Source organism: uncultured Maricaulis sp. (assembly GCF_963975345.1).
Lineage (GTDB): Bacteria > Pseudomonadota > Alphaproteobacteria > Caulobacterales > Maricaulaceae > Maricaulis.
In genome coordinates, this window is the sequence record NZ_CAXBGE010000009.1 from 57,672 (window position 1) to 114,904 (window position 57,233).

The window sequence follows — 57,233 nt, forward strand, 5'->3', positions numbered from 1 at the left end:
CGTGAATACGGTTGGCTATAAGCGCGCGACTGCCGTTTTCACCCCGCTCTATCGTTCCCAGGGCACATCTCAGCAATTTGCAGCCGGCGGAATCATGAGCTCCACCAAGCTGCAGATCAGCGAAAGCGGCCTGCTATCACCGGGCAGTTCACCGACCGACCTGGCGGTGTCAGGCGATGGCTTCTTCGTTGTCAGCGAGAATACCAAGGGTTTCACGACCACTGATCCGGTCGCCTTCACCCGCGCCGGCAGCTTCAGCCCGGACGCGAATGGTTATCTCAAGAACTCAGCCGGTCTCTATCTCGCCGGTTGGCCGGTGCAGGCCGACGGAACCATCGACGCCGACCCGTCAGACCTGAACGCGCTGGAGATCATCAATCCGGTCTCAATCGGTGGCGCGGCCGAGGCGACGACCGAAGTGGGCCTCAGCGCCAACTTGCAAGCGAGCCAGGCCGTCTCGGCATCCGAAGCGACTTACAACGCCGCCGCATCCGCGACCAATATGGCGTCCGGTGCCCTGACCGCGGACGTCGAATACGGCATCCCGATCTATGACTCCCAAGGTGGGGTGCGCACCATCAACCTGTCGATGATGAAATCCTCGACTCCAAACCAGTGGCATGCCGAGTTGCATGTCAGCCCGGCCAGCGAAGTGACGACCGGCACAGGCCTCGTCGATGGTCAGATCGCGACCGGCATCATTGCCTTCGATGCCAACGGAAATTTCGACGTCGCCAACAGCACGCTCCCGACGTCTCTCAATTTTCTGGCCTCCGCAAATGCCGCGGCGCTCACCGCAACCCAGGTTCAGTGGGCCGCGTCTGAGGGGATCAATTCGCAGGCCATCTCACTTGAGCTTGGCGGACCGTCCAGCGCCGGTGGCCTGACCCAGTTCGACAGTCAGAGTGCTCTGGCCGCCACCTCGGTCAATGGCACACCATTCGGTGACTTCTCCGGTGTCGATATCGATGGAAGCGGCATGGTGTTTGCCAAATTCACCAATGGTATCGTCAAAAAGATCTACCAGATCCCGGTCGCGACCTTCGCCAATGCCGATGGTCTGGAAGCCCTTGGCGGCGGCGCCTATGGCGTCACGCGCGATTCCGGCTCCTACACGCTCAATACCGCCGGTGTCGGTGCAGCGGGCAATATCGCCGCTGCGACGCTGGAGAGCTCGAACGTCGATCTGGCGACCGAGTTCACCAACCTCATCATCACCCAGCGGGCGTATTCGGCCTCGTCGAAAATCATCACGACCGCTGACGAAATGCTCGATGAAGCGATCAGAATGAAGCGTTAAGCCGCCGACCAGCGGTGAGTAAATGACGGGCCCCGCCACAGCGGCGGGGCCCGTCTTTTTGTGCTCTCACCGGTCAATTAATATGAGCGTGTTTTACCGGATCCGTTAAAGCCAAATTTACCCAGTAGCTTAGGCCGATGTTAAAACCCATCCCGTATGTTGATCCTACAAACAAACAAACAAACGGGGACCGGACATGCAACCGCGCCTTCAAAAAAAAGAAAACTACGTAATTGGGCCGGATGGTAGCCCGCTCACTCTTGCGGACCTGCCGGATCCCGGCGCCCAGCGCTGGGTGGTTCGACGCAAGGCGGAGGTCGTCGCGGCAGTTCGCGGTGGTTTGCTCTCGCTGGAAGAGGCCTGCGAGCGCTACACGCTCACCGTCGAGGAGTTCCTCGGCTGGCAAAGATCAATCGACAAACACGGCTTGGCCGGTCTGCGCACGACTCGATTGCAACACTACCGCTAGCGCAATATCGCACCAATCTGTGCAAGAACGGCGACCCGCTCCCCCCAGGGTCGCCGTTTTCATGTGCGCGGCATAAAAAAACACACCTGCCCCACCTGCCCTGCCGGACCGGATACATCACGTATGTCCGGGCATTAAGCCCTCGTTTACGAGGTAGGTAGGAAAATTCTGCCCAGTGGTTCGCGCATGACGCGGACATTCGAATGGGCAGGATACCTCGTGAACGCGTTTTTCGATCAACTCCGGGCTTTCGGCATCGGCCGCCTCGCCGCCATCTTCGGACTCGCCGTCGGCGTGGCCGGCACGCTGGTCTATTTCTCCGGCAATGTCGGCGGTGGCTCACAATCGCTGTTGTATTCCGGCCTCGACCCGGCCGCTGCCGCCGCCGCCGCACAATTGCTCGACCAAGCCAATGTCGATTACGAAATCAAAGAAGGCGGCACAGCGATCTATGTCCCGCGTGACCAGGTCGATGACGCCCGGGTTCGCGTCGCGTCCGGCGGGCCTCTGACCGGCGCCTCGGTCGGCTATGAAATCTTCGACCGCGAAGATTCGTTCGGGCAGACCAGCTTTGTGCAAAACCTCAATGCCAAGCGCGCGCTGGAAGGCGAACTGGCGCGCACTATCCAGTCGATGGCCTTCGTCAGTACCGCCCGCGTTCATCTCAACCTGCCGGAACGGCGCCTTTTCGCCCGCGACCAGCAGGCACCAACCGCCGCCGTCACCATCAACACCAATGCGACTCTGAACGCAGAACAGGTTCGCGTCATTCGCAATATCGTCGCCAGCGGTGCCGGCATCGAACCCAATCACGTCTCCCTCGCCGATGATCGCGGCCGCCAGCTGGCCAGCGTTGGCGGCGAAGGCTCGGCCACCAGCGTAATGATGGACGAACGCCAGTCAGGGATTGAAGGCCAACTGCGCCAGAACATCCTCAATCTCGTCGAGGGCGTGGTCGGCACCGGAGCGGCCCGCGTCCAGGTGACCGCCGAACTCAACCGGCAAAGCATCTCGGAGCACTCCGAAACCTACGATCCGGACGGCGCCGTCGTGCAATCGCGAGATCGCCACAGCGAGACCAGCCTCGACCAGGATGGTCGCAACGGCAATCGGGTTTCGGCGTCGGAAAACCTGCCCGACCCCAGTGGCAATTCAGGCGCAGATGCGGGCAACACCTCGAACCGTGAAGTCACCAACGACGTCGTCAATTATGCGATGTCGAGCACAACCCGCACGCAAGTGACCGAAGCCGGCGCGATCGAACGTCTCTCGGTGGCCGTCGCCGTCGATGGCATACTGGAAACACAGGAAGACGGTAGCGTCGTGTGGCGCGAACGGCCCCAAGCCGAAATTGACCAGATCGAAGCCCTCGTGCGCTCGGCAATGGGTTATGTGAACCAGGTTGACGGCCGCCAGGACGCCGTCACGGTATCCCAGATGGAATTTGCCCGTGCCGATCCGATGCTCGGCACGCCCGCAACATCGGGCCTGAGTTTCACCAAGAATGACATCATGCGCGTGGCCGAAATCGTCGTCATGTTCATCACGGCGTTGCTGGTCATCTTCCTGGTCGCGCGGCCACTGGTCAAAGGTGCCGGTGGCGGCGGTGCCATGCCGGCCGGTCTGGCGCTCGCCGGGGCCGGGGCCGGGGCCGGCGGCGGACGCATTGAGGGCGCTGCCGCACCGATGGCATTGCCCGGTGCAAGCCCGACCGCCCTCGCTGCTCCCGTAGCACAGGATGGCATCGATATCTCCAAAATCGATGGCCAGGTGAAGGCGTCATCAGTGAAAAAAGTCGCGAGCATTGTGGAATCCCACCCCGAAGAATCGATCTCGATTCTGCGCACCTGGCTGCATGAGGGATAGACATGGCCATTGACCGCGGCAGAGCGATTGAAGACCCCAGCAAAATGACTGGCGCCGAAAAGGCCGCCGTCATTCTGCTCGCTTTGGGTGAAGACGATCACGGCCTCTGGAGTCACCTCGATGAAGAAGAGATTCGCGAAGTCTCTTCGGCCATGTCCAATCTGGGAACCGTCACAGCCGTGGCTGTCGAGAAGCTGATCGTCGATTTCGTCGGTCAAATGTCATCGACCGGATCGTTGATGGGCTCGTTCGAGGCAACCCAACGCCTGCTCGGCTCATTTCTGCCCGGCACAAAAGTCGACACCATCATGGAAGAGCTGCGCGGCCCCGCCGGCCGTACCATGTGGGACAAGCTGGGCAATGTGAACGAGGTCGTACTCGCCAATTATCTCAAGAATGAATACCCGCAGACGGTCTCTGTCGTGCTCTCGAAGGTCAAGGCCGAGCACGCCGCCCGTGTGCTCGGATCACTGCCTGAGGATTTCGCCCTCGAAGTCGTGACCCGCATGCTGCGGATGGAACCGGTTCAGCGCGAAATTCTCGACAAGATTGAAGAGACGTTGCGCAACGAATTCATGTCCAATCTGGCGCGGACCTCCAAGCATGACAGCCATGAGATGATGGCCAGCATTTTCAACAATTTCGACCGCCAGACCGAGAACCGTTTCCTCGCCGCGCTGGAAGAACGCAATCGTGACAGCGCCGAAAAGATCCGCTCGCTCATGTTTGTGTTCGAAGATCTCTCCAAGCTCGATCCGGGCGGAATCCAGACCCTGATGCGCGCCATCGACAAGGACCAGATGGGCCTGGCGATGAAAGGGGCCTCCGACAGTCTGCGCGATCTTTTCTTCTCCAACATGTCGGAGCGGGCCGCGAAAATCATGCGCGAAGACATGGCCGCGCTCGGCCCTGTACGCCTGAAGGATGTCGATACTGCCCAGCAAGGCATTGTCGCACTCGCCAAAGACCTGGCTGCCAAGGGCGAGATCCTTCTCGCCGATGGCGGCGCCGACGACGAATTGATTTATTGAGGATGGCCCGGATATGAGCCCGACGAAATTTGATTTCGACACCGAGTTCGATCGCGACGGCCAGATCCTGCGTGACGGCGAGAGCTATAAGCGTTTCTTCACCCAGGACGATATCGACTCGGCACGGATGTGGGGCGTCGAGGAAGGCCGCGAGATGGAAGAAGGCCGTTGCGCCGAGTCGCTGCAAGCCATCGGTGCGCAAATGCAGATCATTCTGTCGCGCCTGGCCGATGAATCGGCGTCCTTACGGGCTGGCGCGACGCAGTTGGCGCTCGCCGCCGCCCGAAAAATTGCCGGCGAAGCGCTCAATTCCTTCCCGATCGACACAATCGAACAACTGGCTGCCGAAGCCGTGCAGGATTTGCGCGACGAACCACGCCTGTCCGTGCGCTGCGCCCCGGAACTGGTTGAAGACCTGGCCGAGCGACTGGAACGCACAGCCCGCGAACTGGGCTTTGAAGGTGCCATCCGGGTACGCGGGAATGCCGAAATAACCGGCGCCGATGTGCGCCTGGAATGGGCGACCGGCGCTATAGAGCGCTCGGCTGCTGAAATCGACGCCCGCTTGGGCGAAGTCGTGGCGCGCTGGCTCGCGGCCGCATCCGAAGAAGAATCCGCTTCACCCGCAACGGCCGATCCCGCCGTCAACGCGTCTGCGGCATAAGGAGGCTGACCATGCCCGATAATACAAGTTTCGACCTGCCGGAACTCGACAAGGACTCCGTGCCAGTCCCCGTTGAAAACGATCAGACCGGCCAAGGGATGATGGAAGAAGAAGCCAAGAGCGCGGCCGATCTGGCGCCGGTGTTCGATGTTCCGGTCAATATTTCAGCGGTGCTGGGAAAGGCGCATATCGACGTCAACTCCCTGCTCAAATTGACCGCCGGCTCGGTGGTCGAACTCGATCGCAAGATCGGCGAAGCGATCGATATCTACGTCAATAATCGCCTCGTGGCGCGCGGCGAGGTCGTCGTTGTCGACGACCGCCTCGGCGTGACCATGACGGAAATCATCAAGGACGGGGATGCTGCGTAAGCGGCTGCTCGAGACAATGAACACAATGGAGCGGACATCATGCGAGTCCTGATCGTCGGAAGCCTGGGTGGGCAATTGCACACCGCCACCAAAATCGCGATAGACCGCGGCGCCTCCGTGTCGCAGGTCGACACGATCCAGCAAGCGACGGCGCATTTGCGCGCCGGGCGCGGCGCCGATCTGATCATGGTCGATTTGTCGTTGGATATTCAGGCCCTGATTGCCGCCAATGAAGCGGAACGGATCATCGTTCCGGTCGTGGTCTGCGGCGTCAATGTCCGCCCCGAAGCCGCTGCGGCCGCGATCCGCGCCGGGGCCAAGGAATTCATTCCGCTGCCACCCGATGCCGAGCTGATCGCCGCCATCCTCGAAGCCATTTCCGATGACGAACGCCCGATGATCGCCCGCGATCCATCGATGCAGACCGTCATCACCCTGGCTGACCGGATTGCCGGTTCCGACGCTTCGGTGTTGATCACCGGCGAAAGCGGCTCGGGCAAGGAGGTCATGGCCCGCCATGTCCATGCCAAGTCCAAGCGTGCCGGTGCCCCCTTCATCTCGGTCAATTGCGCCGCGATTCCGGAAAACCTGCTCGAATCCGAACTGTTCGGCCATGAAAAAGGGGCCTTCACTGGCGCCATTGCCCGGCGGATCGGCAAGTTTGAAGAGGCCGATGGCGGCACGCTTCTGCTCGACGAGATTTCGGAAATGGATACGCGGCTGCAGGCCAAGCTTCTGCGCGCGATCCAGGAAAGAGAGATTGACCGGGTTGGCGGCACCAAGCCGGTCAAGGTCAATATCCGCATCCTGGCAACCTCGAACCGCGATCTGCGCAAGGCCGTCGCCGACGGCTCCTTCCGCGAAGATCTGCTGTTCCGCCTGAATGTCGTCAATCTGGCGCTGCCGCCTTTGCGCGACCGCCCGGCCGATATTCTCGCTCTCTCCGACCATTTCATCCGCAAATATTCTGCCGCCAACCAGGTCGACCCGCTGCCGCTTTCCGAAGCCTCAAAGGCGCATCTTGTTGCCCGCGAATGGACCGGCAATGTGCGGGAGCTGGAAAACGCCATGCACCGCGCTGTGCTGCTGGCGACCGGCCGCGAAATCGGCCCCGATGCCATCCGCATGCCGGACGGTTCGGTCTTTTCCGGTTCGGGCAATACCGCCGTGCGCCAAGCCTCCGATGCTGCCAATGCCGCCCAGCGCGTCATGGTCGGCATGACGGTGGCCGAGGTCGAACAGGATCTGATCCTCGACACGCTCGATCACTGCCTCGGCAATCGCACCCATGCGGCCAATATTCTCGGCATCTCGATCCGCACCCTGCGCAACAAGCTCAAACTCTATACCGAGCAGGGCGTCACGGTGCCGCAGCCTAACCAGAGCGCCTTGGGCGTTTCTGCCGCGTGATTGGATAGTTCTTGGTCGACACTTCAGCCTCCGGCCCGTTAGGCACGAAGAGCGACGGGTTTGATCCGCGCGGCTTTCTGAATCGAATCCTGAAGGGCGATGTCGCCCTGGCCGTCGGTATCCTCGGCATCCTGGTGATGCTGATCCTGCCGATGCCGAGCCTGCTGCTCGATCTGGCGCTGGCGATCTCGATCTCGATTGCGGTTCTGGTGCTGATGACGGCCCTGTTTATCAAGCGACCACTGGAATTTTCCGCCTTCCCGGCGGTCTTGCTGATTACCACACTCTTGCGGCTCGGCCTCAACATCGCCTCGACGCGGCTGATCCTGTCGAAGGGTGCAGAGGGGACAGACGCGGCCGGTGAGGTCATCCAGGCCTTCGGTGCCTTCGTGATGCAGGGTAATGTCGTGATCGGTGTGATCGTGTTCGCGATCCTGGTGATCGTGAATTTCGTCGTTATCACCAAGGGTTCCGGCCGTATCGCCGAAGTCGCGGCGCGCTTTACCCTCGACGCCATGCCCGGCAAGCAGATGGCCATCGACGCCGATCTCTCCTCCGGCCTGATTACCGAAAACGAAGCCCGCCAGCGCCGCAAGGACCTGGAAGGCGAAAGCAATTTCTTCGGCGCCATGGATGGTGCCTCGAAATTCGTCCGCGGCGACGCCATGGCTGGTCTGATGATTACCGGGATCAATCTGGTCGGTGGCATCATCATCGGGGTCGTGCAATCGGGCATGCCCTTCGCTGAAGCCGCCGGGACCTATTCCAGCCTGACGATTGGCGATGGTCTGGTCTCCCAGATCCCGGCGCTGATCATCTCGGTCGCGGCCGGCCTGCTGGTCTCGAAGGCCGGCGTCGACGGCCAGGCCGACAAGGCGCTGTTCGGCCAGATGATCGCCAATCCCGCCGGGCTTGGTCTCGTCTCTGCGGCGACTTTCATCATCGGCGTCCTGCCGGGCATGCCCTTCATCCCGTTCGCCCTGATGGCAGCGGGGACCGGTGCCCTGGCTTGGTTCAATCGCGATATTGCCGAACGCAAGGCGGCGGCGGTCGAGGCGGAAAACGCGGCCGAAATCGAATCCCATACACCCAAGAGCGGCGAGGCCCCGATCGAGGACAGCCTGGCGATGGACGAGCTCAAAATCGAGCTTGGATATGGTCTGCTGCCGCTGATCAATGATGTCGATGGCCGCAAGCTGACCGACCAGATCAAGGCGCTGCGTCGCTCGCTCGCCGAGGAAATGGGCTTCGTCACACCGGCCGTGCGCATTGTCGACAACATGCAATTGGGCAATCTGGAATACGCAATCCGGATCAAGGAACTCGAAGCCGGGCGTGGCATGCTGCAGCTCCACAAACTCCTGGTCATGGATCCGGCCGGCCTGCAGATTGAATTGCCGGGTGAACACGTCAAGGAACCGGCCTTCGGTCTTCCCGCGACCTGGATCGACGAAAATCTGCGCGAGGAAGCCTCCTTCCGCGGCTATACGATTGTCGAACCGGCTGCAGTTCTGGTTACCCATCTGACCGAATTGCTGCGCGACAACATGTCGGACCTCCTCTCCTATGCCGAGGTTGAGAAGCTGATCGAGAAGCTCTCCAAGGAACACCGCAAGCTGGTCGACGATATCGCGCCGTCGCAAATCAGCCGCGCCGGAATCCAGCGTGTGCTGCAATCACTGATTCGCGAACGCGTTTCGATTCGCGATCTCGCGACAATTATCGAAGGCATCGCCGAATCAAGTGCGTCAACCAACCGGATCGAGCCGATTGTCGAACATGTGCGCAGCCGTCTTTCGCGTCAGATCTGTCACAGCAACAAGGCGCCAAACGGCAATTTGCCGGTGCTCGCCCTTACCCCACAATGGGAACAGGCGTTTTTGGAAGCCCTGATTGGCGAAGGCGACCGCAAGCAGCTGGCTCTGGCGCCGTCGAAACTTCATGAGTTTGTTGCTGCAGTTAGAAACTCTTTTGAAACCGCATCGGCACAGGGTCATGTACCTGTACTGCTGACGAGCCCCGTGATTCGTCCGTATGTGCGTTCGCTGGTGGAGCGTTTCCGCCCGCAAACGGTGGTGATGTCGCAAAACGAGATCCACCCGAGCGCACGTCTGAAGACTCTGGGGCATGTCGGCTGAACGCCAAACAATTGACCCGGTAGTGATCCTCGATGCGATTGAAAACCTTTGCAGCCCAGACCCTGACCCAGGCCATGGCAGATGTGCGCCGGGAAATGGGTGCGGAAGCCGTGATCATCGCGACCTCGGACGGTCCCAATGGCGGCGTCCAGGTGCGGGCCGCCAGTGAAATGTCCCACCGGCCTGATCCGGTCGAGCCGGTACGCGAGCGCACTCAGCGCTTGGCCGAAGCGGCGGAAATCGCCCGCGGCGACCGCGAGGACGAACATCTCGACCAGGTCATCCGCGCGCTTGGTTTTCATCGCTCGCCCGGTGTTGCGGCCCAGGCCCTGATCAAATCGGCCCAGGATTTCTCGGACGGTCATGCGGTCGGTCGTCTGGCCCATGCCATCGAGGCGCGCTACGCCTTCCAGCCCCTGCCCGCCATCCCCGAACATGCCGTCCTGTTTGCCGGCACGCCGGGCGTCGGCAAAACCTCGGCCTTGGCCAAAACAGCGGCGCGCTCCATTGCGGCTGGTGCCATTCCAACTCTCATTTCCTGTGATGGCGAACGCGCCGGCGCCGATGCGCGCCTGCACGCCCTGGCCCAGAAAATGGGCGCGGCTTTCATCACCGTCGACGATCCGCGCGAACTGGCCGACGCGATGCGTGAATTTGATGGCCCGGCCCTGATCGACAGCCCGGCGGTCAACCCGTTCGAGCTCGACGATCTCGACATGACCCTCGCCTTTGCCGATTCCAGCGATGCCGAAATCGTCTATGTGTTCGATGCCGGTCTGGCACCGGAAGATGCCGAGGACGCCGCTTCGCTGTTTGCCTCGATTGGCGCCAGCCGCTGCATCCCGGTCAAACTTGATTGCGCCCGCCGGCTCGGCGCCCTGCTTGGCGTCGGCGAAACCGGGCTCGCCTTCGCGCAGATTTCCTCGACGCCCTTCATCGGCGGCGGACTGGCTCCGGCCACACCGCTGCGGCTGGCCCGCGCCCTGATCGAGAACCGCGCTCACCCTTATGAGGACTCCGATTGATCATGAAATTAGCTTCGGCACCCCAGCAACGCACCGCCGGGCGCATTCTCGCCATCGCTTCGGGCAAGGGCGGCGTCGGCAAGACGACGCTCGCTGTCGGCATGGCGCGTGCCCTGTCGCTGATCAATGAACGCGTCCTGTTGATGGATGGCGATCTCGGCATGGCCAATATCGATGTTCAGCTCGGACTGCAGCCCAAGGCCGATATCATCAATGTTCTCAGCGGCAAGCTGTCGCTGGAAGACGCAGTTTGTCCGGCAATTGGCGGCGCTGCCGAGCGCGGCGGGTTTGACGTAATTTCCGGCCGGTCCGGATCGGGGGCCTTGGCCAATCTGTCGGGGCCGGGCCTGACCAAGCTGGCCACCGGCGTTGCGGCACTGGCCCTATCCTATGACCGCGCAATTCTTGATCTGGCCGCCGGCGCCGACCGGGCCACGGTACGCCTCGCCCTGACCGCCGATGACGTCATCATCGTCATCAATGACGAGCCGACCTCGCTGACCGACGCCTATGCTTTCGTCAAAACGCTACGTCTGCATGATGAAGGCGCTTCGCCGCTGGTCGTGGTCAATAATGCGCCCAGTGCGAATGCCGCCCGCGACGCGTTCGGCGCCTTTCGCAAGACCTGCGAATCTTTCCTCAGCTTCACCCCGACCCTGGCCGGAATTGTCCGCCGCGACGCCACTGTGCCAGCGGCGATCCGCACCCAGACCTGCGTCGCCGTGCGCGCGCCCGATTGCGACGCTGCCAAAGATTATCAGACACTTGCCGGAAGCCTCGCGCGCGGCCGCGAAGCCGCGTAGACTACTCCGGCTGGCAATCCGGGGGGAGTTGAACCGCCATGTATGATTCATTCTATGATCGACTGATCAACGGTTTCACCGGTTATGATTTATGGCTGATGATCGTGCTGTCGCTGGTCGCGGCGCTAATCATGCGCAAATGGCCGCAATGGCCCGCCGCCGCATTCATCATGATGATGATCGACGCTGTCGTACCGTTCTTCTACCGTTGGGCTATCGGTATCCCACCGAACTTCGCCTTCGACTTTGCCGTTGCACGCTTCGATGAGCGCGGCGGTGTAGTCGTACTGCTGAAGCTGGCGCTCTATTTCCTGATGATCGGTGGAATCTTCTTCTCGAAGCGACGCATCGGACAGCGTTGAGCGAGCCGGGGTTATCGCTCCGGCTCACTCGAGGCTGAAAGCACGACCTTCTATGATCAGTTCGGGCTGCTCTGATCAGTTCGGTCGGCGATGACGCACTTGGGCGATCTCGTCCAACTCGTCCTGCTCGGCGGCCCGCACGGCGCGTTCGATATGGGCCAGGCGGCGTTCTTCGAGAACCTCAAATTTCTTGAGTTCCTGGAAGGCGTCACCGAGCCGGGCGCGAAGGGCATCGGCCTGGACTTCGACTTCATCGAGCGAAGAACGGATATTCTCTTTTCGCTTGATGACGGCTTGGGCATAGGAGCCGTAAGCGAGATAGCCGTCGCGTGATTGCGTCGCGACGGCCTGCTCTTCGGGAACCGAGGCTTCGAGCCGTTCGATCTGGTTGACCAGCGCGGTTTTCGACCGGTCCAGTTCGGACATCTGCTTTTGCAATTCCTCGACCTTGAACCGGGCCAGCCGGATCAGGGGTTCGTGTGAACGTGTCATGAGGGTATTCCTTCACCATCCAAAATCCCGGACAAGGCCGCGAATGTCGACGGAATGTCCGCCGCTTCGTCTTTTCCCTGTGCGAGAAATGCTTCCAACGGGTCGTTGAGAGCAATTGCCCGGTCTAGCGCCGGGTTCGATCCGGGGGAGTAGGCCCCCAACCGGATCAATTCTTCCATATCGGCATAGGCCGACAATAATTTGCGCGCCTCGGCGACCAGTGGCCGCTCCTCTGGCGCGAACACTTCCGGTGCCGTCCGGCTGACCGATTTGAGTACGTCAATCGCGGGAAAGCGTCCGCGCTCGGCAATCGCCCGGCTCATGACGACATGGCCGTCCAGGATACCGCGCACGGCGTCAGCGATGGGTTCGTTATGATCATCGCCATCGACCAGCACGGTGAACAGGCCGGTAATCGTCCCCGCACGGCTGCCATCGCCGCGTTCGGGACCGGGGCCAGCGCGCTCGAGCAGACGCGGTAATTCGGCAAAGACAGATGGCGTATAGCCGCGCGTCGTCGGCGGTTCGCCGGCGGCCAGGCCGATCTCACGCTGGGCCAGGGCAAATCGGGTGACGCTGTCCATCAGACACAATACGTCCTTGCCCTGGTCGCGGAAATATTCGGCGACGGTCAAGGTGAGATGGGCGGCTTGGCGGCGAGCCAGCGCTGGTGCGTCTGAGGTTTCGGTGATCACGACTGAGCGCTTGCGTCCCGCCGGGCCAAGCACATCATCGACGAATTCGCGGGCTTCGCGGCCCCGTTCGCCGATCAGACCGATCACGATCACATCGGCATCGCAAGCGCGGGCCAGCATCGACATCAAAACAGATTTGCCGACCCCCGAGCCGGCAAAAATCCCGAGCCGCTGACCGCGGCGCATGGGTGCAAAAGCATTGAGGACGCGCACGCCCATATCCATTCTATCGCCAAGCCGGGCACGGCCATGCGCCATCGGTGGCTCGCCCTTGAGCGGATAGGCGTGAGCGCCTTCGCTGAGCGCCGGACCGCCATCGAGCGGACGGGCAAAGCCATCCACCACCCGGCCCAACCAGTTGAGGCTGGGGCGTACCCGTGCCGCGTCCGGCTGCAACACGACCTTGGCGCCGGGGCGAATGCCTTCCAGCGGTCCGAACGGCATCATCAGGGCCGTCTGGCCACGAAAGCCAACAATCTCGCACTCGAATGAGCCATTGCCGGTCGCAATCATCGCATGTGCGCCGAGACACAGACCGGAGATCGGGCCCTCGGCCTCAACCAACAGACCATTGAGCGCCGTGACGCGTCCTTCCAGGACACGCGCATCGAGCTTTTCAATTCGATCTGTCAGGGTCTGCATCATGCGAATGTCAGGCCTTTCCGGCACGGCAGATTTGCCGATTCGAGATCACTGTACGCGAACGCGGTTGCTTTCACGTAAACGCGGCAGAGGAAATGCGGGGCAGGCTCCAGGGTGTAGATTGGGGGGTGTCGCCTGCTTACCGTTGGTGTGCCGTTGAGTGGCTGTTAGTGCATCATTCGTTTGGCATTGGGTATCCGCTGGTATGTGCTTCATTCAGCATTATTTCGCGGGCGGACTTCTAAAAGTGACGGGAAAACAGACACCTGATGATTCCAATCGCCCTTTTAACCCTGTTTTTCCGATTTTCGCACCTCCTGTTTGGCCTCTGACGCCACCAGTATAGCCGCGCCCCGCAGGGGGTGGACAGGCAGGCATAACGGGGGCGTGTGGTCCGAGATATCGCTGCAGCATGTGCGCGAGCGAAGGGCAGACTCGCAACCGCCGCGAAGGCTGAGGGACGTGCCCCTCTGCTACGCGTCCCTGGAGAATTGGTGTGCGATAGAGGGTGGCAGGCCCCCATGTCCGCAAGGCAAGCATCTCTAACTCGATAGAGTTCCCAATCCTGCCCCGGGTCACGCCGGGCAGAGTGGTCCCTGAAACCCTTGCCAAGCAAGGGCGCCAGACTGGACTTGTCTCGTCAAGGGTCATGACCGCGCAGCGGCGCTTCGCGCCCTTGACGAGACAAGTCCAGTCTGGCCGGATCCCGGCATGGTTTTCAGGGCAGGGTCTGGCCAGCGGGCCACGTCCTCTGACGGGATCAACGGGCGGCACCCTGCCCCTCTCCCAGCTACACCACCAACCGGCTCGACCAGTATACCGATGTGACCGGTCAGGCGGTGAGCTATGACCTCAATGGCAATCTGACGGCCATCGGCTCACGCAGCTATATCTACTCGGCCCAGAACCAGCTGCTGCAGGCAGCGACGCTGTCGGGCGGCACGGCGCTGTATTCCTACGGTCCGGCGGCGCGGCGTGTGCGCGCCAATGTCGACGGGGTGGTGACGGAGTTCCTGCATGCCGGCGGTATGGAGATCGCGGAATATTCCGCCTCCGAAAATAAATGGTGACAGGCACCATTAATGAAAGCCAGCCGCCCGAAAGCAAATCCTGTTCCCTCGCCACTGGTCTTGCGGCGCTGAAATGGGTGCCTGTCACCATTTATTTCCGCTGATGAGGTAGGTGCCTTGGAGCTGGAGCGCGCGCAGACAAGTATCGTTTATCAATTGTCTTTCGGGGTCGATGGACCGTTGGAGGACGCGGGTAGAGTTACCTCGCTCAACTATTCTCCGCATCCCGATGGCGCGGTTATGGGAAGACATGTTGACGGTACGGTGACCTTGTACGGCGCAACGTTCCGTCCAGGGTTTCACGAAGCGATTGGCACTGCTCGGCACGAAAGAATGCATGAAATTTGGGGGGCTGATCCAACGGGCCACCAAACGATTGCCAATGAAGTCTTTCTAGCTATGAACAGGGCTGGTTTTGTTGGTGAGTTTAGGACGTTCTACAGGACATATCGAGGTTCCAGCGTGAATCCGGTGTTTCCCAGCACGATTCATGCAGCACAAAGGAGGTAGAGTAAAATGTTAGTAGGTCTTGCCATGTTGGCTTTTTCGCTCGGAGGCGATAGTTGCTCCGCAACCTATCGAAATGTTGATGCTGATGAAGTCGTGCTATCGATGGCTGATGGGCCCAATTTCTGGGACGACTATGGAATGCCTCGTCCAGAGTGTCAGGTTCCGAACTTGGTAGTTTGTCAGACCGGCGACTTTCCCCTTCTGTTGCCAATCAATGCAGGCATCTACGAGCTCGAAATTGGTGATCAGACCTATGTTATCAAATGGACTGGGATCGCTGATCAGAGCAGTAGTGCATGGGTGAGCGACAGAGGTATATTAACTATCGATGTGGAAGATAGTACATATATCTATGAATACGGCGTAGAAGGTGGAGTTATAAGCATAACTTATATTTCACATCCCGGTTTTGGTGGAGGGGGCATGGTCAATTATTTGCTACACTCAGGAAAGTATCCATGTTGATTTCATAAAACGGTCCTGTCATGTGTGGACGGCCCCTTCTGCGCAAGGGTTTTGTTGACGGAAGCTGGGCTTTGGGATTTTGAGGAGGGCCACTTTTCTGGTCCTGCCAGAAGAACTTTGCCTTGAGCGCGGGACGGTAGTTCCCTAGCCTCTCCCGATGCGTAATCCGTTCAAATATTTCAAGACTTCACCCGAGATCATCCGCCTTGAAATAAATGGTGACAGGCACCCATTAACCCAAAACGCCCGCACCAGTTGCATTGAAGCGGTATGCCTACTAATATCCCTGCATGCCGCGCTCCGCCCGCATCGTCGTCCCCGGCCTGCCGCACCACGTCACCCAGCGTGGCAATCGGGAATAAATGGTGACAGGCACCCATTAATCCAAAAAGCTCGCCAAAGTTGCAATTCTAAATGATGCGCGCTAATATCCCGACATGCCGCGCTCTGCCCGCATCGTCATTCCCGGCCTGCCACACCACGTGACCCAGCGTGGCAATCGGCGCCAGGAAACGTTTTTCGATGCAGCCGATTACACGCTCTATCTCGATCTGCTGACGCGGCATGCCTGTGCGCTTGGTGTGGGCTGCTGGGCGTGGTGCCTGAATAAATGGTGACAGGCACCATTAATGAAAGCCAGCCGCCCGAAAGCAAATCCTGTTCCCTCGCCACTGGTCTTGCGGCGTTGAAATGGGTGCCTGTCACCATTTATTTGGGCGGCCACGCATGGCGGCGCGCGAGGCAGGGTAATTGATGTTGGAATGGGTGCCTGTCACCATTTTTACGTGTGGCGTCATCAGAAGTGACGGATCCACCATTCGGACCTACTTTAGGCCGGACCCGATTCGGAACGGTAAGAGCAATTTGGATTACTTCTTTGACTCACTTTGAGACTATGCGCTGCCCTGTTTGTGCTTTCCTGCTCGATTTCGAACCATACGAAGATGGACTTGCTTCGTTTGGAATTTGCAGTTGTTGCGGCACTGAGTTTGGCAACGACGATTTTGCTACCAGTCATGAAAGGCTCCGCGCCAAGTGGGTTGCTGGAGGAATGGGGTGGTACTCTACGGCGAATGGCCCGCCTCCCGGGTGGGACCCTTTGCGTCAATTGGAGTTCTTCCAGAAATGACGGCCTGAATTAATGGGGACATTGAATTGCTGGGGAAATACGCAAATAAATGGTGACAGGCACCCATTAATCCGGTGCGCGGCCACCCAGGGCGGCGCTGTCTACAGCACTGCCAGCTACACCACCAACCGGCTCGATCAGTATACCGATGTGACCGGTCAGGCGGTGAGCTATGATCTCAATGGCAATCTGACGGCCATTGGCTCACGCAGCTATGTCTACTCCTCGCAGAACCAGCTGCTGCAGGCAGCGACGCTGTCGGGCGGCACGGCGCTCTATTCCTACGGTCCGGCGGCGCGGCGTGTGCGCGCCAATGTCGGCGGGGTGGTGACGGAGTTCCTGCATGCCGGCGGTATGGCTGAGGCCTGCCCGCCACCGGTTCGAGGGCAGGCCGAAGGCCGAGTATGATGGCTCCGGCGCCCTCTTGCGCCGCTATATCCCCGGCCCGGGCGTGGACCAGCGCGTCGCGATGGTCGATTGCCGCGGCTCGGCCAGTTGCGCGCCCGGCGATAGCGGCGTGGCGACGGATTATTATTTCGCCGACCGCCAGGGCAATGTCCTCGCCGTCACCAGCCAAGCCGGGGTCATCCGGCAGCACTTCTTCTACACCCCCTTCGGCGTCGAGCTGGTCGGTGACCCCTCGGGCAATCCCTTCCGCTATACCGGCCGCCGCTATGACGCCGAAACCGGCCTCTATTATTACCGCGCCCGCTATTACGACGCCGATCTGGGGCGCTTCCTGCAGGTCGATCCGGTGGGGTATGCGGATCAGTGGAATCTGTATGCTTATGTCGGGAATAATCCGTTGAATGCGACGGATCCGACGGGGGCGTATCAGTGCAGTGATGCCGGTGGAACTACTATTGCTTGCCCTTCAATGGTTACCGGTGCAGTGGGTCAGCTAAGAGACGGAGCTGCAAATAGCCGAAAAGCTGACGTTCGGGACGACCTAGCGGAGATTGTGACATTTTTAGGTGGTGACGATGAAGACAATGGGGTCACCGTTCAGCTTGGTGGGTGCAGTGACTGCCCAACCGCGACCGCAGACACGCATTCTGACGGATCCGTCGTGATTCAATTTAAGACAGAGCGGATCGGAATGGCCAACTCACTAGAAGCCCAGCAGCCAGGCGGAGGTGCGACGCTGCTCGCGCCAACGATTGCGCACGAGTCTCGACATGGAATTGACGGTCGTGCGCGCGGAAATGGGAATCCGAGGAATCGCGATGAAAGCATGGCGACTGAGAGAAACGCCTACACATCCGGTGCGCGTGCACAAATGTGGCAGATCGAATCTGGAGCTCTAAACTTGGCTTCTCCGCTACAAGAATTCAACAATCTTCGGCGCGATTCCTCTGGCGTCTTTCAGGTTGACCCAAGTTTGCTACAAACAAGCGTTATGAGATCAACGAATTTATGGTGTTCAAAAGCGGCCTTGAACCCTGCATTTTATGCTGTTTCGGGGTGTTGAGAAATGCTGAGAATCGTATTGATGGGCGTGTTGCTTACAGCGTGCACGACGGAGACGGAACGAAGCGGGTTCCCAATCTATAGTCTTACAGACATTTATGCTGAACCGAATCTCGATTCGCATGGAATTGTGTGGCTCCGCGCAACTCTTATCTCCGATAGTGATCACTATTGGATACTGGTTGACACGCAGACGGACTGCGTTGGATTTGCTGCTACGTTCATAGGTGACGCCTACGCGAAGTGGATCGAACTAGAGTCCTTGGACAATGATCGTCCTGGTGTAGCGATCTCGGGTGAGTTTTTGGGTGAGTTTTTGATTGGTGGCTCTGACGTGGGACCCAGGTTCGCGGTGCATGATTACAGGGCGGCTAGCGTTAGGTCGGATATCGACCTGGGTGGGGAAGTGAGGTTCCTGCCTTGCGAGTAAGTAACGGGAAAAACGGAAAGAAATAAGTGGTACCTGCCTGGATTTAACCGGTCAGCACAACAGTCTGAGCCAGTGAAACAATATTGGAAAGTGGAGCGAATTAACGGGGGCACACGACATTTTCGTCGCGCCAACCTCCTGAAATTATCGCCTTTCTACCAAACTTCCGCCGCCCACGCTCATTGGGAATTTGCGGGGACACACGACATTTTCGGCGAGGAATAAATGGTGAAAGGCACCCACTAATCGTGAAAGTTGGGAATAAATGGTGACAGGCACCCATTAATCGTGCAAGTTGCAATCAAACAACTCGCCAGCTAATATCCCGGCATGCCGCGCTCTGCCCGCATCGTCATTCCCGGCCTGCCACACCACGTGACCCAGCGTGGCAATCGGCGCCAGGAAACGTTTTTCGATGCAGCCGATTACACGCTCTATCTTGATCTGCTGACGCGGCATGCCTGCGCGCTTGGTGTGGGCTGCTGGGCCTGGTGCCTGATGCCCAATCATGTCCACCTTGTTCTGGTGCCCGCCCGGCCGGAAGCGCTGGCGGCGCTGATGCAGCGCGTGCATCAGGCCTATACGCTCGCGGTCAATGCGCGCGAGGGATGGACGGGGTGTTTGTGGCAGGGCCGCTTTGCCTCCTATGCCATGGATGAGGGGCATGCGCTGGCGGCGGTGCGCTATGTCGAGCTCAATCCGGTGATGGCGCGCCTGTGTGACAGCGCCCGGGACTGGCCCTGGTCGAGCGCGGCGGCGCATCTGGATGGCCGGCTCGACCCACTCCTGACCCGCCCGGCCTTCCTCGACCGCATCCCCGATTGGGCCGCCTAGCTGGAGACCGGGCTCAATGCGCAGATCGAGGCCCGGATCGGACTGTTCGATGGGCCGGGTTATCCGATGGGCGAGGCGGGCTGGCTGTGCGAACTGGAGCGGCGGCTCGGCCAGTCCCTGCGGGCAGCGCCGCGTGGGCGGCCACGCATGGCGGCGCGCGAGCCAGGGTAATTGACGTTGAAATAGGTGCCTGTCACCATTTATTTTGGTTTTTTGCTGACACCCTCGATCTTCAAGCCCAGCTCGACGGATCCAGATGGAAGAAGCCCGCCAATTGCTCATAAACGCCAGCTTCTTCGTCTCGCAACTCGGCCGGCCGTTCGAAGAAGGTCTCGACCGCGACTGCGAAGAACTCCTCGGGGCCGGTGGCGCCATAGGGGTCGAAGACTGACCCGTGGCCGGCCTCGACTTTTCGGCAATGGGTCTTGAACGCGCTGGCGAAGACGCGCGCCCATTGAGCATAGCTTTGCGCTTTCTCCAGAACGGGAATCCCGTCGGTGTGGCCTGACAGGTCGTCGAGCTGGTGGGCGAATTCGTGGAAGACGACATTGTGACCATCGGTCTCGTCCATGGCACCCAGTTCGGCGTCAGCCCAGGACAGAACCACCGGGCCACGGGCCCAGCTCTCCCCGGTGCGCACGGTTTCACGCTCCGTGACGACGAAACCATTATGTTCCGCCCGCCGCGATTTGAAGGCGCCCGGATAGATCAGAATGGTGCGGAGGTTGATGTACCAAGCCTCGGTATTGACGACGAGAAGGCAAGCCTGCGCCGCGATGGAGAGCCGCATCTCCTCGGTCACTTCGAGACCATCGCAGCCGAAGAACTCGATCTGGTTCAGAAACAGGGCGATCTTGCCTTCAAGCGTTCGTTGCAAGTTCGCCGGGAGTTTTCGGATCAACGGCACCGAAGTTTTGACGATGGCGCGTTGCTGCGCCGAGAGTTCAGACACCAGCAGCTTCTGGCGCAAGCGACGCCGCGACCAGTAATGCGCGCCAATAGCGCCTGCGCCGAGCAGCAAGGCTGAGAGGAAGAGGAGTGCCATATTGCCCTGCCAAGCGGGTGGGTTGTGATGGTGAAGGAGAGTATGGGCAGCAAATGGTGACGAGCCGCCATTTGCGCAAGCCAAGCATCGATAAGGTCGCGTGAATTTCCAACCCAGCCAAGCCGGATGCCGATAACGACGTCAGGCCTCCGCGCCGGGCCAAGCCCTGCATCCTGCCCGTGATTTCAGTGGCGTGGCACAGAAAAATTCGTGTGCAACGCTTTTTGTTGCTGAATTTCCACTGGTTTGGGTGCTGAGGCCCGCAGCATCGGACTCGAATTTTGATATTGCGCCAGCAGGTAGCAAAAATCGCCTGTGGATAAGCGATTCAATTTTCGCAACCCCGATCTCGGGAAAAATTCTCAGCGCAGACAGGTATTTAGACTGAAAAATTACGTATACTTTATGCGTGCAAGCAATCGCAGTTGCCCGATTTTTCGAGAGTCTGCCGATTCAGCGGCCGCGCTAACCCCCTAATCGTTAACGACATTCGCGAATCGGGCCGTCCGAAAAAGAATCGCCGAACTGACGATTCTCATATTCGGTCAAGCGGCAGTTAACTTTCGTTAAGGGTTTCCTCGTAGCGTCCGAATAAGGTTAATCAGACTACACACCGAACGGGATTGATTCGTTCGGGTTCCAGACCGGAGGCGAACCATGAGGGTTCTTCTAATTGAAGACGACCGGGCAACCGCTCAGTCCATCGAATTGATGCTGAAATCAGATGGCTTCAACATCTACACGACGGACCTTGGCGAGGAAGGTGTCGATCTCGGCAAGCTGTATGATTACGACATCATCCTGCTCGATCTGAACCTTCCCGACATGACCGGTTTTGATGTCCTCAAAACCCTTCGGGTCTCGAAGATCGACACACCGATCCTGATTCTCACCGGCAATGCCGATATCGACAACAAGGTTCGTGGCCTTGGGTGCGGTGCCGACGATTATATGACGAAACCCTTCCACAAGGATGAGATGATTGCGCGGATCCACGCCATCGTCCGCCGCTCCAAGGGCCATTCGCAGTCGATCATCAAGACCGGCACGATTGCGGTCAATCTCGACGCCAAGACGGTCGAAGTGGACAGCCAGCGCGTCCATCTGACCGGCAAGGAATACCAGATGCTCGAGCTGCTCTCCCTGCGCAAGGGAACGACGCTCACCAAGGAAATGTTCCTCAACCACCTTTATGGCGGCATGGACGAGCCTGAGCTCAAGATCATCGACGTCTTCATCTGCAAGCTCCGCAAGAAGCTCGCAGCCGCCACCCATGGCGAACACCATATCGAAACCGTCTGGGGCCGTGGCTATGTGCTGCGCGACCCGATGGAAGAAAAAGTCGCCGTCTGATCCCACGGTCACTGTCTGATTGAAAAACCCGGTCCTCGCGATCGGGTTTTTTCTTGTCTCCTCCCCTGTTCAGGGGCTTTTCGGCGGTTGGCGTCCAGCTAGTCTGGCTTGCAAACAGCGAGGCGCCCCATGAAACACCACCGATTGATCCTGACCGCATTCGCGGTCGCGATTCTGACCGCCGGGAACGCCCTGGCGCTTCAGAAAGCCTCCGGCGGGCCGGCAAGTCCGCGCCCGCGCGATGTGGAAATAGAGACGTTTTCACCGTCCGAGTTGGTGGCAGAGCTCACCGCGCTCGAGGCTGCAGCCGGCGGGCGCATCTCGTTTCGTGACCTCGATGGGCTGCTCGAGCGTCTTGAAACGAAACATGACCGGCTGACGGCTCTCGCAAACGCCGAAGGCGGCCTGTGGGGAGTGGGCCTCGACATCTTTTTCTCCACCGAGGCCCCCGAACCGCGCCCGTGCGACACCCCCGCTCCGGTCAGAGTGGTATCCCGTCAGGGCATCGAAATGGCGGGGACAGCTTGCCGCCTCCGTACGATTCAGGGCGGGCTTCCGATATTGTCAATTGATCAGCTTCTGGACGCCCCTTTTGAGGGGCAGACCATCCATATTCACCTCGTCACCAACATAACCGCCGCGCAGGACAGCCTGCTCGATCCAGGCAATGAAATCCTGGCAGCGATGGCCACCGATGTTCTGCGAGCCCTCATCCTGCCAAACCCTCCCAGTCGCGAGGGGGACTGGTCGCTGTGGCGGGACGCCCTGCAGAACATGACGGATCGTGCCGACGGCTTCATCCGCTTCGATGCACCAGACACGCTGGCGCAGGCGATCGAGGCGGCGGCGTCCGGGGTCATGGAGGAGGCGGGCGTGCAGGACGTCGATTGGGGCTTCACCTTCGGGGTCACTGGCGCGCAATCCTTCGCGGACGGCGGCCTGTTTGATCCCGACAGGCTTGCAGCTGCCAGACGGCCGGAAACCGCCGCATGGTGCCGGCCCGACGAGGCATTTACAGTGACCGGTCCAACCGGCATTCACCACACTTGGCATCAATGTTCCGGCACGCCGCCGGAGGAAAATTCCGACACTCTCATCGTCCGGAAAATCTGGACCGAGGAGCGCTCAAGCCGTGTCTATCGCTGGCTCGAACTCACCGCCTACGGCTCAACCGAAACGTCGGCCGAACTGTCGGCTGTAGACAGCTTCACGCGAGATGCACTGGCCTTGATGGCAAATGACATCCTCATCGCCCCCCGCGCACCTGAAAGCAGTGACGAATAGGTTAGCGCCCAAACGCTCTGCCTCGCCTGAGGAAGATACGGTTTCCGGATCGGTTGTTTCTGACCGCTTCCGGCGTTCAGGGGCATTTCAGCTCAGGATTTCCCGGCATCCTGACACCAGACAGGGAGACCACCTATGAAACACTACCCAATGACGCTCGCAGCACTCGCGATCTTGACCCTGCCAGCCGGATGCGACCTGCCGGCCCAGACCGCGCCCGCCGCCGAGGCGGAATCGATCCAGAGCAATGGCGAGGACACTTCCTTATTGGCCAAAGCCCTGGTGGCCCCGTCACAGGACCAGGAAAGCACGGAGCCATGGCTTGGTCTCCTGCACAGCATGACGGACAGTGCGACCGGAACGATCCGCTTGGACGCACCAGAGGCGCTCGCCCGCGAACTCGGCTCCCTCGCCGCCAACATGCAGGCGGAAGCGGGCATTCACGATGCAGACTGGCGCTTCAGCTTTGCCATTGATGGCGCGCAAGCCCTTTCCAACAATGGTGTGTATGATTTCGACCGGATCGACGAAATCGCCCGACCGTCAACACCCGAATGGTGCGGTCGGGATGCTCCGTATGTTGCGGTTGATGCCGCTGGAATTCGACGGATCTGGCAAGAGTGCAGCGGCACGGCCCCAGGGGAGAATGCTGAAACCAGCACCGTACGAAAATTCTGGATTGAGGAGACCATGTCCGGCGACTATCGCTGGCTGGAGCTGACAGCCACCGGCTCAACCGCAGTCCCGGGCGAGCAGGCCGCGCTCAGCGCTTTCTCCCGTGAGGCGTTGGCCAGCATCGCCCGCCGCATCACCCTGTTTCCGGCACATCCAGATGGCGGCAACGACTAGGCTCGGGCCTCTATGCTGTTGCGCATATGAAGAAGGCCCGGCATCAAACGATGCCGGGCCTTCTTCACCATGATTGAGGACGGCTGTCAGGCAGCAACGGTCCGCGCCACGGCCTGGCCAGCCCTGGCGTAGAGACCGCGGCGGCCCTCGACGGGCGCGTAATCAGTCGACAGACCAACCACCGTTTCGGCGGCACCCATCACCAGATAGCCATCGGTCGCGGTCTGTTGTGACAAGCGCGTCAGCACCTTCTTCTTCGATTCGGCATCAAAATAGATCAGCACATTGCGGCAGAAAACGACGTCGAACTTTCCCATCGGCGCGAAGGTTTCGAGCAGGTTCTGTTTTTGAAAATTCACCATTTGGCGGATGTTCGGCTTGATGCGCCACTGATCGCCATTCTGGTCGAAATGCGTCACCAGACGCTGGATTGCGAGCCCGCGCTGGACCTCGAACTGGCTGTAGACGCCGGCTTTCGCCTTTTCGAGAACACGAGGTGCCATATCGGTCGCGACAATCTCGACCCGCAGCCCGCCGAGGCGTGCGCGCTCCTCTTCCAGGATCATGGCCAGCGAATAAGGTTCCTGGCCGGACGAACAGGCGGCGCACCAGATTCGGATCACGCCCGCATTGCCGCGAGCCCGCGACAGAACCGGCAGGATGTCCTGCTTGAACAGGTCGAAGGGGGTGTTGTCGCGGAAGAAGAAGGTCTCATGCGTCGCGAGCGCTTCGGTAATCGCCCATAACAGGCGGTCACTGCCCTCGCGCCGTGCGGCCGAGATCAGGGCCTCAATCGAGGGATAACCTTCGGCGCGGGCAAGCGGTGCCAGACGGCTCTCAAGCAGATAGCCCTTGTCAGCTGAGAGCACCAAGCCGGAGCGCTTATAGGCCTCGGCAGCGACATAGAGGATTTCCTGTTTCTCAATCATGCACCTACATCCCACCCTTGGCGCGCCGGACGATGTCCGACCCGATTTCCGATAGCGGCAGGATATGATCTGCCAGTCCGGCCTCGGCGACTGCGCCAGGCATGCCCCAGACGATGCTTGTCGCTTCGTCCTGGGCCAATATCGTTCCGCCTGCCGCACGCAGGGCGCGGACACCTTCGCGCCCGTCATGCCCCATCCCCGTAAGAATGACGCCAAGCGCCTGCCCCTGTGTCACCTCGGCGACCGACTGGAAGAGCGGATCAACGGCGGGGCGGCAGAAATTGATCGGCGGCGACTGATCGAGCGCGGCATAGAAGCCGGCCGCATCGCGACGCACCGTAAAGTGAAAATCACCAGGCGCGACATAGACATGACCCGCCTGCAAACGTTCGCCTTTCTCGACTTCCTTGCACGGCAAGCCCGACGCCTTGGCCAGATGCTCGGCGAGGATTTTCGTGAACAAGGCCGGCATGTGCTGCGCGATCACGATCGGTACGGTCACGCCGACCGAGCATTTGGCGATCACATTGCGCAGGGCTTCCGGGCCGCCGGTGCTGGAGCCGATCGCGATGATTGCAGGGCGCGAGGTCGAGCGCGGTGTGCTACCACGGGAAATCGGCGCCGATGCGACAGGCTGAAAGGCGCGTTTGGGCAGTGGCGGCCGCGCCGAATCTGTTCCGCGGGCTGCGGGCGCCGGCGCGGCAACATCGCGTGCCGTCGGGACCGGCGGGATTGGCCGCGGTGCCAGGGCTTTGAGTTTGGCGAGCAGGTCGTGGCGGAATTCCTCCGCGCCAGCCAGTCGGCCTGCTTGCGGTTTCGGGGCATAATCAGCGGCACCCATCGAGAGCGCGCGGATCGTCACTTCGCCGCCGCGGCGCGTCAGAGTCGATGCCATCACGATGCGGCAGCGCGGAACAGTCTTCAACAGAATGGGCAGAGCAGCCAGCCCGTCCATTTTGGGCATTTCCACATCAAGTATGATCAGATCAGGCTGTAATTCCTCGGCCTTGCGAATGCCCTGTTCGCCATCAACGGCAGCGCCAGCGAGGACCAGATCGGGATCTTCTTCGATCCAGCGCGTCATCAGCCCGCGAGCGACTGCGGAATCGTCGATCACGAGCACGCGGGCAATGCCCTGTGCGGCGACCGGTTTGGGAGCGAGGTCTGTCATCGGTTCGCCCTATGAAGCCCGCAACAAGCCGGTTTGTTGAAATTTGGAGGCGATGATGTCGCCGTCGAATGGCTTCATGACGTATTCGTCGGCACCGGCGCGCAGCGCTTCGGTGATGTGGGCCATGTCATTTTCGGTGGTGCAGAACACGACGATCGGACGGTCGCCGGTCTCTTCACGGCGTAGCGCCTTGACGAAATCCAGACCATTCATGATCGGCATATTCCAGTCCAGCAGGATAGCATCGGGCATTTGCTCGCGGCATTTCTCCAGGGCTTCAGCGCCGTCTCCGGCTTCAACGCAGGCAAATTCGAGTTGTTCCAGAATTCGGCGTGCGACTTTTCGAATGACGCGCGAGTCGTCGACGACGAGACAGGTTTTCATCCACTTGCCCTTCCTTAGGCCGCTTCGCTCTTGGCTGTGCTACCGATCACGGCGGACACATCCAGAACAGCGAGCAATTCTTTTTCCAAGCGATGAACGCCCTTCACCATTGAACGCCAACGGGCGTCGACATGAGCAGGGACCGGTTCCAGTTCGGCGCGCGGACGCCGCAGCACCTCGCCGACAGAGTCGACGATAAGTCCGAAGATTTCACTACCGCGCTCGACACCGAGGGCCATGCCGGCATCATCGGCATCGCGTGGCGGCAGACCTAGACGGCGACGGGCATCAATCGCTGTGACGATGCGTCCACGCAGATTGAGCAGACCGGCGACTTCGGACGGCGCCAACGGCACCGCGGTGACCGATTGCGGCGCGAAGACTTCCCGGATCGAATTGACCGGTGCCCCAAACAACTGGTCGCCGATGCGAACCGAGACGTATTCAATCATGGCTTCCGAGCTCAGTTCCGATGAATCGTCGTAATGGTCGCTCATGCCACCTTCTCCTCGTGCGAGACTTCATCCAGGGCGGCGATCAGCGCGCCGCGATCAGAGCGCGGCAACACCACAGTCAGACCTTCTGCCTGGGTGTCCTCCGGCCAATCGGTGACCGCAAGCGCAGGCAGGTTTGCCCACAATCCCTGGGTCCGGATTTTTTCCAGCGCGGCAGGATCGCCGACCAGAGCATCGAATTGTTCGCCGGCTTCCGCGATGGCCAGCACTTCATGCATGCCGCCGGTTGGCGTCACGTCATAGCCGGCAGCGGCGAGCAGGGGCGCAATCATCCGGCGCGCAAAGGCATCGGCATCGACCAGCAGAACGCGGCGGCGACGTTTGGAAGTCCGGCGCTGGATATTGCCAGCCTGTGCCTGTTCGAGATGCCAGGCGATGTCGACGACGTCGGTGGCTTTGCCCTTGATAATCGCGGAACCGATGACGCCGGGCTTGTCGGAGCGCATCTGCATATCGACCCGCTCCTCGACAACATCGACGATCTGATCGACGGCGAGACCGATGGCGCCATGGCCCTCGGAAAAGACCAGCACCGGTTGGCGTTGTCCTTGAGTGGTGCCGATCTGACCGCCCAGCGGCACGATGGGCATCAGGCGGCCACGGTATTGAACCACAAGCCGGCCATTGGTGGTTTCGATCGCATCGTTCTGGAATTCCTCGAGGCGCGTGACGAGCGCCAGTGGGACGGCTTTCGGCTCGGCACCGCCGGCACGGACCAGCAGCAGGCGTTGAGTGTGTTGCATCTCGGCGACGGAGGCGGCGCTGGTGTCGTAATGCGCTTCGTCTTCCATGCTCGCCACGATTTCTCCGGCAAGGCCATTGGGATCGAGGATCATGATCACGGTACCGTCGCCCAGGATGGTCGCGCCGGAATAGGCGCCAACGCCCCGCAGGGAGTCGGAGAGCGGCTTGACGACGATTTCCTCGGTATCGAGCACATTGTCGACGATCAGGCCGACATTGCGCCCGCCAGCATCCAGCACGACGACGAAGCCGGTATCGACCTTGGCAGCATCGCCGCCCGGGCTGACGCCGAGGACTTCCTGCAGGTCAACCAGCGGCATAAGCCGGTCACGCAGGCGCATCACCCGCGCCCCGCTCAGTGATTCCACAGCATGTTCGGAACCGGCACCGACACGGACCAGTTCGCGGACCGCCAGTTGCGGAATCGCGAAACGCTGTTTGTGACTGCCGACGATCAGGGCCGAGACAATGGCCAGGGTCAGCGGAATTTTGATCTTGAAATGGCTGCCCTTGCCGGTCGTCGAGGTGACATCGACGACGCCGCCAATCTGTTCGATATTGTTGCGCACCACATCCATGCCAACGCCGCGGCCAGACAGGTTGGTGACCTTCGCGGCCGTCGAGAAGCCCGGCGCAAAGATGAAGCGATGGATCTGCGCCTCGGTCAGCTGGGCCAGCTCTTCATGGGTCGTCAGACCCTTTTCGAGCGCCTTTTCGGAGATGCGAGCCGTGTTGAGCCCCATGCCGTCATCGGCGATGGAGATGATGATATGGCCGCCTTCATGGAAGGCCTTGAGCTTGATGACGCCTTTTTCCGGCTTGCCGGCGGCAATCCGGTCGGCCGGCATTTCCAGACCATGGTCCGCAGAATTGCGCACCATATGGGTCAGTGGATCCTTGATCAGTTCCAACACCTGGCGGTCGAGCTCGGTGTCGCTGCCATCCATCACCAGTTCGATCTTCTTGCCGAGCTCGGTGGAGACGTCACGAATGATACGCGGCAGTTTGCGCCAGGCATCGCCGATCGGCTGCATGCGGGTCTTCATGACCCCGTCCTGCAACTCGCCGGTGACGGCAGACAGACGCTGCAATGGCACTTTGAGGTCTTCGTCTTCAAGCCCGCGAATGGTCTGCATCAACTGGTTCCGGGTCAGGACCAGTTCAGAAACCGTGGTCATCAAGGCGTCGAGCACATCGACACCGACCCGCACGGTCTGCTGCATGCGCGGGCCACCATCGCCCGCCATGACAGGATCATCGTTGCCCTTGAGTTCAGCGACGGCAGTTTGCAGCGCCTCGGCCTTGCTCATATCAGGCGTGATGACATTGGCAGATGGCGCCGCGCCAGCCGCTGGCTCGGCAGAGTTGAAGGCAGCCTCAAGCTCGGCAACGGAGACTTCACCCGGGCGCAATTCACGTCCGAGCTCGGGATCGAAATCGCCAACGCCAAGATGTTCGACCGGTGCCGCCGGAGCGGGCGCCACATCGTCACCTTCAGCCGGCGTGTTCAGGAAGGCCGATTCCAGATCGGCGAGCGAAACTTCGCCCGGCCGCAATTCGCGGCCGAGATCAGCGTCCCAGCCTTCGGGCACGATCTCGACAGGCGCGGCTGGCTCGGCCGCCTCGACGGCGCGCCCTTGGGAGGCGTCTTCCAGACGGGCAATCAGTTCATTGTCTTCGCCGGCGGGTTCATTGCCGGTCTCTTCAATATTGCGCAGGATGAGCTTGATCTGGTCGATCGACTGCAGCACCAGCGTAACCATTGGCGGTGACACCGCCAGATCGCCATCGCGGAATTTCCCGAGCAGCGTTTCGCCGGCGTGAGCGACCGCTTCCAGTCGCGGCAAGCCCAGAAAGCCGCACGTCCCTTTGACGGTGTGCAGGAGGCGGAAAATATTGTCGAGAATGGCCCGGTCTTCCGGATTATTCTCGAAGCGGACGAGTTCCGCATCAATGACGTCAAGGCTTTCGCCCGTTTCCGTCAAGAACTCGCTGATAAGATCATCCATTGCCAACCTCGTGCCGTCCAGCTGCCCACAGGGCCTGATTTGACGGTAAGGTGACATGCGGTTGGTTAACGGACTGTTGGTGCAGACCGCGTCAATCCCAGCATTCAATTCATACGTTATGAGGGTGGAAGTACAGGCTTCAGGATAGGGTTGAAGCGTGTGGCTGGACCAGGGCGACGAACTCGATCCGCTCCTCGCCGGCATGGGCGCTGACGCGGCCACCAGCATTGCGTGCGATCAAGCCGGCAAAGTAGGGCTGGATCGAACGGCCATCATATCCATTTTCAGGGGGCTGACCTTCGAGCGCCTTGACCGCGTCCTCGTTCAGGCGAGCCCGCGGACCTTCCGCGACGATCCGGATCCGGGCGCCGCCACCGCTCTCAGTCGCTTCAATTGTCACCGTGCCACCGCGCGGCACGGACTCGACTGCAAGAATGCACAAATTCATCAGCAGCCGCGATGGTGTTTTTTCCAGTCCCGGCGTTTCGACCTTCCAGACAATTTCCGGCTTGGAGGGTGCAAACATCGCTTCGGTCAGGCGGCGCAGTTCGCGCGTGTCGAGCGTCGCCGGTGCCGAGCCGCCGGCGCCATAGGCGAGGCGCGCGAATTCCAGCTTGGCTTGCGCCTGGCGCGAGCTTTCCCGCACCAGATCCATCGCATCCTCATGCATGTCGGCGGAGGTTTCGTCGTCCAGCACGCTGAGTGCCGCGCTCAAGGCGGACACCGGGCTGACGAGGTCATGACAAAGCCGCGCACAAAGCAGTGCGGCTAATTGGTCGGCGGCCATTTCGGCGGGGCGTTGATCTTCCATCGGGCAATCGATACACGATTCTCTTCGCGACCGACCCCATTTCGCAGCAAAAATGATGTCAGGGCGCGGAAAGGACTTGGCAACCCTATGGGTCCAAGACATGTTTCGTCCGGGCTGTGGGGCCATCCTGGTCATGGACGCGCACTGATTTCGCTCCGGTGCGAGACTTGCTTGAGATGATGCGTGATGGAAGCCAACATCGGAGTATCGAAATAATCATGCCTGAATTCGATGTAACCCACGCCGATCAACGCCGCGCCCGAGGCCTCGTCGTCTGCGCCAGCCTGCTGCTTTCAGCAGGCCTGCTGGCCGCATTGATGACCTCAAAGGACACGCGCAGCGAAGCCGCCGGCCTGACCGCGCCCGCCGCTGCTGTAGCATTGGTGGACATCAATGCCGCAGCGCTCGATGCCAGCGGGTCAGCCAGCACACTGGCGTTGCGGACAGAGACAGCGGACCCTGACTTACCGCACAATCCGGCCTGGCTCGACACCAATGCCTTCACCGCCTGCAACGACTGCCCGACGCATATTCAGCTCGAGCGCATAGTGCCCCCCGGTGGCACACTCGCCGGCATTCTCGACGATGCCGGCGTCGATTCCACCGACGCCGTCAGAGCGATCCGGACCCTGAACCAGGTTTATGATCTGCGCTATCTGCGCGCCGGCCAGAGCCTCAATCTTTATCTTGAGAGTGAACCCGTCGACAACGGCGAAGCCGCCGATGACGAGACCCAGAGCCGTCTGCGGCTGACCGGCATTTCCTTCCGCCCCGAAGTCGAACGCTCGATCACTGTCGCGCGCACCTGGCGCGATGAATACCGGGCCCGCGAAACGATCGCTGAATTTGAACGGCAAGTGGTGCGCTCATCCGGCACCATCACCTCCTCACTCTATGTCGACGCCCTCAATGCCGGCGCCACCGACCGCATCGTGGTCGATCTGGCCAACGTGCTGGCCTATGCGATCGATTTCCAGCGCTCGATCCAGCCGGGCGACGGTTTCGACATATTGTTCGAACGCTTCGTCGACGAGGAAGGCCATACGGCGCGCACCGGCGATATTCTCTATGCCCGCTACGAGGGCCGCGCTGCTCCGAAGGAATTCTTCCGCTTCGAGACCTCCGATGGCGGCATTGGCTATTACAGCGCCGAAGGTGCCAGCGCCCAGCGTCTGCTGATGCTGACCCCGATCAATGGCGCCCGCCTCTCCTCCTCTTTTGGCCAACGCCGTCACCCAATTCTCGGCTATACCCGCGCCCATAACGGCACCGATTTCGCGGCGCCGAGAGGAACCCCCGTTTTCGCCTCCGGCAATGGCGTCGTTGAACGCGCCAATCGCTTTGGCTCCTTCGGCAATTACGTCAAGATCCGCCACGCCAACGGTTTCGAGACCGCCTATGCCCACCTCAATGGCTTTGCCCGCGGCATTCGAGCCGGCAGCCGTGTCACCCAGGGCCAGGTGATCGCCTATGTCGGCACGACCGGCCGCTCGACCGGGCCGCATCTGCATTACGAAGTTCACGTCAATGGCCGCCCGGTCAATCCGATGACGCTCGACCTGCCGACCGGTCGCCAGCTGACCACGGCCGACATGCCGGCCTTCATCGCCGAACGTGACCGCATCATCACCATTCGCGACGGCGCCCAGCCGGCCAATGCCAGCGACACGCCGTTGATGGCCGATGCCGGCAGCAGCGCTCACTGATCGGGCGCGCAGAAAAAGGGGACAGGTATAATTAACGCGCCCGCACCGGGCTGCCTTTGCTGGCAAACCGGACATATTGCGCGTTAATTATACCTGTCCCCTTTTTCTCACCGCTTGACAGATTCCCCGTTGCGCGGCAAAAGCCGCGCCACGGGTCTGGAGATGCCCGCCGCTCGCAGGCGCAAGCCCTGGTGAAATCTCCGAAGTGATCTGATCCGTCGACCCCGGTGTCATGCGGTGTGATGGCAAGGCGAGCCCCGTCCGAATACGCATGCAGACACAGGCGACGCCATGTCCACGACCCCTATCCTGCCCGCGCTTGAGATCCTCAAGGCCCAGGCCAAACGTTTGCGTCAAAGCCTGACGGCCGAAGGCAATTTCATCACCCATAGCGAAGCGCTCGAATTGCTGGCCCACCAGCATGGCTATCGCGACTGGAACACGCTGCACGCCGCCGCCGGCAATCGCCCGGCCGCGCCGCTAACGCTCGGTGCGACGATCACCGGCCTCTATCTCGGCCAAGCCTTCAAGGGCGAGATCATCGCCCTGGCCCAACTCAATCACGGCAGCCATTACCGTCTCACCATCGATTTCGACGAGCCCGTCGATGTCGTGACCTTCGACAGCTTCTCGGCGTTTCGAAAGCGGGTGAATTGTACCGTCGATTCTGATGGCCGCTCACCGGCGATGACCAGTAATGGCGAGCCGCAGATGGTGATCGCGATGTAGTGTGACACCGGCCCCCTCCTGAAGGGAAAGGGCCGGCACACCCTGCTCAAAGGCTAGCGCGATAATTCGCTCCTGCTGCCTGCAGAAAAGCCCAGGCTTGAGGGCTGACCGGCATCTTCCCGGCCAGGTCCGGATCCGCCCAGGCTTTCTTCCAGGCGCCACCGGTATTTTTTTCCAACGCCCCGTCACCCTGGGTGAAGGCTTGCATCAACTCGGCCGCTCGCGCGGCGAGTGCCAAGGCTTCCTCGTCCGCCGGATCGCCGCCCGCCAATCGTTCAGCATCGGCAAATACCGCCGCCCACTCATCCTGGACGCGCTGCATTTCTGCTGCGTCAGGCATACGGTCCTTGAGCGCCTGCAATTGCCCGGCACTCAGGTTTTCCCGGCCATAGCCGGTCAATTTTTCAGCCCATTCTGGCATGTTAGTCTCCTCATTGAGTTCAACCAAATCGTCCAGATCCAGATGACCGTCACGCGCCAGGCGTTGCCGGGCACGTGACAGGCTGGCGAGGGCTTTTTCGGCATTCGCCATTTGCGACCGCAAGGCCGCTTCCTGAGTCCTCAGAAGCTGATCGAGGCCAAGACCTCCCGCCGCGATCAGCGCCCCGATCTCCCTCAGCGTCAGCCCGAAGGCTTTCAGCGTCAGGATCAGATAGAGCCGCTCGAACTCGGCCGGCCCGTAGACCCGCCAACCCGCCGCGGTGCGAGTGGGCTCAATCAGCCCGCTGCGTTCATAAACCCGCAAGGCCCGCGGCGTGACGCCGAAATGCGAAGCCGTTTGCGCTGCACTGAGAAATTCACCGGCGGTCCGCGTCATACTCCGTCTCCCGTTCTGGACAGGGATTGCTCTGGGCTATGACCCATGGTCAAGCGCAAATGGAATTTGCAGCCACGCCAAAATCTCCACGCGGCTTGCCGCTGGAGGGATGATGGGTCACCTCGCAATGGGAGGTGTGTGGGACGCCGGCGAATGCCGGAGTGAGGTATATGAGTGGGGTGACCTCCGGGACGCCCCACCAATTCTTCCTGGAAAAAATGGGAGATTTGTTCAGGCCCCTTGCGGCTTCCACCTCGAAATGGCCGGGGATGCACGGTCGAGCCCTAATGCCGCTCTTCCTCTCCGATGGCCACGCCAGCGCTCGGGATGTCACCCCTCTGCACGGACGAGCTCCACGCTTCCAATCACCGCGAACGACTGAGCTCACGCCTCCCGTGCGACCGGAACGCTGCAAGCATACGCGCCAATGGTGGGGGTGGGGATAAGTTGATCTAAACTCGTCATCCCGACCCCCGCCTGCGCGGGGGCCAGGATGACGCAGCTTTGTGGGCTGCGGTGGCGGATAAGTCGCCACCGCACCGTTGACGCCCCTAATTCACTACAGCCTTCAGCGGCCGCTTCTCGCCGACGGCGATGCCATTGATCGTCAGCACGCCGGCTTCGCTTGAGACGGCGATATTGTCGCCATCCTTGATCGTGCCTTCCAGCAACATGCGGGCGAGCGGATCTTGCAGGTCTTTCTGGATCACGCGCTTGAGGGGCCGCGCGCCATAGGCGGGGTCATAGCCCTTGGCGGCGATCCAGTCGCGCGCCAAGGCGTCGAGCTGGATCGTCATGCGGCGATCAGCCAGCAGGGTTTCAAGCCGCTTCATCTGGATATCAACGATGGCGCCCATGTGCTCGCGGGCCAACTTGTTGAACAGGATAACCTCATCGACCCGGTTGAGGAATTCGGGGCGGAAATGGGCGCGCACGGCGTCCATCACGACATCGCGGGCGTCCTCGGCATCGGTTACCATTTGCAGGTGCTCGGCCCCGAGATTGGAGGTCATGATGATGATCGTATTGCGGAAATCGACCGTGCGGCCCTGCCCGTCGGTGAGCCGGCCATCATCGAGCACTTGCAGCAGCACGTTGAAGACATCGGGATGCGCCTTCTCGATCTCGTCGAGCAGGATGACCTGGTAGGGCCGGCGGCGCACGGCTTCGGTGAGCGCTCCACCCTCCTCATAACCGACATAGCCGGGAGGCGCGCCGATCATGCGGGAGACGGAGTGTTTTTCCATGTATTCCGACATGTCGAGCCGGGTGACGGCGTGTTCGTCGTCGAACAGGAAATTGGCCAAGGCCTTGGTCAGCTCGGTCTTGCCAACGCCCGTTGGCCCCAAAAACATAAAGGAGCCAATGGGGCGGGCCGGATCCTTGAGGCCGGCGCGGGCCCGGCGGACAGCGTCGGAGACGGCTTCCAGCGCCGCCGACTGACCGACGACGCGGCCCTGCAGCGCCTCCTCCATACGCAAGAGCTTGTCGCGCTCACCTTCGAGCATTTTATCGACGGGCACGCCAGTCCAGCGCGAGACGATCTGGGCAATCTGCTCGTCATCGACGACTTCCTGCATCGTGTGCTCGCCCTCACTGGCGGTCTCGGCCAGCGCCAGACGGCTTTCGAGATCGGGCAATTGGCCGTATTTGATCTCGGAGGCGCGGGCCAGATCACCGCGCCGTTCGGCATCAGCGAGCTCGGCACGCGCGTTCTCAATGCTTTCCTTGAGCGTCGTCGCACCGGCGAGTTTTGCCTTCTCCGAACGCCAGGCGGCAGTCAGTTCGGCAGAGCGCGATTCCAGTTCGGCGACCTGTTTGGTGATCGTCGCGAGACGCTCCTTGGAGGCCTCGTCGGACTCCTTTTTCATCGCCTCGGCTTCGATCTTGAGCTGGATCGCCTTGCGGTCGACTTCGTCGAGCTCTTCCGGCTTGCTGTCGATCTGCATGCGCAGACGCGCCGAGGCCTCGTCCATCAGATCGATGGCCTTGTCGGGCAAAAACCGGTTGGTGATATAGCGGTTGGACAGGTTGGCGGCGGCGACAATGGCGCTGTCGGCGATGCGCACGCCGTGGTGCACTTCGTATTTTTCCTTCAGCCCGCGCAGGATCGAGATCGTGTCAGCGACATTGGGCTCCTCGATCATCACCGGCTGGAAACGCCGCGCCAGGGCGGCATCTTTTTCGACGTGCTTGCGATATTCGTCCAGCGTCGTGGCACCGATGCAATGCAGTTCACCGCGCGCCAGCGCTGGCTTCAACAGGTTGGACGCATCCATCGCGCCATCGCCCTTGCCGGCACCGACCAAGGTGTGCATCTCGTCGATAAAGAGGATGATCTGGCCATTGGCGCTGGTGACTTCATTGAGCACGGATTTGAGCCGTTCCTCGAACTCACCACGAAATTTAGCACCGGCGATCAGGGCACCCATATCGAGCGCCAGAAGGCGTTTTTCCTTGAGGCTTTCGGGCACATCGCCATTGACGATGCGCAGGGCCAAGCCTTCGGCGATGGCGGTCTTGCCGACGCCGGGCTCACCGATCAGGACCGGGTTATTCTTGGTCCGGCGCGAGAGAACCTGGATGGCGCGGCGGATTTCCTCGTCGCGGCCGATCACCGGGTCGAGCTTGCCTTCGCGCGCCACCTCGGTCAGGTCGCGGGCATATTTCTTCAGCGCTTCATAAGTGTCTTCCGACGACGCGCTGTCGGCAGTGCGGCCCTGGCGCAAATCATTGATCGCGGTATTGAGACCTTCCGGTGTGACGCCGGCGGCTTTCAGAATATCAAAGGCCTTGGTGCCCGATTGCAGGCTCAGAGCCTGCAGCAAACGCTCGGCGGTGACGTATTCATCGCCGGCCTTGGTCGCGGCCGTCTGGGCCGCGTCGAACAGCTTGGCCGTCGGCGGCGCCATATAGAGCTTGCCCTCGCCGCCTTCGACCTTCGGCAGGCTGGCGAGCGCTGCGGTGACGCCATCGATCACCTGATGCGCGCTGCCGCCGGCCGACTTGATCAGATTGGTCGCGAGACCCGCCGTATCGTCGAGCAGCGCCTTGAGCACATGCTCGGGCGTGAATTGCTGGTGGCCGGCCTTGATGGCCAGTGTCTGGGCGCCCTGGACAATGGTCTTGGCGCGTTCGGTATATTTGTCGAATTCCATGTCGATCCCCCGGGAAAGGCGAGATAGGGTGCGCTCCGACGCCTTAAGAAAGCGCGTCGAAATCGCGGCTTGAACTCGATGTAGGTGTTGCACTTGCGTCACACAAGAGGCCGAGCCGCGACAGTTTGACCATATCTCCGTGAGGGTTTCGTTCGACCATGCCGCAGCTTACCGCAATCACCCGCTTTCCGGTAAAAGGCTTCGGCCCCGAACGGCTCGAACAGGTCGAACTCACCATCGGTCAGACCCTGCCGCATGACCGGACCTGGGCGATCGAGAACGGCCCCGGCGATTTCGATCCGGCGCATCCGGCGCATGTCAAAAAGAAGCATTTCCTGATGCTCGCCCGTCAGGCGGGGTTGGCGCTGCTGAGCAGCCGCTTCGAGGCCGACGGGCAGGCCTTCGCCGTCCGGTTTCCAGACGGAACGGAAATCACCACGGCGCTCGGTGATGCCGCCAGCCATGCGCCACTCTTCGCCCGGCTGGAGGCCCTGCTCGGCGAGCAGGTGCGCGGCGCCCTCAGATTTGCCCATATCCCCGGCCAAGCCCTGACCGATATTCCCCACCCTCACGTCTCGCTGATCAATGCCGCCTCGCTACGCGATCTCGGGGCGCGCACCGGCCATGTCATCGACCCCGTACGTTTTCGTGGCAATCTCCTGATCGACGGGCTGGAGCCCTGGGCCGAACTCGACTGGGTCGGCCGCGATGTGTTGATCGACGGCGTACGTCTGCACGGCCAGAGCCGCATCCGGCGTTGTGCCGCCACCAGCGTCAACCCGGCCACGGCCCAAAGCGATATCGATCTGCCGGCGGCGCTGATGGCGCAATTCGGGCATGCCGATTGCGGGATCTATATGAGTGTCGAGGCGGGTGGTGGAATCGCGGTCGGGGATGCGGTGGAAACGCCAAGCCACGCCCACACTTGACGCCCCCCGCTCGGCGCAGTATCCAGCGCGCCGGTCCCCGGATGCCTGCCGCTCGCAGACTTTGGTCACGGTGAATATCCGGACATCAGATCTTCTCCCCCGGCGCAATCGCTGCGGTGGCAATGCGAGCCCCATCCTCCAAGCTACGCGTCCTGGAGTTGATGATATGAGCAATACCTATACCCACGGCCCGCTCGGGCCGCTTTTTGTGCGCACGGCCCTGCCGATCATTTTCCTGATGGCGATGAATGGTCTGCTGACCGTGGTCGATGCGATCTTTCTCGGTGTCTTCGTCGGTGCCGATGCGCTCAGCGCGGTGACGCTGATGTTCCCGCTCTTCATGTTGATCATCGCGCTCGCGTCCTTGGTCGCCAATGGCATGGCCTCGGTGCTGGCGCGACATCTCGGCGCCAATGCCATCGAGCAGGCCAGAGCCGAATTTGTTGGCGCGCACGGGCTGTCGCTGATCGTCTGCGCCATTCTGATCGCCCTGTTCCTTGCCTTCGCCCAGCCCCTCATCCTGGCCGCGGCAAACGGATCCCAGACGCTGGCCCGGATGGGTTATGTCTATCTGAGCATTTCCGTTTTCAGTGCCCCCATCGCCTTTGCCCTCACAATCCATTCGACCGCCCTGCGGGTCGAAGGCAAGGTCGGCCTGATGGCCATCACCGGGCTATTGGTGACGCTGGCCAATCTGGGACTCAATTATGTGCTGATCGCCGTGATGGGGCTGGGCGTTGCCGGCTCGGCGCTGGGCACGGCCATCGCCCAGGCCTTGGCCCTGGCGGTCATTCTGGTGTTCCGGATGGGCAAGACCTCACCCCTGCGCCTGGCCAGTCTCGACTGGCACCGGCTCGGCACCGGCTGGCCCGCCTTCCTCGCGCTGGGTGCGCCGCAGAGTCTGAGCTTTGTCGGCCTGTCGCTGACTTCAGCGGCCGTCATCTTCATGTTGCAATCGGTCGAGACCGAGCATTACGACACCACCATCGCTGCCTACGGCATCGTGATGCGGATCACCTCCTTCGCTTTCCTGATCCTGATGGGGATGAGCCAGGCCCTGCAGGCGATCATCGGCAATAATTACGGGGCCGGACTGTGGCAGCGATCAGACCGGATCCTGGTAATCGCCCTTGTCTGCGGCCTGATCTATTCGGCCGGCGCCGAGATCGTGTTGACTGGCTTGCATGATCAGTTGGGCGGACTCTTCGTCAGCGATCCGGCAGTGATCGCGGAGGTGTCGCGCATCTTGCCGCTCATGATGGCACTCTATGTCTTCGCCGGACCGCAGATCATGATCTCGACCTATTTCCAGGCGATCGGCGATGCACCGCGCGCCGCGATCCTCGGTCTGAGCCGCACCTATCTCTTCACCCTGCCCCTGACGCTGACCCTGCCCCTGGTATTCGGCGAGACCGGTGTGTGGATTGTCAGCCCCGCGGCCGCGCTCCTGATGCTCGGGCTGACCGGCACCATATTGTGGTTGAGTGCGCGCCGGACCGGCAGGGCCTGGGGTCTATTTCATGGCCGGAATTGGGTGCCCCAATCGGCAGACCTGACACCCTGACAAAAAAGGGACCCGCTGCGGCAAGCAACGAGTCCCTCATTTCACTCGCTCAAGTCGCGATCAGGCCGCGTCGCTCTCCGAACCGCCGCCGGACGTATCGTCCTTTGGCTTGGCGCGGGAAGCGCGAGGTGCGCGGGGTGCCTTGGCAGGCTTGGTCTCTTCGGCTGCCGGGGCAGCGGTTCCGGCATCACCCTCATCGCTGCGCGGACGGCGCGGACGGCGAGCGCGGCGAGCCGGCTCTTCGTCGGAACTGGCCGCATCGGAGGCTGCAGCAGGCCGTTCAACCGGGGCCACGCTGGACGGCGTGATCGGGGCGTGAATCGGGTGATGCGATGTTGTCTGTGGCGCAAGCTGGGGCTGGGCCTGTGGCTGAGCCTGTGGCTGGGCCTGTGGCTGAGCCTCGCCTTCCGGCGTCACGACATTGAGCGGATCGGATGGCTGTTCATGGCGCGGCTGCCGTGGCTGGCGGCCCCGGCGCGGCTCGCGATTGCGATTGCGATTCTGGTCATCGCCGCGGCTCTGGTCACGGTTTCCTTCGCGATTGCCGTCGCGATTTCCATCGCGGCTGGAATTGCGGTCACCATTATTCTGATCACGGTTATTCTGGTCACGATTATTCTGGTCGCGGTTCTGATTGCCGCCGGAATTATTGTTGGTGTCGCGCTCTTCGACACGATCGCTGAAGCGCTCGTATCCGTCGTCTGCAACATCGTCGTCTTCGGTCTCGATCTGGTCGTCAGGGCCGGCATCGCGGCGCGGCTGACTGGCCTGGACCAGACGGAAATAATGTTCGGCGTGCTGGTAGAGGTTTTCCGCCCGCACGCGATCGCCCGCCAGCGACGCATCGCGCGCGAGCTGGACGTATTTGTCAAAAATCTGGGGAGCATTGCCACGGATTTTAACTTCCGGACCATTGCTCTCATAGCTGCGATTGGAAGAATTACTCGGCTTCCGTCCACGACCGCGCTGGCGCTTATTATCGCCCGCCCCTGTTTTCCAGCGATTCATATCTGACAATGTGACCTTGCTGTTCAGTTGCAGGGGCTTGAAAGCGCACCCTGATGAAACGATTGATCTTGATTGGTCGGAACAAAACAGGCGGTCGATCCGACCGCGCTAGGCCCCAAAAAGTGGCGCGCCCCGCCTGTTGTCGTAAAACCTAGCCCGCTGCGAAGCGCTTTCCAAGCGATTTTAACCGTTGCCCGATCCGGCGCGTCCGAACACGACGCGATCATGGCCTGCAAGGTCGGGCAGGCATTCCAGCGCGGACAAACCCGCCGCCTGCACCAATGCCATCACCGCGGCCGCCTGGTCAAAGCCGATCTCCAGCGCGAAGCTGCCGCCGGGCCGAAGCAGGCGCGGCAGATCGGCGATGATGACGCGATAGGCGTCGAGCCCGTCCTCGCCGCCATCGAGCGCCAGGGCCGGTTCGTGGTCGCGTACTTCAGGCTCCAGACCGGCCAGCACATCAGACGCGATATAGGGTGGATTGGAGACGATCAGATCGAAGCCATGATCACCCAGCCCATCGCCCCAGCGGCCCTGCACCAGCGTTGCACGGCGTGTCAGCTCACAGGCTTCAAGATTGCCCTTCGCCACGGCCAGGGCCGCTGGCGAGAGATCAACGCCCTGCCCGGTCCAGCCCGGCCGCTCACTGAGCAGGGCCGCCAGAATCGCGCCGGAGCCGGTGCCAAGGTCGAGCATGTGGTGCGGCGTGTGATCACAGCGCTCCAACACCGCTTCGACCAGCGCCTCGGTGTCGGCACGCGGGGTGAGGACATCGCGGGTGACTTTCAGATCCAGCGTCCAGAACGGCTTGCTCCCCAGCACTTGTGACAGCGGCACACGCTCCAGCCGCAGCGCGGCGAGATCGGCCAGGCGCGCGGCGGCTTGCCAGGACCACAGGGCCGGATCCGCCAACGCTTGGGCGAGACTGACCGGTGCGAGCACATCAGCGATCAGAAAACGGGCATCATCCTCGGCCTCATCAATCCCGACCGAGCCAAGCGCGGCGACCAGATGGCGGCGGATGGTGCCGAGCTCCATCCCCTGCCAAGCCTGCACCAGCGGGAAGCCAGGCCGTTTGGCCTGCTCGGCGGCGTTGGATTGCACGGCCGCCTCAAAGGGAGTGGAAGGCATAGCGCCCTTACTCACGGCAGCTCCTCTGGCGACGGGGTCAACACGGCCTGGCCATACGGGCCTTCGATCCGGCCATCACGGGCCCAATCGCCCAATAACTGGAAATAGCCATCAGCATAGCGCGTCGACTGGCGTCCTGATTCGGTCTCGACGAATTCGAGAATGCCGTGATCGGTCTGGGGAAACTCGACCAGATCGACGTCGCGCCCTTGCGCGATCATGCCCTGCAGGATGTCCCGCGTCGCATCCGGCGGCGCCGAGCGGTCCTGCCCCGCGAGTACCCACAAGACCGGCACATCCACCTGGTTCATGACGGCGACGGAATCATGGCCCCAGCTGGTGCCAGCATCAATGAAATTGAGATAGACGAATTTGAAGCCGGTAATGCCGTTACGCAGCATGTGGCCGGAATACGAACCCTCGATCTCACGAAACCAGTCCTCATTGCCCCACAGCCGTTTCAGACGAACAAACTCCTCCTGCCCCTCGGCGAATTCAGTCGCCATCAATTGGCCGGTGACGTCGGTGACTTGCCGCGCCTGCTCCAGCACTTCGTCGTCATAGCCGGCGGCGCGCAGATCGGCCTGGACTTCCGAGGCATCCTCTTCCGTCGGGCTGACCATCATGCCGAAGCTGACCATGACAAAATCGGCATCACTCATTGTCGCTGCCAGCGGTGCGACCCAACCGCCCTGGCTGCCGCCGAAGAAGCCAACGCGCCCGGCGCGCGGGCCCGCCAACTCACGGGCACGGCGCAGCGCTTGGGCGGCATCGCCGGCCAGTGCCTCGAAATCCTGGGAGTATTCGCCCTCGGAAGCGCCAGTGCCGCGCTTGTCATAGACAAACACACCGACGCCCCGCGCCGGCAACATGCGTTGGGCATAGGCCCAATCGAGCGCGGAATCATGCTCAGACCCATGCACCCAGACCGCGATAGGAACCGGCCCCATGCCGGGCGGCATTACCAGCCGGCCGGCGAGTGTCAGCCCGTCGCTTTCGAAATTGGTTTCCGCCGTTTCCAAGGGAACGCGCTCAGCGACACCATTATAGCCATCGAGCCCGTCGATGGTCACGCGTGTCGTGCCGCATTCGCCAAGATCGAAACGGGCCGGATTGGGTTGATCAGTCCAGCCTGTCGTCCCGGACCAAAGGCCATCCTCGCCCACCGAAATGCGACCGACCTGGCCGTCGAAGGCGCGCCAGCGCAAATCTGCACCGGCGACCGGCGCCAGATCAATGATCGAATTGGAGGCCGTCCGGTAAACCCCGACATGGCACAGCGCTGCCGGATCGAGGACGTCGCTGCCGGAACAGGCTGCGAGCAGCCCAGCAGCGCCGAGCGCCACCAATACACCGGACCTGAACATGAGACTCTCCATCCGCGACCGGTCTCACAGGACCTTCATTTCAGGGGACCGTCACACCGCAACCCTGTCAACCGGGACGCGGAGCGCCTCAATCCTCCAACGCCGCCAGACGGGCAGCTTGGTCTTCCGCGATCAGGGCGGCGATCACTTCATCGAGCCCGTCTCCAGCGACGATCTCGTCAAGCTTGTAGAGGGTGAGATTAATGCGGTGATCCGAGACGCGACCCTGCGGGTAATTATAGGTGCGGATCCGCTCTGACCGGTCGCCGGATCCGATCTGGCCCTTACGATCAGCCGCGCGTTCGGCATGGGCCGCTTCGCGCTCCATGTCGTAGAGTTTGGCTTTCAGCAATTCGATCGCTTTGGCGCGGTTCTGATGCTGGGACTTTTCCTGGCAGACGACCGCGATGCCGGTCGGCAAATGCGTCATCCGCACGGCACTGTCGGTCTTGTTGACGTGCTGGCCGCCAGCGCCCGAGGCGCGCATCGTATCGACGCGAATCTCGCTCATATTGAGTTCGATATCGATATCTTCCGGTTGCGGCATGATCGCCACCGTCGCGGCAGAGGTATGAATACGGCCCTGGCTTTCCGTCGCCGGCACGCGCTGGACGCGGTGAACGCCGCTCTCGAACTTCAATCGCCCGAACACGCCATTGCCGGAGATCGAGGCGATGACTTCCTTATAGCCGCCATGATCACCGTCTGAGGCCGAGGCCAGCTCCCAGCTCCAACCCTGCAGCTGGGCATAGCGCTCATACATGCGGTAGAGATCGCCGGCGAACAGGGCCGCCTCGTCGCCGCCGGTGCCGGCGCGAATTTCGATCAGCGCATTGGCGGCATCATCCTTGTCCTTGGGCAGGAGCGAGAGACTCATTTCCAGCTCGAGCCCGGGCAGGGTTTCCTTCAGCTCGTAGAATTCTTCACGCGCCAGATCGGCCATTTCCGCATCGCCGCTCTCCATCATCTCGGCGAGATCGTCGAGCTCGGTGCGCGCGGCGCGCAGCGCCTTGGCCTTCTCGGCGACAGGCCGCAGCTCGGCATGCTCCTTGGAGAGCTTGACGATCTCGGTCGAGTCGGAGGCAGCGCCAAGGCGCGCCTCGACCTGGTCGAAGCGATCAATGACTTGCGCGAGTCTGGAGGCAGGAGTGTGCATCGCGCTCGGTTAGCACCTGACGGACACGTTGCAAATCCCGCGCGGCTGTTTGCCGGCGCTAGAAGAGCGCGATCACCGCCCTCACCGACATCACGATCAGCACAATGCTCGAAGAGATGAAGACGAAGAATCGCACCGGAATAAAGTTCCACAAAGCCTGGATCAGACTGTGCAAAACACGCAGGGCAACATAGCCCCAAGCGAGCCCAATCATCAACGGATCTGCCAAGCCAACCAGATAGCAATAGACCACCAGCGCGTAGAAAATCGTCGGCTGCTCGTGCAGGTGATTGTAATTGTCCGCGATCCGGCGAACTTCGACCGGCAGCACGTCCATTTCGCTCTTGGACGTCATCTTGGCCGCATTGATGCCGGCCTTCTGCATTGCCGGGATGCGGGTGGCATACATCCACAGCCACATCACCAATGTCCACACGATCATCGCCAGCACGGGCGTCAAAATGGTCTCATACATGCTTGGTGCTCCCCACAGTGTTCACTGTGAGATTAGACCGGTTTCGATCTGTCATGCGATGAAAATATCGTGCTGTATCGGCCCCATCCGCCGATGAATGGGGGGGCAATCAGGTCTGGGCGGTCTTCAGTCGGACATCGCCGGGCGGGGCTTCATAGGCGCGGAACGCCGTCAGCAGCTCATCAATCCGCTTCGCCACCATCAGCGAGTCGCGATGATCAGCGGCGAGGAAGTTCTGGTCCGCCATCTTGTCGAGGAAGGCGACCAGATCGTCGTAATAGCCATGCACATTGAGGAGGCCGACCGGTTTGCGGTGCTGGCCCAATTGGCCCCAGGTCCAGATCTCGAACATTTCCTCCATTGTGCCGATACCGCCAGGCAGGGCGATGAAGGCGTCGGAGAGGTGCGCCATCTTGGCCTTGCGAGCATGCATGGACTGAACGACATAAAGTTCGGTCAGCTCAAGATGGGCGATTTCTTTGAGGGCGAGAAATTCCGGTATCACGCCAATCACCCGGCCGCCCGCCTCCAGCGCCGCGTCGGCAATCTCGCCCATCAACCCGACCTGACCGCCGCCATAGACGATGTCGAGCCCGGATTCCGCGAGCCGCTTGCCCACGGCGCGTGCTGCGGTAACAAATGCCGGATCGCGCCCGGGATTGGAGCCGCAATAGATGCAGATGGATTTCATCGGGCGCATTTCCCCTTGGCGGGCCGGGCGGGGCGGGTAAGCTGTCCGGCAGGTTCGGAGTTCTCGAGTGTCGATCCATCACGCATTTCTGGTCATCGCAAGTTTTCTCAGCATTGGCAGCGCCGCAAGCGCCGCCGAGCCAGTTATTGTACCCACCCTCGTCTGCCGCGGCTATTTTCTGGTGCCGATCACACTGGCGGCGCGCGACGGCTATGCGGCGGACCGGACGCTGTGGTTCCTGCACGATACCGGCGCCTCTACCTCCTATGTCGATCCCGACAGTATCGCGCGCATCACCGGCAACCGGCCCGGCGCGCGCGATCGGGTCAATATCAATGACGCGCAATCCGGCGCGGTGGCGATCAATCACTTGCAAGCCCGGGTCAGCCAGCTCGACCATCTTGCGCGCGCCCTCGGTCATCCGATCGACGGGATTTTATCCTTCGGCGCCTTTAGCGATTTCCTGCTGACGCTCGACTACGAACATGATGAGATGCGCCTCGATGAAGGTCGTCTGCCCCGGCCCGATGGTGTCACCGTGTTTGATGCCGACGGGCCCGATTATCGACCCTGGATGGTGGTGGAGTTCCCCGATCGCCGCCGGCGAATGCTGATCGATAGCGGGGCCGCGATGACCAGCCTCGCCGTGCGCCGGATCGATCTTTACGACACCGTCGAACCCCCGCGCCCAACCGGGGCCTCGATGCGACTGCGCGAGGTCGAGGAACGCTCCGGCGCCCGCTCGAGCCTCAATGCCCGCATTGGTCCCAACCGCCTGATCGCGCCGACTCTACAATCCACGCCCGGCACCGAATTGATCGGCGGCGAGGTGATGCGGCATTTCACCTGGACGTTCGACCAGTCCACCGAACGCGTGCGCATGGTGCGCAATCACCCAGAAATACCGATCACCTTCGAGCCGGATTTCGATCATGGCATGGTGTTCGAGCCGCATCCGCTGGGCTATCGCGTCGGCGCTGTCATCGCCAACACGCCGGCCAGCCGTGCCGGCGTGCAAGTCGGCGATATCGTCACCGGCTTCAATGGCCGCTCACTCGATGTGCGCGGCTGTGATGGACCACCGCCAGACAACAGGCTGGTCGTCAGCCTGATCCGTAATGGCGAACCGATGAGCCTTACGCTGGAGTTGTTTGCCCTGGTCGAATAGCAGCCTTGCCCACATGGCTGGCCAACACCGCGACCGCATCGACCAGCCGCGCATCGAGCTGGCCGAGCAAGGTTTCACCGACCGTGATTTCCAGCGAACAGACGGATGCGCCTTCCAGTGCCCAGAAGCGATTGCCGAGCCAGACGCCGGTCTGCCGTGCTGCCTCGTCACGGGCGCGCTCGGCGGTCGGTGCATCGCAGGGCAGGCGCAGATGCAACATGTTGACGTGAGGTGGGTCCGGCGTGATCGCAATGCCCTCAATCCCGGACAGGGCCACCGCCAGGGTGCGGGCCCGGTCGACAAAAGCCAGCATAAGTTCGAGCCGCCGGTCGATGAAGCGCAGCGCGTCGGGCACCATCGGCACGGGCGAGACAAGGCGACCGCCAAAGCGGGCCAGCCACAGCCGTGCCTCGGCAATGAACGCCGACTCCCCGGCCAGCACCGCACCGCCAAGAGCGCCGATATCCTTGTAGAGCGAGACATAGACCGAGGCGAAACCGTCGCAAATCTCGGCATAGGCGCGATCATCATAGAAGGGCCGCGTCGACCACAGCCTCGCACCGTCGAGATGCAGCGGCAGGTCGAGCGCCTTGCCACGCGCTTTGATCGCCTCAAGCTCGGCCCAGGCCGGCAGGGCGCCGCCATTATGGCGTTGCGGCAATTCGATGAAGGCGCAGGCGGCAGCGGATTGAAGGTCGGCGGCGTTGAGCGGTGAAGACCAATTGCCGATCAATCTCGCATCGAGACCGTGCGCGAAATGATAGCCGCGCTCCTCATGCAATTCGAGATGCGAGGTCGGATGAAGCTGGATGGACGCTTGCCCGGTCCGCGCGGCATGAATTCGGGCCGCAATCCCCTGTGCGAGCGTGCCGGTGGGGCACCACATGGCCGCCGGCTTGCCAAGCAGGTCGGCGATTTTGGCCTCCAGCGCCGCGACCATCGGCCCGCCGAGATACATCTCGGCCTTGAGCCCCTCGCGATCCATATAATCGGCGACGGCGCGCAAGTGATCCGCCGGCGTTTCGGAGCCGTGATGCGGGAAGCCGAGACTGATTTCGCAGCCAGCCCGGAGCGACTCGTCAATCATGCCGCGACGCCCAGCACAGCCTCGCGCACGGCTGGGGTCCAGCCGACATGCAATTTGCCATCGATGGTGATCACTGGCCGCTTGATCAAGGTGGGATTGGCAATCAGCAGCGCCGCCGGCTCTGCATCGGCGAGCCGCTGATCCTGAATTGAGAGACCACGCCAAGTCGTCGAGCGCGTATTGAGCAGCGCTTTGGCGCCAGCGAGTTTCACCCAAGCCGGAACCAGCGACACCAGCTCGGCCTCGTCACGGATATCGACGAAGCGATGCTCCAGCCCGGCGGATGTGATTTCCCGCAGCGCCAGTTTGCATGTGTCGCAGTTTTTCAGTCCGTAAAGCGTGATCATTGCGCCGCCGCCTCTTCCGCTTCGCGCTCGACGCGCAAAAGCTCGGCGCGCGCCTCGACCAGCTCGACGATATGCTCAACCATCGCTTCATTGGTAACGTTGTGATCGGGCTTGCCGGAGACATACATCTTGCCGCGCCCGGCACCCCCGCCAGTAAAACCGAGATCGGTCATCAGTGCTTCGCCCGGCCCGTTCACGACACAGCCAATGATCGAGAGCGAGATCGGCTCGGAGATGTGCGCCAGCCGGGCCTCCAGGGTTTCAACCGTGCGGATAACGTCGAAGCCCTGCCGCGCGCAGGAGGGACAAGCGATGATATTGACGCCGCGCGTGCGCAGCCCCAGCGATTTGAGAATATCGAAACCGACCTTCACTTCTTCCTCGGGCTCGGCCGAGAGCGAGACGCGGATCGTGTCGCCAATCCCGGCCCACAAGAGCGAGCCGATCCCGATTGAGGATTTCACCGTGCCGATGCGGGTGCCGCCGGCCTCGGTCACACCGAGATGCAGCGGTGCATCCGTCGCTTCGGAGAGCTGGTGATAGGCGGCGACCGTCATGAAGGTGTCGGAGGATTTGACCGAGATCTTGTAGTTGCGGAAGTCGAGATCATCGAGAATGCGGGCGTGCTCCAGTGCGCTCTCGACCATCGCATCGGGGCAAGGCTCACCGTATTTTTCCAGCAAATGCTTTTCGAGCGAACCGGCATTGACGCCGATCCGGATGGCGCAGCCATAATCGCGCGCCGCCTGCACCACGTCACGGACCCGGTCCATCGAGCCGATATTGCCCGGATTGATCCGCAGACAGGCCGCGCCGGCCTTGGCCGCCTCAATGCCGCGCTTATAGTGAAAATGAATGTCGGCGATCAGGGGCATGCTGGAAGCCCGCACGATGGTCTTCAGCGCCGCCGTCGAGGCTTCGTCAGGGCATGACACCCGCACGATATCGACCCCGGCCTCCTCGCAGCGCCGGATCTGACCGATCGTCGCACTGGCGTCGGAGGTCAGCGTATTGGTCATGGTCTGAACGCTGATCGGGGCGTCACCGCCGATGTCCAGCCGGCCGACCCGGATCGTGCGGCTCTTGCGACGCTCGATCATCCGCCATGGGCGAACGGAGCGCGGATCAACGGCACGGTCAGGGATAATGGCAGACATGGCGGACTCCGGTAACGCGTCGCGCGTCAGCATGAGTGTCCGATATAGCGAGATTGCGGCAGGCTTGCGAGGCGCTGCGGTGATTTATTCCAGCTCGCCCGCAGCGGGCTCGGCGCTGGCGACAGCGATATTCTCCACCGGGATGCCGGCAAGCCCGAGCGTGCCGAGATCGACGCCGCCACGCTCCAGCTGAATCGCCCCGGCATCAGAGGCCGAAAATGTCAGCCCGTCTTCTCGCGTTTGATAGATATCGCCCACGACGAGACTGCGCGAATACAGGATGCGCCCGGAAGCGTCCTGGACTTCCAGCGAAGTCGGCGCGGTCGCGCGCAGCGTCAGCCGCTCGCCTGCTGCGGCATCGCCAAGCGGCACACCGGTCCAGATCGATCCGATATCCGCAGCCCGCAATTCCGGCTGGAAATCAGCGCGGGCCCATTCCGGGGCCGCATCCGGCGGTGACGGCAAATTGGCAATCGCGCCGAAAGACGGCGCCTGCTCGGAATACCACCAGGCCACCGACGCCACGCTGACAAGGATCAGCAGCGCCCCAAACACGCCGCGTGGCAATTTGATCGGATCGCGCGTTTTGGCTCCAGCTGACGGTACGGCGCGGCCGGTTTCGGTATCAACTTCGCGCTTGAATTGATCGACAATACCGACCGGTTCAATGCCAAGGAAACCGGCATAGGTACGCAGATAGCCCAGCGCATAGGCACGGGCCGGCAGGCCTCGTGTGTCCATGGTTTCGAGGGCTTCCAGATAGTCGCGGCGAATTCGGGTGCGGGCTGAGGCGGAGTCGAGCGTCAGTCCTGCCTTGGCGCGCGCCTCACGCAGGCGGTCCCCAGCGGAATACTGCACATAGCTGGCACCATTCTCGGAAAACACAGAATCTACCGGCACGAAACCCGCCATCCTCGTTTGACTCGACATGACCTTAAACCCATCCCCACCCGGGAGCCGCATCCTCACTCAGGCACGGTGAATGGGCTATCCCACACCACCACTTACCATAAGATCAAATTCTGCGCCCGTTTTCAACAGCCTCGCCGGGCAATCCGGCATCGGCACCGGCTTTCAGCAGGAGCGGTCTCAAGCTGTCGGCCGGGCTATCCATACGGCTAGCAAGCCAGGTGCCAAGCTTGGACGCATCGAGGCCGGAGATCATTTTCCGGATCGGACCGACATTGGCCGCAGCCATGGAAAGACTTCGGTAACCAAGCCCTATCAGGACTGCAGCCTCGAGCGGCTTGGCGGCGATCTCGCCACAGACCGAGACGGGAACATCGTGTTTGGCGCAGGCTTTGTGGATCTGCTGGAACAGCCCGAGCGCCGCCGGTGACAACACATCGTACCGATCCGAGACACGGGAATTTTGCCGGTCGGCGGCAAAGAAATACTGCATCAGATCATTAGCACCGACCGAAACGAAGTCGACGGCATCGATGACGTGTTCGATAGCCCAGGCAATGCCCGGCGTTTCCAGCATCAGTCCGATCTTGACCTCTGAGGGCACGGGATGGTGATTGTGCTCGGCATGCTGCAGCTCCCGTTCCAGCATTGTGCGCGCCGCACGCATTTCCCATGGCGCGGAAATCATCGGGAACATCACGTGCAAGGGCCGATCGGCAGCGGCCTGGATCAGGGCGCGCAACTGGTAACGCAGCAGGCCGGGCCGATCGAGGCCCATGCGGATAGCGCGCCAGCCCAGCGCCGGATTGGGCTCGACCATGGAGGGCGCGAACGGCGCCACCTTGTCGCCGCCCAGATCCAGGGTACGGAATACGACCGGCTTGCCCTTGGCCGCATCGAGCACCGACCGGTAGACGAAGGCTTGGGCATCGAGGCGCGGCAAGGTGTCGGCGACCATGAACTGGAATTCGGTCCGGAACAGCCCGACCCCGTCGGCGCCGGTCTGCTCAAGCTGGCTCAGCTCAACCAGCAGGCCGGCATTGACGTGCAGGCCAATGCGTTCACCATCCAGCGTCACCGTCGGTCCACGTTGCTCCGCGTAGGCGAGCCGGCGAACCGACAGGGCCTGCAGACGTTCGTCATAGGCCTCAACCACATCGGCGGGCGGACGGATATGCAGCACGCCGAATTCGGCGTCGAGGATCACCGGATCACCAGTCTCGGCGCGGTCGAGCGCGCCATCGAGACGGCCGACCAGCGGAATGCCAAGCGCTTTGGCAACGATGGCGGCGTGAGAGGATGCAGAGCCTTCCTCCAACGCGACGCCCAGCAGTTTTGTGCGGTCAAAATCAAGCAGTTCGGCTGGGCCAATATTGCGCGCGATCAGGATCGCATTGTCGGGCAGATCGAGCTGTGGCGCCGCATGGCCGTCGAGATGACGCAGCAGGCGATTGGCCAAATCTTCCAGATCGTGCAGGCGTTCGCGGAAGGTGAGATCGGCGGCCTTCATCAGCCGGGCCCGGTTTTCATTGCGGACGCGTTCAATGGCGGCTTCTGCGGTCAAACCGAGCCGGACAGCTTCGCGCAGCCGTTCCAGCCAGCCGCGATCGTGCGCAAACATGCGGTAAGCCTGCAGCACATCACGCGTTGGACCACCGAAAGGTACTCGCCCGCTTGTCAGCATGTTGTCGATCGATGATCGCAAGCCATCGATCGCGGCGTCGAGCCGGGCCTCTTCGCCTGCCGCGTCCTCGGAAATCAGCCGGTCAGAGCCGACATGCGGCTCGAACAGGACCGCGACCCCCTTGGCGAGGCCGCCGGAAAAAGCGCCGCCCGTCAACCGCTCCGGCTTGGACTGGCGTACATCGAGTCCGGCCATTTCCTCGGAATCGACGATATCACCGGAGGCAACGATCTCGGCCAGCACCATGGCCACGGTCTGCAGGGAATCGATCTCGTCCTCGCCAACCTGGCGCTGCTCTGCGGACTGGGCCGTCAGAACACCGACCAGACGGCCGCCACGCAGGATCGGAACGCCGACAAAGGTGTTGAACGGCTCCTCGCCGGTTTCCGGCTTGAAGGAGAAAGCCGGGTGGGCGCGAGCATCGGATGCCGCGAAGGGGCGCGCACGCCGCGCCACCAGGCCAACCAGACCTTCGCCCGGCTGCAGGCGGGTATGGTGGACGGCCTCGGCTTTCAGCCCGTGCGTCGCGCATAATTCCAACGCACTGGACCGCCGCGCCAGATAGATCGAGCACACATCCCAGCCCGCATCTTCTGCGATCAGCGTAGTGAGATGGTCGAGCCGGTCCTGGGCGTTTTCGCGCGTCGCCATAAGCTCGCGCATGCGCCTGAGCAATCGGCGCGGATCCCGTATCGTTGGCGGTGTCGCTTCCATTAATTCCCTATCTGGTCCAGGCCATAGGCCGCATGCAGGGCGCGCACGGCGCGCTCGACAGCATCATTGTCTATCAAGGCCGAGATCTTGATCTCGGAGGTCGCCAGAACTTTTACGGCAATCCCGCTCTCAGCCAAAACGCCAAACAGCGAGCGGGCCACATCGGCGCGCTGGCGCAGGCCCGCCCCGACAACAGACACTTTCGCCAATCCGGTTTCCGAACTGATCCGAAGTCCCGGCAGTCCGCGCTCCAAGGCCGATTGGGCCCGATTGAGGTCCCGGTGCGCAACTGAAAATTCCAGATTGACCGTATCCGGCTCGCGCCCATGCGCCTGAACGATCATGTCGACACCGATTCCGGCATCAGACAAGAGCGCGAAAGTCTGGCTCGCGAAGCCCGATTGCGGCGCAGCGCCCAGCACGGCGATCCGCGCCTGGTCGCGGGCGTAGGCGACGCCGGAAACGACACGGCGCTCGGCGATATCCCGGTCGGCGACGATATCAGTGCCGCGGCTTTGGCCGGCGGCCAGGAAGCTCGACAAGACCCGCATCGGCACATGGCGCGATTTGGCGAATTCCACCGAGCGGGCCTGCAATACCTTGGCGCCCTGGGCGGCCAGTTCCAGCATCTCGTCATGACTGATCGCATCGAGCCGGCGGGCGCCCGGTTCGATGCGGGGGTCGGCGGTATAGACGCCATCGACATCGGTATAGATATCACACCGCGCGCCGAGCGCTGCGGCCAAGGCGGCGGCAGAGAGGTCGGTGCCGCCACGGCCCAGCGTGCGCAGGCAACCATCCTCGGCAATACCCTGATAGCCGGCCAGCACCGGCACGACGCCCGCGGCCATCGCCGCTTCAAAGGCTGAGGCCTCCATGCCGGCGATCCGGGCCGCGCCGGGTGGTCCGTCGGTGAAGACCGGCGCCTGCCAGCCCATGAAGGAGCGCGCTTCAAGCCCGCGTTCGCGCAGCGCCAGCGCCATCAGGGCCGCCGCGACCTGTTCGCCGGCCGCTAGCGCGACATCGGTCTCCGCATCGCCCAGCCCGGCGCCGAACTCGCCGGCCAAGCCCAGCAGTCGATCCGTCTCGCCCGCCATCGCCGAAACCACGACAGCCAGCGTATCGCCGCGTGCGACCGCATCGGCGATGAGGCCGGCCGCATGACGGATCCGCTCGATCGTACCGACCGAAGTGCCGCCAAATTTCGCAACGACGCGTGTCATTCCGGCTGTCCCTCGTTCAGTTCAAAAGCCGCGGCTGTTCAAAACGCCGCACCCGGCTCGATTAGCCCGTCCGGTAGGGCCATAATATGGCTGTCAGGATATCGCGGATGGCCTGCGCCGTGCTATCGCGGTTTCCTACTTGGACGCAGCCCTGTACGCAACGCCCGAACGCAATATCGCGCGATTACGCGCATCAGGAGAACAGGCATGACCAGCACGTCCGCACCGGAAACCCTGTCCCGCCCGTCCGTCGATCCGGCGGAAGTCGAAAAGTTTTCGCGCATCGCTGCCGATTGGTGGGATCCGGACTCCAAGTTCAAACCGTTGCACAAATTCAATCCGATCCGGCTGGCCTTCATCCGCGACACCATCTGCAGCCATTTCGGCCTGTCCGGGGAGCGTCCGTTCGAGGGCCTGCGGGTCCTCGATATCGGTTGCGGCGGCGGGTTGGCATCCGAGCCGATGGCCCGGCTTGGCGCGGCGGTGACCGGCGTCGATGCGGCGGAAGCCAATGTGAAGACCGCCTCGGTGCATGCGGCCGAACAGGGTCTCGAGATCGATTATCGCCACGGCGTCGCCGAGCAATTGATCGAGGCCGGCGAACCGCCCTTCGACGTCGTGCTCAATCTGGAAGTGATGGAGCATGTCGCCAATCCCCATACTTTCCTGGTCGACTGTTCCGCCCTGGTCAAACCGGGCGGGCTGATGATCTGCGCCACCATCAACCGGACCTCGAAAGCCTTCGCACTGGCGATTGTCGGCGCCGAATGGGTGATGGGCTGGCTGCCGCGCGGCACCCACCGCTTCCACAAGCTGGTGCAGCCAAGCGAACTCGCCGCCGCGCTGCACGAGGGCGGCATGGAGACCAACCCTCCGATCGGGGTCAGCTATAACCCGCTCAATGATCAATGGACCTTGGGCGAGGATAGCAGTGTGAATTATATGGTGGTGGCGCAGAAGCCGCAGGCCTGACGCCGGAAAATCTCGGTCAGTTCGCTTTTTTCGGCGGCGTCGGGGCCAATGCGTCAGGCAAGGGGGCGACCGGCACGCCCTCATCGCGCAAGGCCTCGCCTTCCGCCGGTGAGGTCTCGCCATAAATCAGCCGTTCCGGCTTGTCGCCGGCATGAATGGCGCGCGCCTCGGCCGCGAAATCTCCGCCGACATAATCGTAATTGCTGCGAATATGCGCCTTCACCTGCGCCGCCATCGCCTTGAGCTTGGATTCCGGCGTTGCCTCGCGTTTGCGCGACGTCGCGACGGCCGGTGACATCACCGCCTTGCGAACACCAGTCGATCCGCATTGCGGGCACTCGACGAGGTCGCGCTGGTTTTGCTCATCAAAGGCCGCGGAGTTTGAAAACCAGGCCTCAAACTCATGGCTGCCATCACAGACAAGCGCATAGCGGATCATCGCAGGATCACTTCGTCCGGCCCGCCCAGCTTGCGGTCGTGCAGCAAAGCCGGAATACGCGAGCGGGCATCAGCGACCCTGTCCATGTCGAGCTGGGCCAGCAAAATGCCCGGCTCGTCATGATCGAGCACGCCCGTCACCGCGCCCCAGGGATCGACAATCATCGAATGACCCCAGGTGCGGCGACCATCCTCGTGCAGCCCCGCCTGGGCCGGTGCAATCACCCAGGAGCCGGTCTCGATCGCCCGGGCTCTGAGCAGGATTTCCCAATGGGCCCGGCCGGTGGGCCGGGTGAAGGCGGCAGGGACGGTGAGGATTTGCGCGCCGGCCTGGGCCAGACGGCGGTAAAGATAGGCGAAGCGGACATCGTAACAGATCGACAGACCCAGCCGTGCGCCGCCGGTATCGGCGACGACCAGACGGTCACCGGCCTGGTAATTGGCGGATTCGCGATAGGTCTCGCCCTGCCCGAGCCCGACATCGAACATGTGGGCCTTGTCATAGGTCGCGAGCAATTGCCCGTCCGGCGCAAACAGGAAGGACCGGTTGGCGGCCCGGCGTTCGGCCAGTTTGACCGCCAGCGAGCCGATCAGAAGCGTGATGCCCAGTTCCTTGGCCAAAGCGGAAAATGCCGGGATCGCCGGATCCTCCTCCGGCGTTCGCATCACGGCGAAAGCCTGGTCGGCATCTTTTTGCACCAGATGCGTCGTCTCCGGTGTCGCGATCAACATCGCGCCCTGGGCGGCAGCCCGGCGGATCAGATCGCTCGCCACAGCCAGATTGACGGCCGGATCGATACCGGACCGCATCTGGATCAGGGCTGTGGCGATTTTGCTCATTTCAGACCGAGCATCCCGTCCAGCTTGCCGGAACGCTCGAGCGCCATCAGCTGGTCGCAGCCGCCGACATGGTCCTTGCCGATGAAGATCTGCGGGAAGGTGCGGCCGCCCTTGGAGCGCTGGACCATTTCCTCGCGCTTTTTCTGGTCAAAACCGGCATCGATTTCCTCGAATGCGACCTTCTTCGATTTCAGCAGCGAGACCGCGCGGGCGCAATAGCCGCACATCGGTCGGGTATAGATCGTTACGTTAGCCATTCATGTACTCCTTCACCCCTTACATAGTGGGATCGCTGGCGCGTACAACACGGCAGAGTGTTACAACATTCACAAGGGCAGCGCCGGCACGCCGTAACTGCCGCGCACAGGCCGACGCGGTGGCACCGGTTGTGAACACATCGTCGACCAGAACGACATGGCATCCATCAAGCCTGTGGCCGGGGGCTATCCGGAAAGCGCCGGCCATATTGCGCCGCCGCGACAACACGCTCTTGCCGGCCTGGCTTGGTGTTGCCCGCGCCCGCAACAGCCAGCTGGCCTGCATCGGAATGCCGGTCTGGCGCGAGAGGGCCTCCCCCAGCAGTGCCGATTGATTATAGCGCCGCGCCAACAGGCGGCGCCAGTGCAGCGGCACCGGCAAAATATAATCAGCACCCTCAAGACAGTCCTCGCCAGCGCGTGCCATCCAGCGGGCAAATTGCCCGATCATCTCGCGCCGGCCGCCATTCTTGAAACCCAACACCAGCGCCCGCGAGGCGTCGCCATAGGCCAGCGGCGCCCGCGCCCGGTCGAATTTGGGTGGCCGGGCAATGCAGGTCGCACACAAAATTCCGACCTCGGCGCCGAGACCGGATGGATAGGGAAAGGGCAAGCCACAACATTCGCACCAGGGCGCATCGAGAAATTCCAGCCCTTGCCAGACGCTCGCATCAAGCCGGCCGCTGACATCGACCGGCACACCGCGCACCGGGCAGACCGGCGGCCAGATCGCATCGGCGAGTGCGCTCAGAACGTGCTTGCTCACATCGCCCCCTTTCCTTGGCGCGCCGCAAAAGGCATATCGGCAGCATGTCGCCTGACCTGCCCCCGCAATTGTTCGATCGAGGCCTGTTGCGCCAACGCCGCAATCGTGTGGCGAGCATCATACAGTCATACAATTTTCTCGTGCAACGGGCATTCGACGATATTTGCGACCGCGTCGAGGGTGTGATGCGCGATTTCGATAGCGCCCTGATCCTCGGCGGTGGGCCCGGCCTGCTCGACGAAGTGCGCCAACGCCATGCCGGCAGCAAGACCGCTTGGATCGCGCAGAGCGATTTGGCGCCCGCCGTGGCGAGCCGACTTGAAGGCGCCGCCCTGGCGCTCGACGAGGAACGCCTGCCCTTCGCCGATGCCAGCCTCGATCTCATCATGGCGCCGCTCGGCCTGCACTGGACCAACGACCTGCCCGGCGTGCTGGTACAAATCCGCCGAGTTCTGAAGCCGGACGGGTTTTTCGCGGCGGCGCTGTTGGGCGGCAATAGCCTGACCGAATTGCGCCAATGCCTGATGGCAGCCGAAGCCGAACTGACCGGCGGCGCCCATGCGCGGGTGTCGCCCTTGGCCGGCACATTCGACATTGCAGCCCTGCTGCAACGCGCCGGCTTCACCATGCCCGTTGCCGATATCGACCGTGTCACGGTGCGCTATGACAA

General features: G+C 61.8%; 55 protein-coding genes (2 of these 55 cut by a window edge). 28 read left to right on the top strand and 27 right to left on the bottom strand.

What is annotated here, in order from left to right; all coding sequences use genetic code 11:
* The 11 genes from AAC029_RS10855 to AAC029_RS10905 form a co-directional block, all read left to right on the top strand.
* Window positions 1-1,300: the 3' portion of a flagellar hook protein FlgE gene (locus AAC029_RS10855; protein ID WP_339747453.1), read on the top strand. It extends 89 nt beyond the left edge of the window; only the last 1,300 of its 1,389 coding nucleotides appear in the window; the start codon falls outside the window, past its left edge; its stop codon occupies window positions 1,298-1,300.
* A gap of 196 nt (window positions 1,301-1,496) precedes the next feature.
* Window positions 1,497-1,769 (top strand): DUF1153 domain-containing protein, encoded by a 273-nt coding sequence (locus AAC029_RS10860; protein ID WP_339747456.1) that lies wholly within the window; start codon window positions 1,497-1,499, stop codon window positions 1,767-1,769.
* 219 nt (window positions 1,770-1,988) lie between these two features.
* A complete protein-coding gene (gene fliF, locus AAC029_RS10865; protein WP_339747458.1) occupies window positions 1,989-3,635 on the top strand; it encodes a flagellar basal-body MS-ring/collar protein FliF in 1,647 nt (548 codons plus the stop codon).
* 2 nt (window positions 3,636-3,637) lie between these two features.
* Entirely contained in the window at window positions 3,638-4,666 is a 1,029-nt protein-coding gene (gene fliG / locus AAC029_RS10870) for a flagellar motor switch protein FliG (RefSeq protein WP_339747460.1), read from the top strand.
* A 13-nt stretch (window positions 4,667-4,679) separates the two neighbouring features.
* Complete coding sequence (locus AAC029_RS10875; RefSeq protein WP_339747463.1) at window positions 4,680-5,330, top strand: FliH/SctL family protein; 651 nt, start codon at window positions 4,680-4,682, stop codon at window positions 5,328-5,330.
* Between the two features lie 11 nt (window positions 5,331-5,341).
* Window positions 5,342-5,701: a flagellar motor switch protein FliN gene (fliN, locus tag AAC029_RS10880; protein WP_339747466.1), complete on the top strand. Its 360-nt coding sequence runs from the start codon at window positions 5,342-5,344 to the stop codon at window positions 5,699-5,701.
* A gap of 39 nt (window positions 5,702-5,740) precedes the next feature.
* The gene (locus tag AAC029_RS10885; protein WP_339747468.1) at window positions 5,741-7,111 is read left to right on the top strand and encodes a sigma-54 dependent transcriptional regulator; all 1,371 of its coding nucleotides are present in this window, start codon (window positions 5,741-5,743) and stop codon (window positions 7,109-7,111) included.
* A gap of 11 nt (window positions 7,112-7,122) precedes the next feature.
* Entirely contained in the window at window positions 7,123-9,249 is a 2,127-nt protein-coding gene (gene flhA / locus AAC029_RS10890; RefSeq protein ID WP_339747471.1) for a flagellar biosynthesis protein FlhA, read from the top strand.
* Window positions 9,250-9,281: 32 nt separating this feature from the next.
* The gene (locus AAC029_RS10895; RefSeq protein WP_339747474.1) at window positions 9,282-10,274 is read left to right on the top strand and encodes a flagellar biosynthesis-like protein (FlhF); all 993 of its coding nucleotides are present in this window, start codon (window positions 9,282-9,284) and stop codon (window positions 10,272-10,274) included.
* 2 nt (window positions 10,275-10,276) lie between these two features.
* A complete protein-coding gene (locus tag AAC029_RS10900; RefSeq protein ID WP_339747477.1) occupies window positions 10,277-11,077 on the top strand; it encodes an AAA family ATPase in 801 nt (266 codons plus the stop codon).
* Window positions 11,078-11,115: 38 nt separating this feature from the next.
* Window positions 11,116-11,439 (top strand): hypothetical protein, encoded by a 324-nt coding sequence (locus AAC029_RS10905; RefSeq protein WP_339747480.1) that lies wholly within the window; start codon window positions 11,116-11,118, stop codon window positions 11,437-11,439.
* A gap of 75 nt (window positions 11,440-11,514) precedes the next feature.
* Here AAC029_RS10905 and AAC029_RS10910 read toward each other — a convergent pair whose 3' ends face one another.
* Window positions 11,515-11,931, bottom strand: coding sequence for a flagellar FliJ family protein (locus AAC029_RS10910; RefSeq protein ID WP_339747483.1), 417 nt, complete (start codon window positions 11,929-11,931; stop codon window positions 11,515-11,517).
* Entirely contained in the window at window positions 11,928-13,271 is a 1,344-nt protein-coding gene (gene fliI / locus AAC029_RS10915) for a flagellar protein export ATPase FliI (protein WP_339747486.1), read from the bottom strand. Before fliI ends, AAC029_RS10910 begins: the two co-directional genes overlap by 4 nt.
* 821 nt (window positions 13,272-14,092) lie before the next feature.
* Here fliI and AAC029_RS10920 point away from each other — a divergent pair.
* The 6 genes from AAC029_RS10920 (at window position 14,093) to AAC029_RS10945 (ending at window position 19,176) form a co-directional block, all read left to right on the top strand.
* Entirely contained in the window at window positions 14,093-14,338 is a 246-nt protein-coding gene (locus AAC029_RS10920; protein WP_339747489.1) for a hypothetical protein, read from the top strand.
* Window positions 14,339-14,854: 516 nt separating this feature from the next.
* Window positions 14,855-15,313 carry a hypothetical protein gene (locus AAC029_RS10925; protein ID WP_339747492.1) on the top strand — a complete coding sequence of 153 codons (459 nt, stop codon included), beginning with the start codon at window positions 14,855-14,857 and terminating at the stop codon, window positions 15,311-15,313.
* Window positions 15,314-15,750: 437 nt separating this feature from the next.
* Window positions 15,751-15,930 (top strand): hypothetical protein, encoded by a 180-nt coding sequence (locus AAC029_RS10930; protein ID WP_339747495.1) that lies wholly within the window; start codon window positions 15,751-15,753, stop codon window positions 15,928-15,930.
* A gap of 662 nt (window positions 15,931-16,592) precedes the next feature.
* The gene (locus AAC029_RS10935) at window positions 16,593-16,850 is read left to right on the top strand and encodes a hypothetical protein (RefSeq protein ID WP_339747498.1); all 258 of its coding nucleotides are present in this window, start codon (window positions 16,593-16,595) and stop codon (window positions 16,848-16,850) included.
* A 16-nt stretch (window positions 16,851-16,866) separates the two neighbouring features.
* Window positions 16,867-17,913: an RHS repeat-associated core domain-containing protein gene (locus AAC029_RS10940; protein WP_339747501.1), complete on the top strand. Its 1,047-nt coding sequence runs from the start codon at window positions 16,867-16,869 to the stop codon at window positions 17,911-17,913.
* A gap of 759 nt (window positions 17,914-18,672) precedes the next feature.
* Window positions 18,673-19,176 carry a transposase gene (locus tag AAC029_RS10945; protein WP_339747503.1) on the top strand — a complete coding sequence of 168 codons (504 nt, stop codon included), beginning with the start codon at window positions 18,673-18,675 and terminating at the stop codon, window positions 19,174-19,176.
* 232 nt (window positions 19,177-19,408) lie between these two features.
* Here the strand turns inward: AAC029_RS10945 and AAC029_RS10950 are convergent, their stop codons facing one another.
* Window positions 19,409-20,221 carry a M90 family metallopeptidase gene (locus AAC029_RS10950; protein WP_339747505.1) on the bottom strand — a complete coding sequence of 271 codons (813 nt, stop codon included), beginning with the start codon at window positions 20,219-20,221 and terminating at the stop codon, window positions 19,409-19,411.
* 657 nt (window positions 20,222-20,878) lie between these two features.
* Here AAC029_RS10950 and AAC029_RS10955 point away from each other — a divergent pair.
* The 3 genes from AAC029_RS10955 to AAC029_RS10965 all read left to right on the top strand — a co-directional run bounded on the left by AAC029_RS10955 (window position 20,879) and on the right by AAC029_RS10965 (window position 23,707).
* Entirely contained in the window at window positions 20,879-21,574 is a 696-nt protein-coding gene (locus AAC029_RS10955; protein WP_339747508.1) for a response regulator transcription factor, read from the top strand.
* Between the two features lie 129 nt (window positions 21,575-21,703).
* On the top strand, window positions 21,704-22,858 hold the full coding sequence (locus AAC029_RS10960; RefSeq protein WP_339747511.1) for a hypothetical protein: 1,155 nt from the start codon (window positions 21,704-21,706) through the stop codon (window positions 22,856-22,858).
* Window positions 22,859-22,993: 135 nt separating this feature from the next.
* Complete coding sequence (locus AAC029_RS10965; protein ID WP_339747514.1) at window positions 22,994-23,707, top strand: hypothetical protein; 714 nt, start codon at window positions 22,994-22,996, stop codon at window positions 23,705-23,707.
* An 86-nt stretch (window positions 23,708-23,793) separates the two neighbouring features.
* Here AAC029_RS10965 and AAC029_RS10970 read toward each other — a convergent pair whose 3' ends face one another.
* From AAC029_RS10970 to AAC029_RS10995, 6 genes are all read right to left on the bottom strand, one after another.
* The gene (locus tag AAC029_RS10970; protein ID WP_339747517.1) at window positions 23,794-24,636 is read right to left on the bottom strand and encodes a protein-glutamate O-methyltransferase CheR; all 843 of its coding nucleotides are present in this window, start codon (window positions 24,634-24,636) and stop codon (window positions 23,794-23,796) included.
* Between the two features lie 4 nt (window positions 24,637-24,640).
* Window positions 24,641-25,807 (bottom strand): chemotaxis response regulator protein-glutamate methylesterase, encoded by a 1,167-nt coding sequence (locus AAC029_RS10975; protein ID WP_339747520.1) that lies wholly within the window; start codon window positions 25,805-25,807, stop codon window positions 24,641-24,643.
* A gap of 9 nt (window positions 25,808-25,816) precedes the next feature.
* On the bottom strand, window positions 25,817-26,191 hold the full coding sequence (locus tag AAC029_RS10980; RefSeq protein ID WP_339747523.1) for a response regulator: 375 nt from the start codon (window positions 26,189-26,191) through the stop codon (window positions 25,817-25,819).
* Between the two features lie 14 nt (window positions 26,192-26,205).
* Window positions 26,206-26,688: a chemotaxis protein CheW gene (locus AAC029_RS10985; protein WP_339747526.1), complete on the bottom strand. Its 483-nt coding sequence runs from the start codon at window positions 26,686-26,688 to the stop codon at window positions 26,206-26,208.
* A complete protein-coding gene (locus tag AAC029_RS10990; protein ID WP_339747528.1) occupies window positions 26,685-29,459 on the bottom strand; it encodes a chemotaxis protein CheW in 2,775 nt (924 codons plus the stop codon). The genes AAC029_RS10985 and AAC029_RS10990 overlap by 4 nt, the downstream gene beginning before the upstream one ends.
* Before the next feature lie 139 nt (window positions 29,460-29,598).
* Window positions 29,599-30,270 carry a histidine phosphotransferase family protein gene (locus tag AAC029_RS10995; RefSeq protein WP_339747530.1) on the bottom strand — a complete coding sequence of 224 codons (672 nt, stop codon included), beginning with the start codon at window positions 30,268-30,270 and terminating at the stop codon, window positions 29,599-29,601.
* A gap of 218 nt (window positions 30,271-30,488) precedes the next feature.
* Between AAC029_RS10995 and AAC029_RS11000 the strand changes: the two genes are divergently transcribed.
* Complete coding sequence (locus tag AAC029_RS11000) at window positions 30,489-31,976, top strand: peptidoglycan DD-metalloendopeptidase family protein (protein ID WP_339747532.1); 1,488 nt, start codon at window positions 30,489-30,491, stop codon at window positions 31,974-31,976.
* A gap of 291 nt (window positions 31,977-32,267) precedes the next feature.
* Complete coding sequence (locus AAC029_RS11005) at window positions 32,268-32,705, top strand: glyoxalase superfamily protein (protein ID WP_339747534.1); 438 nt, start codon at window positions 32,268-32,270, stop codon at window positions 32,703-32,705.
* A 46-nt stretch (window positions 32,706-32,751) separates the two neighbouring features.
* Here AAC029_RS11005 and AAC029_RS11010 read toward each other — a convergent pair whose 3' ends face one another.
* Together AAC029_RS11010 and clpB are read right to left on the bottom strand one after the other, a co-directional pair.
* The gene (locus AAC029_RS11010) at window positions 32,752-33,522 is read right to left on the bottom strand and encodes a MerR family transcriptional regulator (RefSeq protein WP_339747536.1); all 771 of its coding nucleotides are present in this window, start codon (window positions 33,520-33,522) and stop codon (window positions 32,752-32,754) included.
* A gap of 551 nt (window positions 33,523-34,073) precedes the next feature.
* Window positions 34,074-36,680 (bottom strand): ATP-dependent chaperone ClpB, encoded by a 2,607-nt coding sequence (clpB, locus tag AAC029_RS11015; protein WP_339747538.1) that lies wholly within the window; start codon window positions 36,678-36,680, stop codon window positions 34,074-34,076.
* Window positions 36,681-36,838: 158 nt separating this feature from the next.
* Between clpB and AAC029_RS11020 the strand changes: the two genes are divergently transcribed.
* Both AAC029_RS11020 and AAC029_RS11025 read left to right on the top strand, forming a co-directional pair.
* A complete protein-coding gene (locus tag AAC029_RS11020) occupies window positions 36,839-37,609 on the top strand; it encodes an MOSC domain-containing protein (RefSeq protein WP_339747540.1) in 771 nt (256 codons plus the stop codon).
* Between the two features lie 166 nt (window positions 37,610-37,775).
* Entirely contained in the window at window positions 37,776-39,173 is a 1,398-nt protein-coding gene (locus tag AAC029_RS11025; protein WP_339747543.1) for an MATE family efflux transporter, read from the top strand.
* 60 nt (window positions 39,174-39,233) lie between these two features.
* Here the strand turns inward: AAC029_RS11025 and AAC029_RS11030 are convergent, their stop codons facing one another.
* On the bottom strand, window positions 39,234-39,467 hold the full coding sequence (locus tag AAC029_RS11030; RefSeq protein WP_339747546.1) for a hypothetical protein: 234 nt from the start codon (window positions 39,465-39,467) through the stop codon (window positions 39,234-39,236).
* A gap of 21 nt (window positions 39,468-39,488) precedes the next feature.
* Here AAC029_RS11030 and AAC029_RS11035 point away from each other — a divergent pair, with 21 nt between their 5' ends.
* Window positions 39,489-40,187: a hypothetical protein gene (locus AAC029_RS11035; RefSeq protein ID WP_339747548.1), complete on the top strand. Its 699-nt coding sequence runs from the start codon at window positions 39,489-39,491 to the stop codon at window positions 40,185-40,187.
* A 177-nt stretch (window positions 40,188-40,364) separates the two neighbouring features.
* On the opposite strand, the gene prmC is transcribed toward AAC029_RS11035, so the two are convergent.
* From prmC to AAC029_RS11060, 5 genes are all read right to left on the bottom strand, one after another.
* Window positions 40,365-41,312, bottom strand: a complete 948-nt coding sequence (gene prmC / locus AAC029_RS11040) for a peptide chain release factor N(5)-glutamine methyltransferase (protein ID WP_339747550.1) — start codon at window positions 41,310-41,312, stop codon at window positions 40,365-40,367.
* A gap of 11 nt (window positions 41,313-41,323) precedes the next feature.
* A complete protein-coding gene (locus AAC029_RS11045; RefSeq protein ID WP_339747552.1) occupies window positions 41,324-42,679 on the bottom strand; it encodes an alpha/beta hydrolase in 1,356 nt (451 codons plus the stop codon).
* Between the two features lie 88 nt (window positions 42,680-42,767).
* Window positions 42,768-43,835, bottom strand: coding sequence for a peptide chain release factor 1 (gene prfA / locus AAC029_RS11050; protein WP_339747554.1), 1,068 nt, complete (start codon window positions 43,833-43,835; stop codon window positions 42,768-42,770).
* Between the two features lie 58 nt (window positions 43,836-43,893).
* Window positions 43,894-44,310, bottom strand: coding sequence for an MAPEG family protein (locus AAC029_RS11055; protein ID WP_339747556.1), 417 nt, complete (start codon window positions 44,308-44,310; stop codon window positions 43,894-43,896).
* Between the two features lie 109 nt (window positions 44,311-44,419).
* Window positions 44,420-45,001, bottom strand: coding sequence for a TIGR00730 family Rossman fold protein (locus tag AAC029_RS11060; RefSeq protein ID WP_339747558.1), 582 nt, complete (start codon window positions 44,999-45,001; stop codon window positions 44,420-44,422).
* Window positions 45,002-45,068: 67 nt separating this feature from the next.
* Between AAC029_RS11060 and AAC029_RS11065 the strand changes: the two genes are divergently transcribed.
* Window positions 45,069-46,169 carry a PDZ domain-containing protein gene (locus AAC029_RS11065; RefSeq protein WP_339747560.1) on the top strand — a complete coding sequence of 367 codons (1,101 nt, stop codon included), beginning with the start codon at window positions 45,069-45,071 and terminating at the stop codon, window positions 46,167-46,169.
* Here AAC029_RS11065 and AAC029_RS11070 read toward each other — a convergent pair.
* The 6 genes from AAC029_RS11070 to AAC029_RS11095 form a co-directional block, all read right to left on the bottom strand.
* Window positions 46,138-47,256: a beta-eliminating lyase-related protein gene (locus AAC029_RS11070; RefSeq protein ID WP_339747563.1), complete on the bottom strand. Its 1,119-nt coding sequence runs from the start codon at window positions 47,254-47,256 to the stop codon at window positions 46,138-46,140. The genes AAC029_RS11065 and AAC029_RS11070 overlap by 32 nt on opposite strands.
* Entirely contained in the window at window positions 47,253-47,603 is a 351-nt protein-coding gene (locus AAC029_RS11075) for an ArsC/Spx/MgsR family protein (protein WP_339747565.1), read from the bottom strand. Before AAC029_RS11075 ends, AAC029_RS11070 begins: the two co-directional genes overlap by 4 nt.
* Window positions 47,600-48,760 carry a flavodoxin-dependent (E)-4-hydroxy-3-methylbut-2-enyl-diphosphate synthase gene (gene ispG, locus AAC029_RS11080; RefSeq protein ID WP_339747567.1) on the bottom strand — a complete coding sequence of 387 codons (1,161 nt, stop codon included), beginning with the start codon at window positions 48,758-48,760 and terminating at the stop codon, window positions 47,600-47,602. The genes AAC029_RS11075 and ispG overlap by 4 nt, the downstream gene beginning before the upstream one ends.
* A gap of 84 nt (window positions 48,761-48,844) precedes the next feature.
* The gene (locus AAC029_RS11085) at window positions 48,845-49,690 is read right to left on the bottom strand and encodes a helix-turn-helix domain-containing protein (protein WP_339747570.1); all 846 of its coding nucleotides are present in this window, start codon (window positions 49,688-49,690) and stop codon (window positions 48,845-48,847) included.
* An 85-nt stretch (window positions 49,691-49,775) separates the two neighbouring features.
* Window positions 49,776-52,016: a phosphoenolpyruvate--protein phosphotransferase gene (gene ptsP / locus AAC029_RS11090; protein ID WP_339747572.1), complete on the bottom strand. Its 2,241-nt coding sequence runs from the start codon at window positions 52,014-52,016 to the stop codon at window positions 49,776-49,778.
* A 50-nt stretch (window positions 52,017-52,066) separates the two neighbouring features.
* The gene (locus tag AAC029_RS11095; protein ID WP_339747574.1) at window positions 52,067-53,290 is read right to left on the bottom strand and encodes an aspartate kinase; all 1,224 of its coding nucleotides are present in this window, start codon (window positions 53,288-53,290) and stop codon (window positions 52,067-52,069) included.
* Between the two features lie 207 nt (window positions 53,291-53,497).
* Here AAC029_RS11095 and ubiG point away from each other — a divergent pair, with 207 nt between their 5' ends.
* Window positions 53,498-54,262, top strand: coding sequence for a bifunctional 2-polyprenyl-6-hydroxyphenol methylase/3-demethylubiquinol 3-O-methyltransferase UbiG (ubiG, locus tag AAC029_RS11100; RefSeq protein WP_339747577.1), 765 nt, complete (start codon window positions 53,498-53,500; stop codon window positions 54,260-54,262).
* 16 nt (window positions 54,263-54,278) lie between these two features.
* Here ubiG and AAC029_RS11105 read toward each other — a convergent pair whose 3' ends face one another.
* The 4 genes from AAC029_RS11105 to AAC029_RS11120 are packed head-to-tail and all read right to left on the bottom strand — an operon-like array spanning window position 54,279 to window position 56,563.
* On the bottom strand, window positions 54,279-54,701 hold the full coding sequence (locus AAC029_RS11105) for a DUF1178 family protein (protein WP_339747579.1): 423 nt from the start codon (window positions 54,699-54,701) through the stop codon (window positions 54,279-54,281).
* Window positions 54,698-55,540: a carbon-nitrogen hydrolase family protein gene (locus AAC029_RS11110; RefSeq protein WP_339747582.1), complete on the bottom strand. Its 843-nt coding sequence runs from the start codon at window positions 55,538-55,540 to the stop codon at window positions 54,698-54,700. Before AAC029_RS11110 ends, AAC029_RS11105 begins: the two co-directional genes overlap by 4 nt.
* A complete protein-coding gene (grxC, locus tag AAC029_RS11115; protein ID WP_339747585.1) occupies window positions 55,537-55,797 on the bottom strand; it encodes a glutaredoxin 3 in 261 nt (86 codons plus the stop codon). The genes AAC029_RS11110 and grxC overlap by 4 nt, the downstream gene beginning before the upstream one ends.
* Window positions 55,798-55,816: 19 nt before the next feature.
* Complete coding sequence (locus AAC029_RS11120; protein WP_339747587.1) at window positions 55,817-56,563, bottom strand: ComF family protein; 747 nt, start codon at window positions 56,561-56,563, stop codon at window positions 55,817-55,819.
* A 44-nt stretch (window positions 56,564-56,607) separates the two neighbouring features.
* Here AAC029_RS11120 and AAC029_RS11125 point away from each other — a divergent pair, with 44 nt between their 5' ends.
* Window positions 56,608-57,233: the 5' portion of a methyltransferase domain-containing protein gene (locus tag AAC029_RS11125; protein WP_339747589.1), read on the top strand. Its footprint extends 292 nt past the window's final position; the window shows 626 of its 918 coding nt (coding positions 1-626); the start codon lies at window positions 56,608-56,610; its stop codon lies beyond the right edge, outside the window.

Bases quoted from the DNA above. Each gene is read 5' to 3' on its own strand.
- AAC029_RS10885 (WP_339747468.1), top strand. From the start codon at position 5,741: ATGCGAGTCCTGATCGTCGGAAGCCTGGGTGGGCAATTGCACACCGCC.
- AAC029_RS10990 (WP_339747528.1), bottom strand. From the start codon at position 29,459: ATGGATGATCTTATCAGCGAGTTCTTGACGGAAACGGGCGAAAGCCTT.
- AAC029_RS10970 (WP_339747517.1), bottom strand. From the start codon at position 24,636: ATGATTGAGAAACAGGAAATCCTCTATGTCGCTGCCGAGGCCTATAAG.
- AAC029_RS11110 (WP_339747582.1), bottom strand. From the start codon at position 55,540: ATGAGCAAAATCGCCACAGCCCTGATCCAGATGCGGTCCGGTATCGAT.
- AAC029_RS11085 (WP_339747570.1), bottom strand. From the start codon at position 49,690: ATGTCGAGTCAAACGAGGATGGCGGGTTTCGTGCCGGTAGATTCTGTG.
- AAC029_RS11075 (WP_339747565.1), bottom strand. From the start codon at position 47,603: ATGATCACGCTTTACGGACTGAAAAACTGCGACACATGCAAACTGGCG.
- prmC (WP_339747550.1), bottom strand. From the start codon at position 41,312: ATGCCTTCCACTCCCTTTGAGGCGGCCGTGCAATCCAACGCCGCCGAG.
- AAC029_RS10860 (WP_339747456.1), top strand. From the start codon at position 1,497: ATGCAACCGCGCCTTCAAAAAAAAGAAAACTACGTAATTGGGCCGGAT.
- AAC029_RS10945 (WP_339747503.1), top strand. From the start codon at position 18,673: ATGCCGCGCTCTGCCCGCATCGTCATTCCCGGCCTGCCACACCACGTG.
- AAC029_RS10985 (WP_339747526.1), bottom strand. From the start codon at position 26,688: ATGAGCGACCATTACGACGATTCATCGGAACTGAGCTCGGAAGCCATG.
- prfA (WP_339747554.1), bottom strand. From the start codon at position 43,835: ATGCACACTCCTGCCTCCAGACTCGCGCAAGTCATTGATCGCTTCGAC.
- AAC029_RS11095 (WP_339747574.1), bottom strand. From the start codon at position 53,290: ATGACACGCGTCGTTGCGAAATTTGGCGGCACTTCGGTCGGTACGATC.
- AAC029_RS11105 (WP_339747579.1), bottom strand. From the start codon at position 54,701: ATGATCCGCTATGCGCTTGTCTGTGATGGCAGCCATGAGTTTGAGGCC.
- AAC029_RS11010 (WP_339747536.1), bottom strand. From the start codon at position 33,522: ATGACGCGGACCGCCGGTGAATTTCTCAGTGCAGCGCAAACGGCTTCG.
- AAC029_RS10905 (WP_339747480.1), top strand. From the start codon at position 11,116: ATGTATGATTCATTCTATGATCGACTGATCAACGGTTTCACCGGTTAT.
- AAC029_RS11070 (WP_339747563.1), bottom strand. From the start codon at position 47,256: ATGATTGACGAGTCGCTCCGGGCTGGCTGCGAAATCAGTCTCGGCTTC.
- AAC029_RS10965 (WP_339747514.1), top strand. From the start codon at position 22,994: ATGAAACACTACCCAATGACGCTCGCAGCACTCGCGATCTTGACCCTG.
- grxC (WP_339747585.1), bottom strand. From the start codon at position 55,797: ATGGCTAACGTAACGATCTATACCCGACCGATGTGCGGCTATTGCGCC.
- AAC029_RS10950 (WP_339747505.1), bottom strand. From the start codon at position 20,221: ATGGCACTCCTCTTCCTCTCAGCCTTGCTGCTCGGCGCAGGCGCTATT.
- AAC029_RS10995 (WP_339747530.1), bottom strand. From the start codon at position 30,270: ATGGAAGATCAACGCCCCGCCGAAATGGCCGCCGACCAATTAGCCGCA.
- AAC029_RS10875 (WP_339747463.1), top strand. From the start codon at position 4,680: ATGAGCCCGACGAAATTTGATTTCGACACCGAGTTCGATCGCGACGGC.
- AAC029_RS10895 (WP_339747474.1), top strand. From the start codon at position 9,282: ATGCGATTGAAAACCTTTGCAGCCCAGACCCTGACCCAGGCCATGGCA.
- ubiG (WP_339747577.1), top strand. From the start codon at position 53,498: ATGACCAGCACGTCCGCACCGGAAACCCTGTCCCGCCCGTCCGTCGAT.
- clpB (WP_339747538.1), bottom strand. From the start codon at position 36,680: ATGGAATTCGACAAATATACCGAACGCGCCAAGACCATTGTCCAGGGC.
- AAC029_RS10960 (WP_339747511.1), top strand. From the start codon at position 21,704: ATGAAACACCACCGATTGATCCTGACCGCATTCGCGGTCGCGATTCTG.
- fliG (WP_339747460.1), top strand. From the start codon at position 3,638: ATGGCCATTGACCGCGGCAGAGCGATTGAAGACCCCAGCAAAATGACT.
- AAC029_RS10980 (WP_339747523.1), bottom strand. From the start codon at position 26,191: ATGAAAACCTGTCTCGTCGTCGACGACTCGCGCGTCATTCGAAAAGTC.
- AAC029_RS11000 (WP_339747532.1), top strand. From the start codon at position 30,489: ATGCCTGAATTCGATGTAACCCACGCCGATCAACGCCGCGCCCGAGGC.
- ptsP (WP_339747572.1), bottom strand. From the start codon at position 52,016: ATGCGCGAGCTTATGGCGACGCGCGAAAACGCCCAGGACCGGCTCGAC.
- AAC029_RS10910 (WP_339747483.1), bottom strand. From the start codon at position 11,931: ATGACACGTTCACACGAACCCCTGATCCGGCTGGCCCGGTTCAAGGTC.
- AAC029_RS11060 (WP_339747558.1), bottom strand. From the start codon at position 45,001: ATGAAATCCATCTGCATCTATTGCGGCTCCAATCCCGGGCGCGATCCG.
- AAC029_RS11020 (WP_339747540.1), top strand. From the start codon at position 36,839: ATGCCGCAGCTTACCGCAATCACCCGCTTTCCGGTAAAAGGCTTCGGC.
- ispG (WP_339747567.1), bottom strand. From the start codon at position 48,760: ATGTCTGCCATTATCCCTGACCGTGCCGTTGATCCGCGCTCCGTTCGC.
- AAC029_RS10925 (WP_339747492.1), top strand. From the start codon at position 14,855: ATGTTAGTAGGTCTTGCCATGTTGGCTTTTTCGCTCGGAGGCGATAGT.
- AAC029_RS10955 (WP_339747508.1), top strand. From the start codon at position 20,879: ATGAGGGTTCTTCTAATTGAAGACGACCGGGCAACCGCTCAGTCCATC.
- AAC029_RS11055 (WP_339747556.1), bottom strand. From the start codon at position 44,310: ATGTATGAGACCATTTTGACGCCCGTGCTGGCGATGATCGTGTGGACA.
- AAC029_RS11025 (WP_339747543.1), top strand. From the start codon at position 37,776: ATGAGCAATACCTATACCCACGGCCCGCTCGGGCCGCTTTTTGTGCGC.
- AAC029_RS11045 (WP_339747552.1), bottom strand. From the start codon at position 42,679: ATGTTCAGGTCCGGTGTATTGGTGGCGCTCGGCGCTGCTGGGCTGCTC.
- fliN (WP_339747466.1), top strand. From the start codon at position 5,342: ATGCCCGATAATACAAGTTTCGACCTGCCGGAACTCGACAAGGACTCC.
- AAC029_RS10930 (WP_339747495.1), top strand. From the start codon at position 15,751: ATGCCGCGCTCTGCCCGCATCGTCATTCCCGGCCTGCCACACCACGTG.
- fliI (WP_339747486.1), bottom strand. From the start codon at position 13,271: ATGATGCAGACCCTGACAGATCGAATTGAAAAGCTCGATGCGCGTGTC.
- AAC029_RS10975 (WP_339747520.1), bottom strand. From the start codon at position 25,807: ATGACAGACCTCGCTCCCAAACCGGTCGCCGCACAGGGCATTGCCCGC.
- AAC029_RS11005 (WP_339747534.1), top strand. From the start codon at position 32,268: ATGTCCACGACCCCTATCCTGCCCGCGCTTGAGATCCTCAAGGCCCAG.
- AAC029_RS10900 (WP_339747477.1), top strand. From the start codon at position 10,277: ATGAAATTAGCTTCGGCACCCCAGCAACGCACCGCCGGGCGCATTCTC.